This window comes from Collinsella sp. BA40 (assembly GCF_008014645.1).
Taxonomy (GTDB): domain Bacteria; phylum Actinomycetota; class Coriobacteriia; order Coriobacteriales; family Coriobacteriaceae; genus Collinsella.
Genome location: NZ_VOWY01000001.1, coordinates 115,036 through 172,706, shown reverse-complemented (window position 1 = coordinate 172,706; position 57,671 = coordinate 115,036). Strand labels below are relative to the sequence as shown.

48 protein-coding genes (2 of these 48 only partly in view) are annotated in these 57,671 nt (G+C 64.3%); 11 read left to right on the top strand and 37 right to left on the bottom strand.

Going from position 1 to position 57,671, the window contains the following annotated elements:
• Positions 1-757, bottom strand: partial view of an FAD-binding oxidoreductase gene (locus E4J93_RS00725; RefSeq protein ID WP_147587568.1) — the beginning only. It extends 860 nt beyond the left edge of the window; the window shows 757 of its 1,617 coding nt (coding positions 1-757); its start codon is at positions 755-757; its stop codon lies off the left edge, out of view.
• Positions 758-1,027: 270 nt separating this feature from the next.
• Here E4J93_RS00725 and E4J93_RS00720 point away from each other — a divergent pair, with 270 nt between their 5' ends.
• Entirely contained in the window at positions 1,028-1,276 is a 249-nt protein-coding gene (locus E4J93_RS00720; RefSeq protein WP_147587567.1) for a hypothetical protein, read from the top strand.
• 267 nt (positions 1,277-1,543) lie between these two features.
• Here E4J93_RS00720 and dnaE read toward each other — a convergent pair whose 3' ends face one another.
• The 5 genes from dnaE to E4J93_RS00695 form a co-directional block, all read right to left on the bottom strand.
• A complete protein-coding gene (dnaE, locus tag E4J93_RS00715; RefSeq protein WP_147587566.1) occupies positions 1,544-5,350 on the bottom strand; it encodes a DNA polymerase III subunit alpha in 3,807 nt (1,268 codons plus the stop codon).
• A gap of 275 nt (positions 5,351-5,625) precedes the next feature.
• Positions 5,626-9,309: an exodeoxyribonuclease V subunit beta gene (locus E4J93_RS00710; protein ID WP_147587565.1), complete on the bottom strand. Its 3,684-nt coding sequence runs from the start codon at positions 9,307-9,309 to the stop codon at positions 5,626-5,628.
• A 3-nt stretch (positions 9,310-9,312) separates the two neighbouring features.
• Positions 9,313-12,315 carry a PD-(D/E)XK nuclease family protein gene (locus E4J93_RS00705; protein WP_147587564.1) on the bottom strand — a complete coding sequence of 1,001 codons (3,003 nt, stop codon included), beginning with the start codon at positions 12,313-12,315 and terminating at the stop codon, positions 9,313-9,315.
• 763 nt (positions 12,316-13,078) lie between these two features.
• Positions 13,079-13,375: a YerC/YecD family TrpR-related protein gene (locus E4J93_RS00700; protein ID WP_147587563.1), complete on the bottom strand. Its 297-nt coding sequence runs from the start codon at positions 13,373-13,375 to the stop codon at positions 13,079-13,081.
• Positions 13,376-13,592: 217 nt separating this feature from the next.
• The gene (locus E4J93_RS00695; protein ID WP_147587562.1) at positions 13,593-14,657 is read right to left on the bottom strand and encodes an FAD:protein FMN transferase; all 1,065 of its coding nucleotides are present in this window, start codon (positions 14,655-14,657) and stop codon (positions 13,593-13,595) included.
• A gap of 147 nt (positions 14,658-14,804) precedes the next feature.
• Between E4J93_RS00695 and E4J93_RS00690 the strand changes: the two genes are divergently transcribed.
• From E4J93_RS00690 to E4J93_RS00680, 3 genes are all read left to right on the top strand, one after another.
• Entirely contained in the window at positions 14,805-15,173 is a 369-nt protein-coding gene (locus tag E4J93_RS00690; RefSeq protein WP_147587561.1) for a phage holin family protein, read from the top strand.
• A 15-nt stretch (positions 15,174-15,188) separates the two neighbouring features.
• Positions 15,189-16,607: an APC family permease gene (locus E4J93_RS00685; protein ID WP_147587560.1), complete on the top strand. Its 1,419-nt coding sequence runs from the start codon at positions 15,189-15,191 to the stop codon at positions 16,605-16,607.
• Between the two features lie 227 nt (positions 16,608-16,834).
• Positions 16,835-18,316, top strand: a complete 1,482-nt coding sequence (locus E4J93_RS00680) for an alpha-amylase family glycosyl hydrolase (protein ID WP_147587559.1) — start codon at positions 16,835-16,837, stop codon at positions 18,314-18,316.
• 63 nt (positions 18,317-18,379) lie between these two features.
• On the opposite strand, the gene E4J93_RS00675 is transcribed toward E4J93_RS00680, so the two are convergent.
• From E4J93_RS00675 to groES, 5 genes are all read right to left on the bottom strand, one after another.
• Positions 18,380-18,853 carry a DUF2752 domain-containing protein gene (locus tag E4J93_RS00675; protein WP_147587558.1) on the bottom strand — a complete coding sequence of 158 codons (474 nt, stop codon included), beginning with the start codon at positions 18,851-18,853 and terminating at the stop codon, positions 18,380-18,382.
• 23 nt (positions 18,854-18,876) lie between these two features.
• Positions 18,877-19,458 carry a DUF4234 domain-containing protein gene (locus E4J93_RS00670; protein ID WP_147587557.1) on the bottom strand — a complete coding sequence of 194 codons (582 nt, stop codon included), beginning with the start codon at positions 19,456-19,458 and terminating at the stop codon, positions 18,877-18,879.
• A 157-nt stretch (positions 19,459-19,615) separates the two neighbouring features.
• The gene (locus E4J93_RS00665; protein WP_222705666.1) at positions 19,616-20,497 is read right to left on the bottom strand and encodes a metallophosphoesterase; all 882 of its coding nucleotides are present in this window, start codon (positions 20,495-20,497) and stop codon (positions 19,616-19,618) included.
• Positions 20,498-20,861: 364 nt separating this feature from the next.
• A complete protein-coding gene (gene groL, locus E4J93_RS00660; RefSeq protein WP_147587555.1) occupies positions 20,862-22,499 on the bottom strand; it encodes a chaperonin GroEL in 1,638 nt (545 codons plus the stop codon).
• An 83-nt stretch (positions 22,500-22,582) separates the two neighbouring features.
• Complete coding sequence (gene groES / locus E4J93_RS00655; protein ID WP_147587554.1) at positions 22,583-22,867, bottom strand: co-chaperone GroES; 285 nt, start codon at positions 22,865-22,867, stop codon at positions 22,583-22,585.
• A 983-nt stretch (positions 22,868-23,850) separates the two neighbouring features.
• On the opposite strand from groES, the gene E4J93_RS00650 reads away from it, so the two are divergent.
• Positions 23,851-24,096, top strand: a complete 246-nt coding sequence (locus tag E4J93_RS00650) for a DNA-binding protein (protein WP_147587553.1) — start codon at positions 23,851-23,853, stop codon at positions 24,094-24,096.
• A gap of 371 nt (positions 24,097-24,467) precedes the next feature.
• Here the strand turns inward: E4J93_RS00650 and E4J93_RS00645 are convergent, their stop codons facing one another.
• Positions 24,468-24,758: a helix-turn-helix domain-containing protein gene (locus tag E4J93_RS00645; protein WP_147587552.1), complete on the bottom strand. Its 291-nt coding sequence runs from the start codon at positions 24,756-24,758 to the stop codon at positions 24,468-24,470.
• 113 nt (positions 24,759-24,871) lie between these two features.
• Between E4J93_RS00645 and E4J93_RS00640 the strand changes: the two genes are divergently transcribed.
• Genes E4J93_RS00640 through E4J93_RS00630 form a run of 3 tightly spaced genes read left to right on the top strand, consistent with a single transcriptional unit; the run spans position 24,872 to position 30,362 of the window.
• Complete coding sequence (locus tag E4J93_RS00640; protein WP_147587551.1) at positions 24,872-25,570, top strand: SAM-dependent DNA methyltransferase; 699 nt, start codon at positions 24,872-24,874, stop codon at positions 25,568-25,570.
• Positions 25,563-27,107, top strand: coding sequence for an Eco57I restriction-modification methylase domain-containing protein (locus tag E4J93_RS00635; RefSeq protein ID WP_147587550.1), 1,545 nt, complete (start codon positions 25,563-25,565; stop codon positions 27,105-27,107). The genes E4J93_RS00640 and E4J93_RS00635 overlap by 8 nt, the downstream gene beginning before the upstream one ends.
• A 9-nt stretch (positions 27,108-27,116) precedes the next feature.
• Positions 27,117-30,362: a GIY-YIG nuclease family protein gene (locus tag E4J93_RS00630; protein ID WP_147587549.1), complete on the top strand. Its 3,246-nt coding sequence runs from the start codon at positions 27,117-27,119 to the stop codon at positions 30,360-30,362.
• Positions 30,363-30,519: 157 nt separating this feature from the next.
• Here E4J93_RS00630 and E4J93_RS00625 read toward each other — a convergent pair whose 3' ends face one another.
• From E4J93_RS00625 to E4J93_RS00610, 4 genes are all read right to left on the bottom strand, one after another.
• A complete protein-coding gene (locus E4J93_RS00625) occupies positions 30,520-30,780 on the bottom strand; it encodes an amidohydrolase family protein (RefSeq protein ID WP_255431844.1) in 261 nt (86 codons plus the stop codon).
• A gap of 76 nt (positions 30,781-30,856) precedes the next feature.
• Positions 30,857-31,432 (bottom strand): hypothetical protein, encoded by a 576-nt coding sequence (locus E4J93_RS00620; protein WP_147587548.1) that lies wholly within the window; start codon positions 31,430-31,432, stop codon positions 30,857-30,859.
• Positions 31,432-31,824: a hypothetical protein gene (locus tag E4J93_RS00615; RefSeq protein WP_147587547.1), complete on the bottom strand. Its 393-nt coding sequence runs from the start codon at positions 31,822-31,824 to the stop codon at positions 31,432-31,434. Before E4J93_RS00615 ends, E4J93_RS00620 begins: the two co-directional genes overlap by 1 nt.
• Positions 31,811-32,476, bottom strand: a complete 666-nt coding sequence (locus E4J93_RS00610) for a DUF4417 domain-containing protein (protein WP_147587546.1) — start codon at positions 32,474-32,476, stop codon at positions 31,811-31,813. Before E4J93_RS00610 ends, E4J93_RS00615 begins: the two co-directional genes overlap by 14 nt.
• Before the next feature lie 258 nt (positions 32,477-32,734).
• Here E4J93_RS00610 and E4J93_RS00605 point away from each other — a divergent pair, with 258 nt between their 5' ends.
• The gene (locus tag E4J93_RS00605; RefSeq protein ID WP_147587545.1) at positions 32,735-33,559 is read left to right on the top strand and encodes a hypothetical protein; all 825 of its coding nucleotides are present in this window, start codon (positions 32,735-32,737) and stop codon (positions 33,557-33,559) included.
• Positions 33,560-33,907: 348 nt separating this feature from the next.
• On the opposite strand, the gene E4J93_RS00600 is transcribed toward E4J93_RS00605, so the two are convergent.
• On the bottom strand, positions 33,908-35,554 hold the full coding sequence (locus tag E4J93_RS00600) for an amidohydrolase (protein WP_147587544.1): 1,647 nt from the start codon (positions 35,552-35,554) through the stop codon (positions 33,908-33,910).
• Between the two features lie 536 nt (positions 35,555-36,090).
• Between E4J93_RS00600 and E4J93_RS00595 the strand changes: the two genes are divergently transcribed.
• Entirely contained in the window at positions 36,091-37,353 is a 1,263-nt protein-coding gene (locus E4J93_RS00595) for an amidohydrolase (protein ID WP_147587543.1), read from the top strand.
• A gap of 56 nt (positions 37,354-37,409) precedes the next feature.
• Here E4J93_RS00595 and E4J93_RS00590 read toward each other — a convergent pair whose 3' ends face one another.
• Genes E4J93_RS00590 through E4J93_RS00580 form a run of 3 tightly spaced genes read right to left on the bottom strand, consistent with a single transcriptional unit; the run spans position 37,410 to position 40,944 of the window.
• Positions 37,410-38,447, bottom strand: coding sequence for an XdhC family protein (locus E4J93_RS00590; protein WP_187231537.1), 1,038 nt, complete (start codon positions 38,445-38,447; stop codon positions 37,410-37,412).
• Between the two features lie 53 nt (positions 38,448-38,500).
• Positions 38,501-39,910, bottom strand: coding sequence for an ATP-binding cassette domain-containing protein (locus tag E4J93_RS00585; protein ID WP_147587541.1), 1,410 nt, complete (start codon positions 39,908-39,910; stop codon positions 38,501-38,503).
• A complete protein-coding gene (locus tag E4J93_RS00580) occupies positions 39,907-40,944 on the bottom strand; it encodes an ABC transporter substrate-binding protein (RefSeq protein WP_147587540.1) in 1,038 nt (345 codons plus the stop codon). The genes E4J93_RS00585 and E4J93_RS00580 overlap by 4 nt, the downstream gene beginning before the upstream one ends.
• Before the next feature lie 331 nt (positions 40,945-41,275).
• On the opposite strand from E4J93_RS00580, the gene E4J93_RS00575 reads away from it, so the two are divergent.
• Positions 41,276-43,810 (top strand): U32 family peptidase, encoded by a 2,535-nt coding sequence (locus E4J93_RS00575; RefSeq protein ID WP_147587539.1) that lies wholly within the window; start codon positions 41,276-41,278, stop codon positions 43,808-43,810.
• A 148-nt stretch (positions 43,811-43,958) separates the two neighbouring features.
• On the opposite strand, the gene E4J93_RS00570 is transcribed toward E4J93_RS00575, so the two are convergent.
• From E4J93_RS00570 to E4J93_RS00490, 17 genes are all read right to left on the bottom strand, one after another.
• The gene (locus E4J93_RS00570; protein ID WP_147587538.1) at positions 43,959-45,047 is read right to left on the bottom strand and encodes a Gfo/Idh/MocA family protein; all 1,089 of its coding nucleotides are present in this window, start codon (positions 45,045-45,047) and stop codon (positions 43,959-43,961) included.
• A 300-nt stretch (positions 45,048-45,347) separates the two neighbouring features.
• On the bottom strand, positions 45,348-45,671 hold the full coding sequence (rplX, locus tag E4J93_RS00565; protein WP_222705665.1) for a 50S ribosomal protein L24: 324 nt from the start codon (positions 45,669-45,671) through the stop codon (positions 45,348-45,350).
• A gap of 15 nt (positions 45,672-45,686) precedes the next feature.
• Entirely contained in the window at positions 45,687-46,055 is a 369-nt protein-coding gene (gene rplN / locus E4J93_RS00560) for a 50S ribosomal protein L14 (protein ID WP_147587537.1), read from the bottom strand.
• Positions 46,056-46,158: 103 nt separating this feature from the next.
• Positions 46,159-46,428, bottom strand: coding sequence for a 30S ribosomal protein S17 (rpsQ, locus tag E4J93_RS00555; RefSeq protein ID WP_147587536.1), 270 nt, complete (start codon positions 46,426-46,428; stop codon positions 46,159-46,161).
• A gap of 16 nt (positions 46,429-46,444) precedes the next feature.
• Complete coding sequence (gene rpmC, locus E4J93_RS00550; protein WP_147587535.1) at positions 46,445-46,660, bottom strand: 50S ribosomal protein L29; 216 nt, start codon at positions 46,658-46,660, stop codon at positions 46,445-46,447.
• Positions 46,660-47,088 carry a 50S ribosomal protein L16 gene (rplP, locus tag E4J93_RS00545; protein WP_147587534.1) on the bottom strand — a complete coding sequence of 143 codons (429 nt, stop codon included), beginning with the start codon at positions 47,086-47,088 and terminating at the stop codon, positions 46,660-46,662. The genes rpmC and rplP overlap by 1 nt, the downstream gene beginning before the upstream one ends.
• Positions 47,088-47,798, bottom strand: a complete 711-nt coding sequence (gene rpsC / locus E4J93_RS00540) for a 30S ribosomal protein S3 (protein WP_147587533.1) — start codon at positions 47,796-47,798, stop codon at positions 47,088-47,090. The genes rplP and rpsC overlap by 1 nt, the downstream gene beginning before the upstream one ends.
• Before the next feature lie 5 nt (positions 47,799-47,803).
• A complete protein-coding gene (gene rplV / locus E4J93_RS00535) occupies positions 47,804-48,175 on the bottom strand; it encodes a 50S ribosomal protein L22 (RefSeq protein WP_147587532.1) in 372 nt (123 codons plus the stop codon).
• 13 nt (positions 48,176-48,188) lie between these two features.
• Positions 48,189-48,449, bottom strand: a complete 261-nt coding sequence (rpsS, locus tag E4J93_RS00530) for a 30S ribosomal protein S19 (protein ID WP_006723048.1) — start codon at positions 48,447-48,449, stop codon at positions 48,189-48,191.
• A 30-nt stretch (positions 48,450-48,479) separates the two neighbouring features.
• Positions 48,480-49,310: a 50S ribosomal protein L2 gene (gene rplB, locus E4J93_RS00525; RefSeq protein WP_147587531.1), complete on the bottom strand. Its 831-nt coding sequence runs from the start codon at positions 49,308-49,310 to the stop codon at positions 48,480-48,482.
• Between the two features lie 170 nt (positions 49,311-49,480).
• Entirely contained in the window at positions 49,481-49,768 is a 288-nt protein-coding gene (rplW, locus tag E4J93_RS00520) for a 50S ribosomal protein L23 (RefSeq protein WP_147587530.1), read from the bottom strand.
• Positions 49,768-50,394 carry a 50S ribosomal protein L4 gene (rplD, locus tag E4J93_RS00515; RefSeq protein WP_147587529.1) on the bottom strand — a complete coding sequence of 209 codons (627 nt, stop codon included), beginning with the start codon at positions 50,392-50,394 and terminating at the stop codon, positions 49,768-49,770. The genes rplW and rplD overlap by 1 nt, the downstream gene beginning before the upstream one ends.
• Before the next feature lie 50 nt (positions 50,395-50,444).
• Positions 50,445-51,065, bottom strand: a complete 621-nt coding sequence (rplC, locus tag E4J93_RS00510; protein ID WP_147587528.1) for a 50S ribosomal protein L3 — start codon at positions 51,063-51,065, stop codon at positions 50,445-50,447.
• Positions 51,066-51,430: 365 nt separating this feature from the next.
• Entirely contained in the window at positions 51,431-54,175 is a 2,745-nt protein-coding gene (ppdK, locus tag E4J93_RS00505) for a pyruvate, phosphate dikinase (protein ID WP_147587527.1), read from the bottom strand.
• Between the two features lie 205 nt (positions 54,176-54,380).
• Complete coding sequence (locus E4J93_RS00500) at positions 54,381-55,250, bottom strand: pyruvate, water dikinase regulatory protein (protein WP_147587526.1); 870 nt, start codon at positions 55,248-55,250, stop codon at positions 54,381-54,383.
• A gap of 210 nt (positions 55,251-55,460) precedes the next feature.
• Positions 55,461-56,315, bottom strand: a complete 855-nt coding sequence (locus E4J93_RS00495) for a DegV family protein (RefSeq protein WP_147587525.1) — start codon at positions 56,313-56,315, stop codon at positions 55,461-55,463.
• Between the two features lie 261 nt (positions 56,316-56,576).
• Positions 56,577-57,671 carry the 3' portion of an FtsX-like permease family protein gene (locus tag E4J93_RS00490; protein ID WP_255431840.1) on the bottom strand. 2,559 nt of this gene lie beyond the right edge of the window, so the window shows 1,095 of its 3,654 coding nt (coding positions 2,560-3,654); its start codon lies beyond the right edge, outside the window; the stop codon is at positions 56,577-56,579.

Here is a 57,671-nt window from a genome sequence, read left to right as displayed (position 1 = left end):
GCTCGGTGATGATGCCGAGCGTTCCATCGGAGCCGATAAACAGGTCCACGGCATCCATGTCGTCGGCGATCGCGTAGCCCGCGGCGTTCTTGCACGAAGGAGACGGAATCGCAGGGAGCTCGAGCGGAATTGACCGGCCCTGCTCGGTTACGAGGACGAGGCGCCCGCCGTTCGCGCGGCACGCGCCGCGGCGCAAGCTCAAAGCCTCGCCCGTTGCCAGGACGACGCGCAACGCGCTCACGTGAGGACGCATGGGGCCGTAGCGATAGCTGCGCGCGCCGGACGCGTTGCACGCCGCCATTCCGCCCAGGCACGCCGACGTCTCCGTGGGGTCCGTGGGAAAGAACTGCTCGCAGCCGGCATAGAGCGCATCGAGCGCAGCACGCGATGCAGGATCCCAATTGACTGCGGGAATAGATCGGGAGCGAAGATGGCGTCGCAGCTCCGACAGCACCACGCCCGGCTGGACGCGCAGGTGGTACCCGCCGTCGCGATCCCGCCGAAGTCCCAGGTACGCGTTCATCCTGGAGAGGTTGAACACATGCCCTCCGCACGGAACCGCACCCGCCGCCAGCCCCGTGCGCGCCCCCTGGACCGTGATGGATGCCGATGGCGCGTGGTCGGCAAGCCAACCGATCTGCGCCCGCAGCTCGTGCTCGGAAACGGGAAACGATATGGTGTCCGCAGCGCCGCACGTACGCGACTCATCGCGGCGGTACTCGGCGAACTCTTCCGTCATGGGTTTGACCCCCTGCATGCGCGCCTCCTTAGTATTCTTTAGCGTACTAAAGCGTATGGCGAAGTATGCCGCATGATTGTTTCAAGTCGTTAACGCGCCCATCTATGACGGACCTATGAAGGAGAAAATCTCGAGAAATCGCCTCTGCGGCGCACGCCCCGTCTACCCGCAATTGTATGAATTCTGCAAGGTCAGGGGTGCTTTTTTGAAAGATTTGCCTGCTAGGATAGGCCTCCCATCGCCCGCGGATACCATATGCGACCGCGTGCACTGACGCAAGGAGGTTGTATGGCCCTGTATTATCCGAAGCAGCATCTCGCACTGGAGATCGTCGACGATCCGGAGTGCGCGCCTATCGATCCGGAGGCGTTTCCCGAGCTCTATGTTGCGACGGTGACCATAGACCAACTCGCGAATCCCCAGACGATCAGCTGGTACACCCAGCGGGCGATGGGCCATGCCCTGCGACGCGAAGCCGCCATCCGCGACATCGCCCAACCCGACGACGAGCTCCCCTGCCTCGAGGCCGCAAACTGACCACCCCGCAAGGCAGGGAGCGCACCGTAGGACGGCGCATCCCTGGCTTGCGGGGCAAACTGGCCCCACGGTCGCCGTCTAGGCCCTCATTCGGAGCGGGTTGCCCCGAAGGCAGCGGCACAGCCGCAGGCTAAAGGAGACGAAACATGCAAACGCCCCGACCGCGTGATCTAGCCGCAAGGCGAGTCAAGTTGCCCTGAAAGACGGAGCGCGCACGCCTTAGGGCGGCGCGACTCCGGCTTGAAGGGCAAATTGGCCGCCTGGTGGCTAAATCACCGTGACGCGGCCGTTGGAGCCGACGATCCCCTTCACCTCCGCGATGAGCGGGATGGAGCGGGCGTTCACGCGTGTGGGGATCTCGGCGCGCATGGTCTGGCCGTCGGCTTGCTCGACGAAGAGCTCGACGCGGTCGCCGCCGGGGTTGGTGGCAAGCACCGTGGCCAAGCGCGACATATTGCTCTGCGTGAAACGCGAGCTGGGCACCATGACCTCGAAGACCTTGGGCCGGTTGGTCTCCTCGTTGAGCTCGAGGGGCAAGATCTCCTGCGCGATGATCTGGTCTCCGCGGTCGGAGCGCTCGAGCTTGCCATGGATGCGGATGAAGGCGTCGGACAGCACGGCGCCCGTCTCGGGATCCGTCTCGCCGTACAGGCAGCTCTCGGCAGCCTTGTACGTCTTGGGGAAGACCACGACCGTGGCCTCGCCTTCCATATCCTCGAGGGTAACGATGGCCATGGGGTCGCCATTCTTGGTGACGCGCTTGGAGACCTCGGACACCATGCCGGCGAACCAGAAAGGCTTGCCCTCGGGAATCTCCTGGTTGATGGTGCCCTCGCCATTGGGCGCCATGGTCTCGTAGCCGGTGTCGATCTGCGAGAGCGTAAACTCGCGCGCCTTGCCGAGCGCGTACTCGTAGGGGCGCAGGGGATGGTCCGAAACGTAGATGCCCAAAACCTCGCGCTCCTGCGAGAGCTTCATGTGGCGATCCCACTCGTTGCCATCCGGATCGGGGATCACGACCTCGAAGCCCGAGCCCTCGACGTCGCCGAAGACGTCGAAGAGCGAGGTCTGGCCGCTCGCACGGTCCTTCTGCCGCTTGGTGGCGGCATCGATGATGTTCTCGGGATTGGCCTTGTCCACGAAATGCATGAGCTGACGGCGCGGATACCCGGTGGCATCGAAGGCGCCTGCCTTGATAAGGGCCTCGATGACGCGGCGGTTGGCCTGGCTCGAGTCGACGCGGTCGACGAAGTCGTGCAGATTCTTGTACGGGCCGTTCGCCTCTCGCTCGTCGATGATCGCCTGGGCGACGCCCTCGCCCACGCCGCGGATGCCGGCCAGGCCGAAGCGCACGCCCTCGGACGTAGCGGTAAACTCCTTGCCGGACTCGTTGACATCCGGCGGCAGGACCGCGATGCCGTCGTGGCGGCACGCGGAAACGTAGTGCACGATCTTGTCGGTCTTGCCCGTATAGGAGGTAAGCACGGCGGCCATGTACTCGTTGGGGTAATGGGCCTTCAGCCAAGCGGTCTGCATAACCAGGATGGCATAGCCGGCGGAGTGCGACTTGTTGAACGCGTAGGAGGCGAACTCGAGAACGTCGTCCCAGATGCGCTGGGCGGTCTCGCGCTTGTAGTTGTTGCGCTCCGCACCGTTCATCCAGTGGTCGTAGATGGTCTCGTCCTCGCCATCGGACCATTTGAATACCTGGTCCGTGAGCATCTTGATCTTCTTCTTGGCAACGGGCTTACGGATACGGGAGTCCGATTCGCCCTTGGAGAAGCCGCACATCTCGACCGAGATGAGCATGACCTGCTCCTGGTAGACCATGGTGCCGTAGGTCTCGCCCAGGATGCCGTCGAGGCGCGGGTCGTAGGAGACCGCGGGCTCCTTGCCGTTCATACGGTTGATGTAGCTGGTAACCATGCCGGCGCCCAAGGGGCCCGGGCGGTACAGGGCGATCAGAGCGACCACGTGCTTGTACTCGGTGGGCTTCATGTTCTTGATGGTGGCCGTCATGCCCGCGGACTCGACCTGGAAGACGCCCGCGGTACGGCCCGCGCTCATGAGCTCGAAGATCTTGGGATCGTCGAAGGGAATCTTGTCCGGGTCGATATCGATACCGTAGTTGGCCTTGATGTTGGCCTTGGCCTTCGAGATGACCGTGAGGGTGCGCAGGCCCAGGAAGTCCATCTTGAGCAGACCCATGTCCGCGACGGTATGGCCTTCGTACTGGGTGATCTCGACGCCGCCCTTGGTATCGAGCTTGGTGGGCACGTGCTCGTTCACCGCGTCGCGGCAGATAAGGACCGCGCACGCGTGCACGCCCTCGCCGCGGGTGAGGCCCTCGATGGAGAGCGCGGTATCGATGATGCGGCGGGCGTCATCGTCCTGACGGTAGGCATCGGCGAAGTCCGGGCTGTAGAGGTCCTCCTTGCCCGGCTGCTTCTCGAGCACCTGGCGAAGCTTCACGCCCGGGTCGGCCGAGACCATCTTGGACAGGCGCTGGCCCATGTAGACGGGGTAGTCCAGCACGCGCGCGGCGTCGTTGATGGCCTGCTTGGCCTTGATGGTGGAGTACGTGATGACGTGGGTGACCTTCTCGGGGCCATAGAGCTGTCGAACATGCTCGATGACCTCGAGGCGCCGCTCATCGTCGAAGTCCATATCGATATCGGGCATCTCGGTACGTTCGGGAGAGAGGAACCTCTCGAACATGAGGCCGTTCGACAGCGGGTCGAAGGTGGTGATGTCCATGGCATACGCGACGAGTGCACCCGCGGCCGATCCACGGCCGGGACCGACGCCGATGCCGTTTTGCTTGGCCCAGCGCACGTACTCCGCAACGATGAGGAAGTATGCGGCGAAGCCCTTGTCGCAGATGACCTTGTATTCGAACTCGAAGCGCTCGCGGATGTCGACGCCGCCGATCTCCTTGCCATCCCAGTCGTCGCCGTAGCGCAGGGCGAGGCCCGCCTCGCACTCGCGGCGAAACTGGCTCTCATGCGTCTCGCCCTCGTCGAGCAGCGGGTAGTTGGGCAGGATGATGCTGTCCCAGTCGAGCTCGACGTCGCACTTCTCGGCCAGCTCAACCGTGTTGTCACACGCCTCGGGGCAGTACGGGAACATCGCGCGCATCTCGTCTTCGGTCTTCATGTAGAACTCGGAGCCCTGCATGCGCATGCGGTTGGGGTCGTCCACCTTGGAGTTCATGCCGATGCACATCATGACGTCCTGGATGGGGGCGTCGTCGCGCGTGAGGTAGTGGAAGTCGTTGGTGGCGATGACCTTGACGCCGATCTGCTTCGCGATCTCGATGAGCTGGCGGTCCATCTGCTCGTCGGTCATGCCGGAATCGGTGGTGATGCCGTGCTCCTGGATCTCGATATAGAAGCTTCCGGGCTCGAACAGGTCGCGGAAGGTCTCGGCCCACTGGAGGGCCGACGCCATGTCGCCGCGGTCGATGCACTTGGGGATGATGCCGGCGATGCACGCCGAGCTGGCGATAAGGCCCTCGCGGTGGCGGCGCAGGTTGTCCAGGGTGACGCGCGGCTTGTAATAGAAGCCGTCGACCGCGGCCTCCGACACCGTCTGCATGAGGTTGACGTAGCCCTGCTCGTTGCGGGCGAAGAGCACCATATGGTAGAGCTCGGGCTTGCGGTCGCGGGCGAGCGTGTCATCCGGCGTGAAGTAGACCTCGCAGCCGAAGATGGGCTTGATGACCAGGGGCGGCTTGGTGGAGTCGAGGCTGCCCTCGGCGTCCCATGCGGCCATATCCCTCTGGAACTGGGCGTAGGCGCGCGGATCGGCCTCGGGATCGGGCTGCTCGAGCTCGTCGCGGCGCCCCTTCTCGAGGAACGACTTGTCGTGGCTCCAGGTCTTGTACTCGGGCGTGCCATGATTGATGGCGTCGCAGGCGAGGCCGAGCTCGGGGATGCCGTACATGTAGCCGTGGTCGGTGAGCGCCACCGCCGGCATGCCGAGGTCGACCGCGCGCTTGACCATATCCGAGATACGGGTCGCGCCGTCGAGCATCGAGTACTCGGAGTGGTTGTGAAGGTGGACGAATGCCATGTGCCGTTGTCTCCGATCTGATGTGCTAAAGAATCTGCTTGGGCGCGAAGCGCGACGGAGGCGCGCACTGCGCAACCCCGCCCCTTCGGCCCCCTTTTCGAACGCTACCGATTGTAACCGAGCATGCGGACATCCGTTCGTATGTCCAGCCGGCAATCGAAAGCACCATAGCTTGTTCGCCCCGCGCAACGCCGGACGGGAAGCGCAGACGACAGCGCCCGCATCCGCGGGGAACGGATGCGGGCGCTTGACACCGGGATGCGGATGCAGGCGGCCTAGCACTCGGCGGCGCGCTCCGTGGCGTACACGACCACCTGGGGTTGGGCGGGAGCCGACGGATCGGGCACCTCCACGCGAACGAACTTGAGGGCAACGTCGGTGTAACCCGCGCGACGCAGGACATCGGCGTAGACGCGGGCCTGCAGGGCGTGCTTCTCCCGCAGCTGCTCGGGCGACTCGGCCGGGCTGCCGCCGGTCTTGTAGTCGATAAGCAGGGCGCAACCCGGGCGGGCAGGATCGGTGCACAGCAGGTCGATGGCGCCTTCGGCGAACTCGCCGAACTCCTGGGAGAACTCGTCCATGCCGAGCGTGTAGAACGGCACCTCCGCGCGGCGACACGGCCAGGAAAGCGCCTCGGCGCGCACGTCGCTGGCAAGCCAGCGCGCCATGGCGTCGTCGAAGCGCGTGCGCTGCTCGGGCGTGCAGCCCCAGTAGCGGCACAGGGCGTCGGCTCGCTCGACGGGCAGCTCAGCGCGGTCGAGCTCGATCAGCCACTGGCAGGCGGCATGGAACGCGCTGCCCAACGCCGTGGGATCGCCCACGTGTGCAGCCGCGAGCGCGGCGTCGCGCTCCTCGTGCATGGCGGCGACCTCCTCGGGCGTCGCGGCCTCGCTCGCCGGGGCGCCCTCGTCTGCCGAAGCATGCGAACCTGCCGCGGCGCGGTCCTCCATCTCGGCGTGGAGCGCCGCCGAGATGGACGAGTAGCTATACGACGAGCGCGCGGGACGGACGGCCGGCACGACGCGCCGATACACCGAGCCCGGCTCGACCACGGTGAAGCTGTCGGGCTCCCCGGCGGGAGCGGGGGCGGCATCGGACGCCGGAACGGAAGCGGCTTCGGCCTCCCCCGCGGCTTCGGTGGAAGCGCCCGCGTCCGCCGGCAACGGGACGCCTGCCACGAGGCGGCCCTCGGAAACGTAGGCGTTGGGTTCGTAGGCCACCCCGCCGCTCACGAAGCCCTTGAGCGCGAGGAGCTCGAAATCCCCCGGTTGCGCGTTGTCGAACACCAGGCGGTCGCAGGCGAGCGACGCGCCCTCATCGGGCAGGATGCGCTCGAGCACCGAAGGCGTGAGATCGCGCTCGGGCTTGAGGGCGAGCTCGGCCACGCGGCCGCGACCGACCTCGGCATCGAGCGCGAGCAGGCACACCTCGCGCGCACGCGTCATGGCGACGTAGAGCAGGCGCGCCCGCTCCTCCAGCGCGAGCCGGTCCTCCTCGTCGCGCATCGACATCCAGGCCTCCGCGGCCGACCCCGTGGCGCAGACGTCGTCCACGAGGCTCGCATCGAGCCACGGGCCCGTGGCCCCGCTGCCCGATAAGAACTTCTTGAACTGCTTCTCGACCTCGGATCCGTCGACGAAATTGCCCGCCGAATCGCGACCGTGCGGGAAGCGCGCGGGCAGCGCCGCCACGCCCACGGTGCCGTCCTCGCGACGCACCATCTGCATACGGTCGCCGTTCGGACGAATGCCGAAGCACTCGGAGACCGCCACCACCGGGAACTCGAGGCCCTTGCTCGCGTGCACCGTCATGATGCGCACGGCGTTGCCGCCCTCCTCGTTCAGCGCACCGGGCGCCTGCTTGCCGGACAGGAAGCGGTCGTAGGCGAGCGCCACCTGGCGTGGCGCGTTGCCTACCTCGGCCTCCGCCTCGGCGAGGGCATCGAGCGCTTTGAGCATGTTCGCGGCGGCGGCGCGCCCCTCGGCGCCGCGCGCTTCCAGGCGGACCATCAAACCTGACTCGTTGACCACGTCGCGGGCGATGCCCGCCAAGCTGTCGCGGCCGACGCGACGCAACGCGGGGCGCAGCACCGCGCGGGCGCGATCGAGCAGCGGCAGCTCGCCGAAACCGGGCGCGTCCTCGTCGGTCAGGAGGCCCGCCTCGATATTGCGGCGACGGGTCTCCCCCGTCTGCTGGTCGAGCGCGGTGGAGAGCGCCAGGAACTCCTGGGCGCCCAGGGCGAACAGCGGAGAAGCCAGCAGCGGGGCCAGGCCCTGCGCCGTATCCATGAGGTTGCCGAGCGTGTACGCGAGCGCGCGGACCGTCTTGGCCTCCTCGGTGCCCGAGAAGACCGAGCCGCCGCTGATCACGCAATCGAGCCCCTCGGCGCGCATCGCGTCGGCGTAGACGCCGGCCCGCGGCATGCCGCCCAGCAGCAGCACCATGCCGCCCACGGGCTGGCCCGCATCGGCGAGCGCGCGGAAGCGGCGCGCGATGGCCGCGGCCTTGGCCGCCGTGCGCTCCTCGGTGGTACCGCCTGCGACGAGCAGGGCCTGGCGGCGCGAGGCGCCCGCGGCGCGCAGGCCGTCGTCGCGGCCATCGTGCGGCAACAGGTTGAGGAAGCTCGGCATGATGCCGCCCTGCTCGTCGTCGAACACGCGCGCCACGTATTCCAGAATCTCCGCATGGCTGCGGAAGTTCTTGACCAGCTTCACCACGGAGCCCTGGGCGGACACGGCAGCGCCCGCTCGCTCCCCTGCCGACGCGGCCCCCTCCTCGATGCGGCGCTGGGCGCGGCGGAAGACCTCCACCTCCGCGCCGCGGAACCGGTAGATCGATTGCTGGGCGTCGCCCACCGTGCACAGCGCGCGACCGCCCTCGCCCGTAAGGAAGTTGATGAGGTCCACCTGCTGCTGGTCGGTATCCTGGAACTCGTCGATCATCACCATGGCGAACTTGCCCGCATAGACCTCGCGAATGGACGCGTGGTCGCGCAGTGCCTCGTACGTACGGCGCAGCAGGTCGTTGTTATCCAGCGCCGAGCGCTCCTCCTTGAGCGCGGCGTATTCCGCCGCCACCGCGCGCGCCAGGCCCATCAGCTCATCGAGGGCGTCGGCGCCGGTAGCGATATAGGCGTTGATGAACGCGTCGGCCGCCTCGGCCTTGAGCAGCGCCACCTGCTCCTTGGGAAACGCCTTGCTCGCGCGGGGCATCCCGCATGCCAGCATGCAGGCCGCGAGGTCGTCGCGTGTGCGCGGACCCGTCAGGTACGCCTCGATGGCCGCGATGGCCGCCTGGGCCGTCTCGGCGGCCTTGGCGCTCGCCTCCAGGCACGGGCGATACGCATCGTGCAGGCCCGAAAAGTCAACGGAGCCGCGCGCGAACTTGATGTCGTCGAAGCCGTTTCGCGCCGCGCTCGCGCGCTCGAGCAGCGTGCGCACCAGCTGGCGCGCGCTCGTGCCTGCCTCGCGGCCGCCCGGGCCCACCTCGCCCGTGAGCGGGAACCACGTCTGCAGCGCATGCAGTCCGCCGCGCTCGCGCGCGATCACGCGGTCGACGGCGAGGTCCATAAGCGGGCCGGACACCGACTCGTCGAGCACCGTGAATTCGGGGTCGATACCCAGCTCGAGCGCGTGGGCGCGCAGGATGCGGGCGCACATGCCGTGGATGGTCGAGATCCACGCATCATCGACCTGCAGGGCGATCTCGTCCATACCCTCCTCGACCAGCGCGCTGCGCACGCGCTCGCGAATCTCCGCTGCGGCATCCTTGGTGAAGGTAATGGCCAGCACCTGGTCCAAGCTGATGATGAACGGACCGGACTCAGGCGAGAGGGCCCACAGGATGCGGCGCGTAAGGGTGAAGGTCTTGCCCGAGCCCGCACCCGCCGACACGAACAGCGGCCGGTCGAGCGTGGTCACGATATCGCGCTGCTGGGGCATCAGTGTTGAAAGGTCCATGAGCTATGCGTTCCTCCGCTCGAATCCGAGGTCGTGGTTGAAGCTGCAGCGCGCAGCGGGCATGGGCGCGGCCGTGACGACGCCGGCCTCGAGCTCGTCGAGGCGGCGCGAGATGGTCTCCTCCACGCGGTCGAGCAGGGCCTCGAACCCCATGGTGCCGCCGTGCTCGACATCGGGGAAGCCGGCGGCGAGGCCGGGCACGCGGCCGTCTCCCGGCTCCTGTTCGGCGAACTCCTCGGACACGGCGCCGCGCATCGCGGGCTTGGAGCCCTTGGTGGCGAAGTAGATGCCGCCGCGCGCATCGAGCGCCAGCTCGGAGCGGCGCAGGGCCTGGGCGTAGATGAGCGTCTGCGTGTGCTCGGGCAGCCAGTCGGGGTCGTCCGCCGGCACCGTCCCGTCCTTCTTCGCAACCGTGGGATCGGCCAGCTTGAACGCGTTCACGTCGGAGCGGTGCTTGTAGTCGATCACCATCGCGCGGTTCTCGGCATCCACGTCCACGCGGTCGATGCGGCCGCCGAGCGGACGCCCGGCATACTCGACGCCCAACTCGTTGAACGAGTATTCCAGGTACACGGGCGCGAACGGCGCCAAGGCGCCCGCTTCGTAGCGCAGCACGCCCTCGAGCTGCGGCAAGATCTCGTCGACCTGCACGCGCTGCAGGGCGCCGTGGGGTACGAGGGCGCCCGAACTCGACGTCTTGTTGCGCTCGTGCTCGGCGCGGACCTCGTCGAAGACTTCGCGCAGCACCTCGATGCACGCGTCGAGGTTGCGCTCGATCACGCGCGGGACGCCGTCTTCGATCAGGCGCTCGTGCAGGCGATAGAGCACGTCGTGCACGAAGTTGCCCTTCTCCATGTTGCCGAAACCGGCATCGAGCGAGGCGGGGCGCACGCGCGAGGACATGAACCAGCACAGCGGGCAGCTCGCATAGCTCTCGATCTGCGACGCCGAGAGCTGGCGAGGCACCAGGCGCTCCGGGTCCTTCGGGTCGCGCTGATAGAGCACCAGATAGGGCACGGCGTCCTCGCCGAGGCTCTGGGGCGGCAGGCAGGAGACGCGCCGGCGCTTCATGCGCGCGGTCGCCGCGGGGTCGAGGTCGCGCACGATGTCGCCCTCGCCCACCATGCGCACGCGGGGCGCGACGCCGGCGGCGCGCTGGCGAGCGAGCAGCTCGGTCCAGATGGCGGCGGGATAGCGGTCCTTGGCCTGGCGGTCATGCGTCACGCGCGCGAGCACCACCTCGCCGCGCGCCGCCGCCATGGCGCGTGCCATGAGGTCGCGCATGCGCGCCGCGGGCTCGAGCTCCACCGGCGCGAACGAGAGCGCCGATGCGAGCTCGGCAAGCGGACCCTCCTTATGCGCCAACGGGAAGCTGTCGATATCTACATCGGCCACGAACAACGCGTCGATGGAGCCCGCATCCAGCAGGGCGGCGTCGGCGAGCGTCATGAAGCACGCGACGGGCTGCGCGGAGGTATCGGCGCCGTCGGGGCCGGCATGGGCGAAATCCGCCGATTCGCTGCGCGCCGCCGCCGTGACCGACAACATGTCGAGCACCGAGACGGCCGCCGCCTGCGGCACGTCCAGCGCACGCGCCTGGTCGAGCACGAGCTCGATGGCCCGCGCCGCCATGGTGACCTCGATGTTGGCGCGCACCGTACCGCCCGTCCAACCAAAGGCCGAACCCGGCAGCGCCGAGGCCACCGTGCACAGCGCCTTGAGCGCAGAGACCGGGCGATCCTGCATGAGATAGCTCACCACGCTGGAGCACACGGCGGGCACCTGCGCATACGGGTTGGCGGGGTCGAGCTTCTTGCGCGACGCCTCGGCCTGCGTCTGGACGCCCTGCAGCGCGCGCAGGACGCCCTCGGGACCCAGCGCGCGATTGGAGCGCAGCTTCTTGTCGAACCGGCGCGCCGCGAAGGCATCGACACCCGACAGCGGGGAATACAGCCAGTCGGTCAGCTCGGGCGCGGGCCACCAAAGGTCGGCGCGCTCCAGGCTCTCGCCCGCCTCCTGCATACGGCCCACGAGGTCGAGCAGCGCGGTGAACTGGCACCCCACCTGCGTATCGCCGAACCGACAGGACACGGGGGCCTCGCAGGCGATGCCGCGGGCGGCCAGGCGCTCCGAGACCGCTTCGAACGCATCGGCCGGACGGGCCGCCGCGACCACGACGTCGCGGCCCGCGCCCACCAGCTCCGCGATGGCGTCCGCGTAGGCCGCGGCCCGCACATGCGGACCGGCGGCCTCGACAAACGTGGGCGCGGGCGCGGCATCGGGCGCGGACTCCTCGCCCAGCGCGACAACCTCCTGCGCACCGAGGGAACGTGCCAGCGAAACCTGCTGCGTGCTCAACAGGAACGCCGCATCACCGGCGTGCGAGATGCTGCGAACGAGCTGCATGATATGGGCGGGAAGTAACGTGACGTCGCGGACGGCGACGAAGCGCGCGCAGGCGGGGCGCCCGTCCCTGACGATGCGCGCGAGCAGGCACGCCGCCTCGGACGCCTCGACCAAGCCGCGCTCGGCTAGCGCGGCGGCATAGCGCTCGACCAGGCCGAACACCACGCGCTCGGCATCGCTCGAGGCGACGGGGGCCTCCTTCTCGAGCGCCGGCGCGGGCACAATGGCCGGCAGCAGCGCCGCGGCGATATCCGCGAGCAGGCGCACGGTACCCGGATTGCCGCGCAACGGCGCGAGCTCTTCCGGCTGGGCGACGGCGACGATACTCGCCATGAGCATGCGCCGCTCGATGGGCGTCGCGATTCTGCGGCCGTCGCCGAGCAGCTCCCAGATCCCCGCGACCCACGTCGCCGGCGTCGCCACGTCGATGCCCATGCCGGCGCCCGCGCGAGCCAGGGCGGCGCGGCACCGTTCGCGCTCGGCAAAGGAGGCAACGAGCAGCGTTGCCCTGCCGTAGGTTTTTGCGGCATCGATGAGCAGCGAAACCTCCGCCGCCGACAGCGATGACCCCGATGTTGTCTCGTATACCGTAAGCGCCATGCTCTCCGTCCTCGATCGAAGTTGACTCCCCCTATCCTACACGCCCGTGCGGACAGATTGCGAAGGCTCGGAGAAATCGCCTTTCATGCGGCTCCGCTTGCAAAAGCGAACGGGCCCGGCGCGCTGAGCGCAGCCGGGCCCGTCCCGCAGCTTCACTTTGCCAATAGTCGGCCCTGCAATCCTTGAGCCGCATGCCGCCAGTGCTGATTACCGCCATTCGACCTCAACGTCAGAACGAGCATCCAGATCGACCCAACGAGGCACGCGATCGATCCCAAGGGTCGAATCGCCTGAACGCTCCCAGGGCCGTACTTCTCCAAGATGCCACATGCGTCAATGATGAAACTCGCCCCCAGGCCGGCGCCCATGAGCGCGAGACAAAGAATGAACTTCACCATATTCGATCGATGCCTCATGGTAGTCATGGCGTCTGAAACTCCACTTCGGAAACCTGGGTATGGACTTCGCTCGTATAGCCTCAGCCCCTACAGGCAGTGATTACATACCGCATCATGTTCAACCTATCTTTGCTCTAGGTATAAATGAAACCCCGCTGCCTGCGAAGGAACACTAATCGCCCAATCCCTGAATGGCTATATATTTTGGATAGACGGTCTTGGAATATACGATTTTGTTGTATACCAATTAACTAGCTATGCGCATCAGAAGCAGAGGACGGGCTCGGCGCGCGCAGAGCGCAGCCGAGCCCGTCCTCGTTTCGCAGCATTCAGATGATGCCGATGCAGGGCGCCGGCCCGCGGTCCTACTGGTCGCCGAACTTCACCAGGATGCGGCGGTATCCGCCGTACTCGCCGTTGAGCGACTTGGATACGCGGCTCACCGTGGTGGACGATGCGCCCGTGCGCGCCTGGACCTCGACATAGGGCTCGCCCTCATCAAGATAGCGGGCAACCTGGAGACGCTGGGCGAAGTCGCAGATCTCGCGCGGGGTGCACAGGTCGGTGAGGAACGCCCGCACGTCGTCGGCGTTCTCGAGCAGGAGAAACGACTGCACCAGCTGGTCTACATCGGGACGCTCGAACATCTTCTCAATGTTCATGAACCCACCTTTCAATCACAAGGGCCCGCCCGGGACGCAGCTGCTGATTCACAGGCGAAGCCGTACTATTCACAAGCAGGCAATTATGCCAGTACCGTACATCCTACACCACTCAAATAAAGCAATGCACGTAATCGCCACCGATTGCTTACATTTCATGCTGAAATCAGCCGTTCTATGTTCATGGTCAACTGCACGCGGTTATGCACGGGCACCCCTACCAACGCGGCAGCGTCGGAATCAGCGACAGGCGTTCTTCAAGTCCCGAGGTCCACAGCACCTCGTCGCGCTCGTCGATCATCACGGCCTCCACCCCGTCGATGCCCTCGATAAAATCGATGGCCGCGCGGGCGCCCATCATGAGCGCGGTGGTGGAGTAGCCGTCGCAATCGATCGAGCGCGCCGCCAGAATCGTCGCGCTCACGGCATCGGTCTGCGCGGGCATACCCGTCCGAGGGTCGAGAATATGATGATAGGTGACGCCGCCTTTCGAAAAGCGGCGCTCGTGCACGCCGCTCGTGACGACGGAGCCATCGGCCACATCGACGATCGCGCGGTGATGGCCCGGGTCGCGCGGGTTCACGATGCCGATGCGCCAGGGCGTGCCCGCCGCCACGGGGGGACGAGCGTCGGCCGCCGCCGGGCGCCCGCCGCGCACCAGCACGTTGCCGCCCAGATTGATAACGAAGCGCGAGACCCCGCACGCCGCGAAGCGCTCGGCCAGGTCGTCGGCGATATAGCCCTTGGCAACGCCTCCCAGGTCGAGCACGGTGCGCGGATCCGTGATGGCGAGCTCGGGGTGCCCGGGCGTTCCGCCAAGAACAACGCGCTCGTACCCTACGTGCGGAAGTGCCCGCGCCAACGCGAGCTTGCTCGGCACCACGCCGGTATGGAAATCCCACAGCGAGGTGACCGTGCCCATGGTGATATCGAAACGCCCGCCGCTCGCCCGGCAGTACTCAAGCGCCGCCCGCGTGAGCTCGGCCGTCTCAGGCGCCACGGCCACGGGCGCGGGCGCGGCGGCGTGAGCGCGAGAGATATCGGAGTCGCCGCGCGTGCGCGAAAACACGTGCTCGAAAAACAGGCAGCGATCGCGGCAGGCCTCAAGGGCCGCATCCAGGCGGGCGGCCACCCCGTCGTCGTCGCGCGCCTCCCCGTCGCCCGCATAGGCATGCAGGTGCACGTTGGTGTTGAAGATGAAGAAGGCTATGGCGCGCGATCCGTCGACGGCGTCGAACGGACGGGCCGAGGTCGGCTCGCCATATACATATTGCTGCGACATATGAACTCCGCCTAACAGCATATCGCTCGCGTGAGTCGTGGAGAGACCGCGATACGGATTCTTGTGACTTCAGGGCATGGTACCCTGTGCAGGATATACACGCTCCAACCAATCATAGCGCCTGCAAGGCATGCAAGGAGGTACGTCATGCGCTTCATTCTCAACTGGCTGCTCACGTCCATCGCCGTCGCGATCGCCACCGCCCTCGTTCCCGGCATCGAGCCCTTCGGCGCCGCCGATGCCTGGATGAGCTTCGCGTTCGTGGGCCTCTTCCTGGGATTCGTGAACTCGCTCATCAAGCCGCTGCTCACGTTTATCTCGTTCCCCCTCACCATCCTCACGCTGGGCATCTTCCAGCTGGTCATCAACAGCTTCATGCTCGAGCTCGCCAGCTGGCTTTCTGTGAACCTGCTGGGATCGGGTATCGCCATCTCCGGCTTCTTCTCGGCACTCGCCGGATCCATCATCGTGAGCATCGCCTGCACGATTCTGGGCGTCGCCACCAAGGACGCATAAGGTAGCCCCGGCCTCATGAATCGAGAAACGCAACGCACGGATGCGGGCGCGCCCGCACGACCCGTCGGCACCGAGCACATCCACGACGCGCATGTCGAGCGTTATTCGCTTGCCACCGCGCTCAGCCTCATCGTGGGCATCTCCATCGGATCGGGCATCTTCTTCAAGAGCGATAACATCCTCATCGCCACCGGCGGCAACGTCGCGCTCGGCGTCGCCATGTTCCTGCTCGCCGCCACCACCATCGTCTTCGGCGGCCTCACGCTCGCCCGCTTCGCGTCGCAGACCGCGGGCGCCGGCGGCCCCATCGCCTATGCCGAGCAGTTCCTGGGCCCGCACCGCCTCACCTTCATCGGCTGGAACTTCACCTTCGTCTACCTGCCCATCGTGACCGGCATCATCTGCTGGGTCGTGGGCGTGTACGCCTGCATGGCCTTCGGGCTGCCGGGCGGATTCTGGATGCAGATGGCCATCGGCTTGGCCTTCCTGCTGGCCTGCTTCGTATGGAACGTCTGCTGGCCGCGACTGGGCGGCTGGTTCGCCAACGCCACCACGTTATTCAAGGTGCTGCCGCTCATCGTCGTGGGCATCGTCGGCATCCTGTTCGCCGACCCCACGAGCTACCTGACCGAAGGCATCCAGCAAGCGCCGGCCGCCGGAGCCGGCTGGATTATCGCGGCGGCGCCCGTCGCCTTCGCGTTCGACGGCTGGACCGCCGCGGCGGGCATCGCGCCCGAAATCAAGAACTCCAAGCGCAACCTGCCCATCGCCCTTGTCACCGGGCCCGCCATCATCCTCACGCTCTACATCGCGTACTTCGTCGGCATCTCCTGCTTCCTGGGGCCACAGGAGGTCATGGCCGCAGGCGATGCCAGCCTCTCGCTGCTGTTCGTCGAGCTCTTCGGCCCCCAGGCTGCGACATGGCCCAACCTCATCGCGTTCATCGCCGTAGCCGGCACCGCCAACGGACTGGTCCTTTCGATCCTTCGCATGCCCTATGCGCTGGCAGCAGTTGGCGAGGTCCCGTTTGAAAAGCAGCTCCTCAAGATGAACCCTACGCTGCGCTTCCCGCTTAACAGCGCGCTCGTGGCGCTGGGATCCGTCCTGCTGTGGATGGCCGTCCACGCATTCGTGACCGTCAACGGCCTGCTGCCCAACGGCGACATCTCCGAGATCGCCGTAGGTCTCAACCTCTTCATCATGCCGCTCTTCTACGTACAGGCCATGCTGCACGATCCCGCGGGGCCCGCGGCCACCCGCACCGGCCGCATCAAGCGCGCCGTCGTTCCCGCCCTGGCCACGGTGAGCTCCCTTGCCGTCGGCATCTCGAGCTTCGCCGACCCCACGCGCTGGCCGTTCGTCGGCGTACTGGTCGCACTGCTTGCAGCCGCCACGTTCCTCATGCGCAAGCGCCGGGCCGGCCTACAGGCATAGGCACCGCCACAAGCCGCTCTCTTCGCGAGGCCCCATGCGGGGCCTCGCATGCTTTACGGACGGATCGCAAGAGATCCCGACCGCCTTCGAATCCCCTGCCGACACCTGTCGAATAGGCGGCTCCCCCAACATATTTGCGCGGTATGGTAACAGCCGTCCGTAAACCATACCGGCCACGCGCGGCGTCGCGCGCTCGCCCGCGGCCGCGCCGATGCAAAGGAGCCGCTATGTGGGCTTTCGATACAACGCTCTATCAGATCTATCCGCTGGGCATGCTCGACTGCCCGTTCGACGCGCCTGCACTCGACGATGAAGCCGGTGCACGCGGGCAGGTTGAGCGCCACCGCATCAAGCAACTCATCGATTGGGCCCCGTACCTGGGAGAGCTCGGGATCGGCGCCATCCTGCTCAACCCCGTGTTCGCCTCCGACACCCATGGGTACAACACGCGCGACCTACGCGTCGTCGACTGTCGCCTGGGCACCAACGAGGACTTTGCCGAAACCATCGACGCGCTGCACGCCCGTGGCGTCCGCGTGATCATCGATGCGGTGTTCAACCACGTCGGCCGCAACTTCTGGGCGTTTCGCGATGTGCGCGAGCATCGCTGGGATTCCCCCTACAAGGATTGGTTCAACCTCAACTTCGATGGCGACACGCATTTCGGCGACGGCTTCTGGTATGAAGGCTGGGAGGGCAATCAGGACCTGGTCAAGCTCAACCTGCGCAATCCCGCCGTCGTCGACTATCTACTTGATACCGTTCGCATGTGGAAGCGCGAGCTAGGAGTTGACGGCCTGCGCCTCGACGTCGCCTACAGCCTGGACCGCGACTTCGTTCGCCGGCTTCGCGGACTTGCCGACGAGCTCGGCGCCGAGCCGCGCTTCGACGGCACGCCGGGCGACGGCTTCCCCCTCATCGGCGAGGTCCTGCACGGCGACTACAACCTCATCGTCAACGACGAGATGCTGCACTCGTGCACCAACTACGAGTGCTATAAGGGCCTGTACTCGAGCTTCAACTCGATGAATATGTTCGAGATCGCGCATTCCCTGCACCGCCAGTACGGCGGCGACCCGTGGTGCATCTACCGCGGCAAGCATCTGGTGAGCTTCGCCGATAACCACGACGTCTCGCGCCTGGCAAGCATCCTCACCGAGAAGCGCCATCTGGCGGCCGCCTATGGCGTGCTCTTCGGCATGCCCGGTATCCCCTGCCTCTACTACGGCAGCGAATGGGGGCGGCTCGGCGCCAAGGGCACCGGCTACCTGGCCGATGTCGAGCTTCGGCCCGCGCTCGATGCGCCCGATGCCGATGCGCTGGCGAATCCCGCATCCGGCTGGGAGAGCGGCGAGGGGCCCAACGAGCTCACCGCGTTCATCGATCGCCTGAACCACGTGCGCCGCTCGTCGCGCGCGCTGTGCCACGGCAGCTATCGCAACATCATCATCACCAACAAGCAGCTGCTCTTCGAACGCGATGCCCCGGCCGACGGCGAGCAGGCCGCCGAACGCGTGCTCGTTGCCGTGAACGCCGAAGATGCGCCCTTCACGTTCCATGACAGCGGGCTACACGGCTCCTTCGACGTCTTGATGGCGTGCGCGCCCGGAGATGGCTCGACGGCAGCACCCTGTAGCGAGGCGCTCGGTCTCGACGGATCGCTCGAGATTCCGCCTTTCGGCGTGCTCTACCTCAAGCAGACAGTCTGATCCGAAGCCCCGTCCGCGACGTGCACGCAATCGCCCCTCGGAACGAGGCGTGCATCTATCGCCCTACCACCGCCTGAAAGCCATCTCGACAGAGCGCAGCCAACGAACGTTCACGATATCTGCGGGCACGCCCTGTGGAAGCGCGCCCGCACGGAGCAGCCCGGCGTCCGCGGGGTCGGATAGGCGCACGAGCCACAGGGCCACGAACGCGATTACCGCCGCGCCCAGGCAGACGCCCAGGATCCAACGGGCGCGAGCGCCCTCCGCCCCGGCCGGCCGGTTCGGACCACCCAAGCGATCAAACCACACGGCCAGCAGCACCGTGGGCGGCACCAGCCAAAAGAGCGGGTGATACGCCATGGCGGCAGCGAAATCAAATTGCAGTGCGCTGAGCCATGCGCGCGTTAATCCGCAACCAGGACACGAGATGCCCGTTACGAAACGAATGGGGCAGCCGATACCCGAAACCAGGAGGACAAGGGCGCTGGCAACAACGAATGCGCCGAGCACAAGCACCCGCTTCAGGATATCGACCACCTTGGAACCTCGGTTCGCCCGTGCTACGCGCGGACCAAGCGCGCGTTATAGGCCGCAGCGAGCGCATTGGAATTCTTGATGATGATATACATGGCAACGAAGGGCCCCAAGCCGCACAGCAGCAAACCGACGATCATCCATAGCAGAATGGTGGTACCGTTCTCCTGGAACATCAACCCATAGCGCGGCGCATTCGCCTGCATGCGGTTACCGATCTTGTAATACCACCAGTACGAGTAAAACCCGCACGTGACGATGGAAAGCAGGATGAAGACGAGCAGACCGGGCGTCTCCTCGTTATCGCCCTGGCAGATGCGATTCATATCGTTTGCAAGCGTGTAGATGAAGTACCAGCTGTAGATCCCACAGGTAAGAAACGTGAGCACGATCCATGTGAGCAGGCTGCGCGACGCGTTCACGGGAACCTGGGGCACACCGTACGATGCAGCGGGAACCTCTCGAATCTCACCAGGGGATGCCGGGGCGTCCTCGGGCGTCACAGGTGAAGCCTGCGGCGGCGTCGGGCCTTGATCCACAAAGCAGCCGCACGCCGAACAAACGCGCGACCCCTCATCCACCTTCGCACCACACGACGGACAATACATAGCATGCCTCCCTCTCCCAGGAACCAATAGGTTGGGAAACCATAGCACTCCGCCCGGACACCAGCGGCATCAAGCGCGAATTCGACCCGTTTCATTACCTTTGAAGGCGGCACAGGCCCCGGCCTTACAAATACAACCCACGCAGCTACCCACTTGCTTACACAGCGGCAGGCCTGCAGCGCAGGGTTGCCACCACGAGCTCTGGCCGGTTGTTCACGCGAAGCGGCACCACGCTCGGGCCCAGGCCGCGACTCACCACCAGCTGCGTGCGCCCGCTTGTGTGCACGCCCGCCGTGATGGCCGGGAAGAACCCCTGGCTCGGAGCGAACAGCGCCCCCACACCCGGCAGCCGCACCTGGCCCCCATGGGCATGGCCCGCGAATGCCACGTCAACACCGTGCGCCGCATATACGTCGAGCAATTCCGGCCGATGCGTAAGCAGCACCGTACACGGCGCGGTCGCATCTCTGCAATCGATACCCGCCGTGGCCAGAACGCGTGCCAGCTGTTCATCGATGATCCGGGGCGTCGCTCCGCGCGGATACGGACGTTGGAAGGCCGGATCCATAAGACCCAGCAGGATCAGTTGCCCTCCGTCTCGTTCAAATGGCACGGCCCCGTTTTCCAGAACAACCACGCCCGCACGTTCCAGGCTGCTCGCGATTTGCGGATACTCTTGCAGGCGCGCCTCGTGATTTCCCGGCACGTAATAGGTAGGCGCCTCCCGTGCCGCCCGAGCTGCAAGATGCACGCCCGCATCGATACGCGTGCGCCGCGAGTCGATCAAATCGCCGGTAACCACAATGAGGTCTGGTCTCGCGCGGCAGATCCGCTTGATCAAGCGCCCGTTGCCGCGACCCAGCTCCGCATTGTGCAGGTCGGAGATATGGGCGATTCTCAAGCCGTCGAGAGCCCGCGGCAACCGATCGACGACGAGCTCGTACGATGTTGTCTGAATAGCCCCGTTCGACCAGGCCGCCCATGCAGCCGCCGCGGTGACACCCGCCGCGCCCAAAGCAAGCACGTCTCGCGTTCTCACACCGATCACCCCAATTCGCCCGCAGCCTACAACCGCCAAGGACACTCGTCTCCGCCCGGCATTATACGACCTCTCGCCGCACCCACCGAAACCGCAAGAAAAGCCTCGAGCGCACCGACCCCTCTTCCGCATAAGCCCCGAGGCGCTGTAAACGCAGGAATCCCCCAGAGGATCCCAAAGCGCGACTTTTCAAGCGGCAAAGCCGCGAAGCCGAGCGCACCAACCTCTTTTTTTCTTGCAAGCTCGAATGGCTTGAACGCAGAGAACCCCGGAGGGATTCCTTGAGGGTGTTCTGAGAGGCGGAGCCTCGAACACACCCGCAAGGAACCCTCCGGGGTTCCAATGGGAGTTCTAAGCGTTTCGCTTAGTACATGCCGCCACCCTGGGCACCGGCGGTAGCAGCCGCGATGGCGTCCTCGAGCTGGGTGTTCTTCGGCACGTCGGAAACGGTGGCCTCGGTGATAAGGATGAGGGAGGCCACGGAAGCGGCGTTCTGCAGGGTGGTGCGGGTAACCTTGACCGGGTCGAGCACGCCCATCTCGATCATGTTGCCCCAGTCGCCGTTAGCGGAGTTCAGACCCTCGCCTGCGGGAAGCTCGGAGACCTTGTCCACGATGACAGCGCCCTCGTAGCCGGCGTTCTTGGCGATGGTGGCCACCGGAGCGGTGAGCGCCTTCTTGATGATGTCGATACCGATCTGCTCCTCGGGATCGGAGATCTCGATGCCCTCGAGCGCGGGCAGGGCGTCCATGAAGGCGACGCCGCCGCCGGCGACGATGCCCTCCTCGACGGCCGCGCGGGTGGCCTGCAGGGCGTCCTCGACGCGATGCTTGATCTCCTTGAGCTCGGTCTCGGTAGCAGCACCGACCTTGATCACGGCAACGCCGCCGGAGAGCTTGGCCAGGCGCTCCTGGAGCTTCTCGCGGTCGAACTCGGACTCGGTGTGCTCCATCTCGCCCTTGATAGCGGCGACGCGATCGGCGATGGCCTCCTTGGTGCCGGCACCGTCGACGATGGTGGTGTTGTCCTTGGTGATGGTGACGGACTTGGCGGTACCGAGCATCTCAGCGGTGATGTCGGCAACCTTGATACCCAGCTCGTCCAGGGCAGCCTGGCCGCCGGTGAGGATGGCGATGTCCTCGAGCAGGCGCTTGCGACGGTCGCCGTAGCCGGGGGCCTTCACAGCGCAGACGTTGAGGGCGCCGCGGATCTTGTTGAGGACGAGCGTGGGCAGGGCCTCGCCGTCGATGTCCTCGGCAATGATGAGCAGGCCCTTGCCGGCGCGGGAAACGGCCTCGAGAACGGGCATGATGTCGGCAACATTGGAGATCTTCTGGTCGGTGATGAGGATATAGGGATCCTTCATCACGGCCTCCATGCGGTCGTTGTCGGTAACGAAGTACGCGGAGACGTAGCCCTTGTCGAACTGCATGCCCTCGACGGTATCGATCTGGATATCGAAGGTCTGGGAATCCTCGACGGTGATAACGCCGTCCTTGCCCACGACGTCCATGGCGTCGGCGATCTTGTTGCCAACCTCGGCGTCGCCGGCGGAGATGGTGCCGACGGAAGCGATCTGCTCCTTGGTGGCGACAGGCTGGGCCTGGCCCTTCATGGCGGTGACGGCGGCGTTGACGGCCTTGTCGATGCCGCGGCGAATGGCCAGCGGGTTGGCGCCGGCGGCCACGTTCTTAAGGCCGTCGTTCACGATGGCCTGGGCCAGCAGCGTAGCGGTGGTGGTGCCGTCACCAACGGTGTCGTTGGTCTTGGTAGCGACCTCCTTCACCAGCTGGGCGCCCATGTTCTCGATGTTGTCCTCGAGCTCGATCTCCTTGGCGACGGAGACGCCGTCGTTGGTGATGGTGGGAGCGCCGAAGGAGCGCTGCAGGGCCACGTAGCGGCCCTTGGGGCCCATGGTAACGGTGACGGCGTCGGCCAGGGTGTTGACGCCCTTCGCGAGCTTGGCGCGAGCGTCGGTATCGAACGTGATGTTCTTAGCCATTGTTATATCCTCCAAAAGAAAGATGCGAGAAGATTCGACTGAGGGACAGGAACTCAATCAAACTGCGTTGCGGAAACGAAAAGTTACTCGACCACGGCGTAGATGTCGTCGGCGCGCATGAGCAGGTAGGTCTCGCCATCGACCTTGACCTCGTTGCCACCGAACTTACCGTAGATGACGACGTCGCCCACCTTCACGTCCATGGGCAGGCGCTCGCCGTTATCGGCCACCTTGCCGGCGCCGACGGCGATGATCTCGCCGCGCTGCGGCTTCTCCTGGGCGTTGCTGGCGATGTACAGGCCGGAAGCGGTCTTCTGCTCGGCCGCATCGGGCTTGACGAGAACGCGGTCACCAAGAGGCTTAAGCATTGGGGATTCCTCCTAACGTGTCGCGCAGGGCGAAACCTGCGCGAACCCTTACGGTTTTTCGTACGCCCTGAATAGTACCCAGCCGTGCGGACTTATACAACGTGACTTCAAAAAATCTTATAACTCGGCACTTAGATTTCCTGAGCGCCGTATTAGTCGTTGAAAGTTCATGCACCGCACAAGCAGATAAGTGCGTCCGCCAGGCACGATGTGACCCTCGCAGAAGGACACAAGATGCGCTTCCATGAAGACCGATGAGACCCAGACCGATCCTTCGCACGCGGCGCAGAACGTCAATCCACTAGTCGATTTGAGAGTGTTGGACCTGGCGCCAATCGACCGGTGAATCGCCTTGGAATCGAGGCCCCTCCGCACGAACCCCATCGTGCGCACATGGGGACAGGCACCAAAAGCGGCATCGACCTTGCAAAGCGGTGCCCTCATTCCTCAAATGCATAAACGCAGAACCGGAATGCATAGAAAAAATACGCGTAGACGTGATTCCGCGCGATTTGCCACCGCGGAGGTGATCCAATGGCACTAAATGTAGAAATTGAGTCCAAAAGGATGCCAGAGCGGCATTCGAACGGCCATTAGCAATCGCCCCAAGCGCCTTCGGAAGCGCTTTCAGCGAAAATACCCGCCTTACCGCTCACATTACGCAACAGTTATCCAGTATCGCGGCAACTTTAAAATATTCATGCCGTCTGCAAGAGCGCCCTCGGACTCATTTTGTGCATTTACTGCCAGAGCGCCACCAGAGAGGAGCATCTAGGACGACAACGGCGCTGCAGCCGCATGAAACTCAGATGGGGCTCTCGCGAGCGCCGTGTCTCATACTTTATGAAACAGCTATCGATGCAGCCCGCCCGTCTTTCAAAGTCGATTGCGCTCGTTCACCGTAAAACCTCCCCTGCGCAAAGCGCCATCGATACAATAAAGGTCATTACAGTACGCGCTCATTATTTGGAAAGGATCGCGCCATGGGCTTCTTTGGATTTGGAAAGTCGGATGGACCCGAGAGCTACACCGCCGCGGGAAAGCTCGTCACCTGCTCGCATTGCGGATGCGATCGCTTCAAAAAACGCGAGGCGCAGCTCAACACGGCGCTTATGAGCGCCATGGACCTCGACTGCTTCAACGAGAGCGCCGTCGCGCTCATCTGCGAAGATTGCGGCCACCTCGAGTGGTTCATCAACGAGGGCTGCCTGAGGTTCGCCGACCAATAGCGACGCGAGGCATGCGCTCCGTTCCACGGCGGGCAGCCCCTGTGGCCCCGCAGGCCGGCGGCGCGCCCCTTGTTACACGAGGAATGGCGCGCAAATGTACGATTATTTCGAAGAGCACCGAGTATACGTGGATATCGCCTCGTAAAACCGCAGGTAGACGCATTGCCGCTTTCTCTATACTCGGCGCAAGGCAATAAAATCGTACATTTGCTCGCCGCAGCGAAAACAAGCTCGCTCCAAGCACCTTCTCGCGGTAGCGCGAGGCCGCACGACAGAAACGTGCCCGATGCCAAAGCCTGGTCGGGGCGTCACGCTCGGACGCCGCGCAACGTGAAGCGAAAATCGACCAGCAGGTCAAAAGCCCGGATACCCTACTCCCTTTTCGCGGTACCGCACGCACCAGCCCTGGCGATGTCGCCCGGAGCGGCAACCTCCAATCCCGAAAAGAACTCGACCACGGGAACGCCCAACCCGTCCGCCAGCTTGCACAGCCACTCGATCGAGGGGTTGTATTTTCCGCTTTCAAATCTGTTTAAGGCAGACCTATCGATGCCAGCGCGCTCGGCAACAAAAGTTTGAGAGCGATTCTGCTGGCTCCGTAGGCGAGCGGCGTTGACGCCGATCGCCTTGTAAATAGATATGTATGCGTCATCTGCCTTCATATCAGCAATCGTATTGACATGCAGAATACGCACTGTTGTTTATAGTCGACAATTTAAGGTTTCGCGTTACACTGTTGTGGTTTATATTCCACACAGTCGACGGGACTTTCTCTATGGCTCAGCAAGTCAAATCTCGCAAGAGAGTGCAGGAGCACGGAGAGGTCTTCACCAACGAACGCGAAGTCAACGCGATGCTCGACATGGTCAAGCAGGAGACGGAGCGCATCGAGTCGCGCTTCTTGGAGCCTGCCTGCGGAAACGGTAATTTCTTAGCCGAAGTCCTGCGCCGCAAGCTCGCCGTGGTGGCGCAGCAGTACAAGAAAAGCCCGGACGACTACATGCGCTACGCCTTCGTGGCCGTGAGCAGCCTGTACGGCGTGGACATCCTGGAGGACAACGCCGAGGAATGCCGCGAGCGCCTGTACGGAATCGTCGAAGCCGAGGCGAAGCGGGCCATCAAGAAACCGGATGCGTTATTCCTCGAAGCGGTCCGCTACCTGCTGCATCAGAACATCCTGTGCGGCGACGCCCTCACCCTCAAGGATTCCAACGGCGACCCCATCACCTTTGCCGAGTGGTCGCTCGTGACCGGCGACAAGGTCAAACGCCGCGACTTCCTGCTAAGCGAGCTGCTGGACGGCAACACCGCCAAAGGCGAGACCCTCTCGCTCTTCGCGCTCGACGACGCGGGGGCCGATGGAGTCCGCGCTCATACCGATTGGGAGTACGACACCGAGATCAACGCGTACATCCCCTCTGCCATAAAGGAATACCCCCTCACCAACTACTGGGAGGTGCAGCGCTATGGCTAGCCTGCTCGAGAAGGCGTACAACCCGGACGTCTTGACCTGTCTGGCCAATCTGAGCAACGACGAGGTCTTCACGCCGCCGGAGCTCGCCAACGACGTGCTGGACATGCTGCCATCCGAGATCTGGAGCGACCCCACCATCAAGATCTTGGACCCCTGCTGCAAATCGGGCGTGTTTTTGCGCGAAGCCGCCAAGCGCTTCATCAAGGGGCTCGAGCACGTATATCCCGACCTGCAGGAACGCGTCGACCACATCATGCACGAGCAGCTCTACGGCATCGCCATCACCGAGCTCACGAGCCTGCTGGCGCGCCGCAGCCTGTATTGCAGCAAGTTTCCCAACGGGCGCTTCAGCGTTGTGGAATTCGACAGCTCCGAGGGCAACGTGCGCCACCGCACCATCCAGCACACATGGTTGAACAACCGCTGCAAATACTGCGGCGCGAGCAACGCCGAATACGACCGCGACGCCGCGCTCGAAACCCATGCGTACGAATTCATTCACGCCGACGATCCGGAAAGGATTTTGAATATGAAGTTCGACGTGATCGTCGGTAACCCGCCGTACCAGTTGAGTGATGGTGGCAACAGCGCATCGGCTATGCCCATTTATCAAAAGTTTGTCGAGCAGGCCAAAAAGCTATCGCCCAGATTCCTGGCAATGATTATTCCCGCTCGATGGTTTGTGGGAGGCAGAGGGCTCGATTCATTCAGATCAGAAATGCTGAATGACCGCCACATTCGAATCCTGCATGATTATCCAAATGCCTCAGATTGCTTTCCTGGCGTAGAGATCAAAGGTGGAGTCTGCTACTTCCTCCGCGAGCGCGATTCGGAGGGCCTCTGCACCATTTTCTCCCACAATGGGAACGAAACAACCTCCTGCACGCGCCCGCTTCTTGAGCCCGGAATGAGCACCTTTATCCGAAGCACAACGCAAATCTCCGTACTCAACAAGGTGAAACAGCTTAATGAAGAGCCAATGTCCGCACTAATGAATGCAGGACGATTTTTTGGTTTCCATACCAGGATTATCTGGAATGGCGAAACGGGAACACTTCAAACCGCCGATGGCGCGTCGAGCTACCCTGTTAGAAAAACTCAAACCGAGAACTATTGCATAAAAGTTTATGTAGCCCACGGGACATGTTGGATTCAGCCGAAAAATATCACGCGAAACCAACAAGCAATTGACTTATATAAAGTCCTGATTCCTCGAGCCGGGAATCCCAACAGCTCGATTCTCGGCAACCCAAAAATCAGCGAGCCTGGAAGCTGCAGCTCCAACACCTACAACGTTATTGTTCTTGGTGAGGACAGAGAAACAGCTGAAAACATCGTGACCTATCTCAAAACAAGATTCGTCAGATATCTAGTTGCGACACGAACATCCACTCAAGACATGGCACCAAAATCATTCGAATTTGTCCCCTGCCAAAACTGGTCACGCCCCTGGAAGGACGAAGACCTCTTTGAGAAATATAGCCTGTCTGCCAATGAGAGGCAGGCGGTTCTTGACGCCATTCCTGAAATGATTTAGGAGCCTATCGTGGCAGCATCCCGCACCTTCTTCCCCGCGCGTCCGGAGGTCCGCCCTTCCATCTACGCGTATCGCGACAAGAATCCGGACCACGCGCATTTCCTCAAGGTCGGCTATACGGAAATCGACGTTGAACGACGCGTGGCGCAGCAGTTCCCCGTCATCCAGCCGGACGAGGGCAAGCCCTACGAGATCATGTTCGCCGAAAGCGCCATGCGCACGGACGGCTCCTCCTTCATGGACCACGCGGTCCATAAGCGCCTCAGGCAAATGGGCTTCGATAATCCCAACGGCGAGTGGTTCCGCTGCACGCCCGCCGACGTGCGCAACGCATGGCTGCAGGTCCGCGACCGCACCAGCTACGAACGCGAGCGCACCGAGGACTTCGCCATGCGCCCCGAGCAGCTCGATGCCGTCAACAAGACGGAGGCGTACTTCCGCGCCTGCGAGCAGCCGGGCAACCGCAGCGTGCCCAAGTTCCTCTGGAACGCCAAGATGCGATTCGGCAAGACCTTCGCCACCTACCAGCTCGCCCGCCGCATGAACATGAAGCGCGTGCTCGTGCTCACCTTCAAGCCGGCCGTCGAGGACGCGTGGCGCGAGGACCTGGAGAGCCATATCGACTTCGAGGGCTGGCAGTTCGTCTCGCGCGGCGCCATGGCCTACGAGGAGTGCGACCCCGCGCGCCCCATCGTATGCTTCGGCTCGTTCCAGGACTTCCTGGGCGTGGACCGCGCCACCGGCGCCATCAAACCGCGCAACGAGTGGGTCCACCTGGAGCACTGGGACCTCGTCGCCTTCGATGAATACCACTTCGGCGCCTGGCGCGACAGCGCTCAAAAGCTCTTCGCCAAGCCGGCAGACGAGGACGACGTCGTCGAATCCACCGAAAAGGAGGTGGACGCGGCATCCACGGGCAACAGCCTCGACGAGACCTGGCTGCCCATTCAGGCAGACCGCTACCTCTACCTCTCTGGAACGCCCTTCCGCGCGCTCACCTCCGGCGAGTTCATCGAGGACCAGATCTTCAACTGGACCTACTCCGACGAACAGCAGGCTAAGCAGGACTGGGCGCGGTCGCACCCGTTTACGCCGAATCCGTACGAGGCCCTCCCCCGCATGGTCCTCATGACCTACAAGGTGCCCGACTCCATCACCCGCGTGGCGCGCGCGGGAGAATTCGACGAGTTCGACCTCAACGTGTTCTTCTCCGCCACCGGCGAGGGCGCCGAGGCGCAGTTTAAATACAAGGACTACGTGCAGAAATGGCTCGACCTGATCCGCGGAGCGCTGGCCGAGACCACCACCGACGAGCTCAAGATGGGCGCGCAGAAGCCGGTGCTGCCCTTCAGCCACGCGGCGCTGCTCGCCAACCTCACGCACACCCTGTGGTTCCTGCCCAACGTGGCATCGTGCCACGCCATGGCGAACCTGCTGGCCGAACGGCAAAACGCGTTTTACCACGATTACCGGGTGCTGATAGCGGCGGGCTCCGACGCGGGTATCGGCCTTGAGGCCGTCGATCCCGTGCGCCGCGCCATGGGCAACCCGTTGACCACCAAGACCATCACCCTGTCGTGCGGCAAGCTCACCACCGGCGTCACCATCCGCCCGTGGACCGGCGTGTTCATGCTGCGCAACCTCAAGAGCCCCGAGACGTACTTCCAAACCGCCTTCCGCGTGCAGAGCCCTTGGACCGCCAAGGACGAGGACGGCCGCACGCAGGTCATCAAGCAGGAATGCTACGTCTTCGACTTCGCGCTCGACCGCGCGCTGGCCATGGTGTCCGATTACAGCTGCCAGCTCTCCGTGGACGAGCCCAACCCCGAGAAGAAGGTCGCGGACTTCATCAAGTTCCTGCCCGTGCTCGCCTACGACGGCAGCGCCATGCGCGAGGTGAACGCCGCGGACATCCTGGACATCGCCATGGCGGGCACCTCGGCCACGCTGCTGGCGCGCCGCTGGGAGAGCGCGCTTTTGGTCAACGTGGACAACGACACGCTGCGCCGTCTGCTCGACAACGCCGAGGCCATGCGCGCCCTCAGCAATATCGAGGGCTTCCGCAGCCTGAACGACGACATCGAGACCATCATCAACAAGTCCGAGCACGTCAAGAAGGTCAAGAAGGAGGGCGGCGAGCTTAGCAAGAAGGAGAAGAAGGAGCTCTCCGAAGAGGAGAAAGAATTCAAGAGCAAGCGCAAGCAGATCCAGGAGAAGCTGATCAAGTTCGCCACGCGCATCCCCGTGTTCATGTACCTCACCGATTACCGCGAGCAGAGCCTGAAAGAGGTCATCACGCAGCTGGAACCCGGCCTGCTCAAGAAGGTCACGGGCCTCTCGGTGAAGGACTTCGAGCTGCTGGTGTCGCTCGGGGTGTTCCGCGATTCCGTGATGAACGACGCGGTGTACAAGTTCCGCCGCTATGAGGACGCCAGCCTTTCCTACACCGGCATCGAGAAGCACAGCTACGACGCGCGCGTGGGCCTGTTCGACACCTCCCTGACCAAAGAGGACTTCGAGGAGATGGCCCGCCAGGACACGCTGTTGGACGAGACCGGACGACTGGTGAGGGCGGCTGCGGGCAACGAGTCTACAGAGGAGCGCAATCGACCTCGAAGCGGTGCCGCTAGACCTGCCGCTCCGTCCCGTCCCGTCCATGGACCCGGCGCCGCCGCGCACGTGCGTGCCGCAACGTCCTCGGCCGGCAGCGCTGGCGTGGATGCGCGCCCGCACGGTGTCACGGCATCCCACGGCGCCCCCGCCTCAAGTGACGCAGCGGCCCATGGCGCTGAGGCGGCGCACGGCGCGAGGCGGGACTGGGTCGTGGAAGCGCTCGAGGAGCGCGGACTCACCTACACCGATCTTCGCGAGACGAACCGAGGCAACCTCTGGGTGATCGGCGGCGGCGAGCTCGACGACGCGATGACGGCCCTCGCCGAGCGCGGGGCCCGCTTCGAGTTCACCTTCCGCGGCAGCCAGGCTACGAGAGGCCGCGCAGGCTGGTGGCTCGCCGGATATCCGGAGGAGCGCAAACTCGACTGGCACGAGCCGCCTGCAGTGACCGATGCCAAGCTCGACGCGCTCGAACCCGGCGACACGGTGTTCCATAAAGCCTTTGGTTACGGCGAGGTCATCGACATCGATCGAGAGGGCGGCTTCATCGAAGTGGTGCTGGGCACCGATAAACACGGACGCCCCAAGCGTCGCAAGTTCCTCTTCCCCAACGCCTTCGACCAGGGCCTGCTCACGCTATAGGCAATCCGGTCAAGATAGCCGACAGGAGGCACCTCTCAGATTGGTGCCTGTCCCTAATCTGAGAGCGGGGCGCCTCTCAGATTGGTGCCTGTCCCTAATTTGAGAAGGTGGGACAAATAACCCCGTCCCAAAAGAACGCTAATTTGAGGGGGCGGGCCTACCGCTCGTATACCTGGCGACCGCCCACGAAGGTGGCGAGCACCTGCGCGCGCTGGATGTCGTCGGGTGCGCAGGCGGTGATGTCGCGATCGAGCGCCACGAAGTCCGCGAGCATGCCGGTCGCGATCTGCCCCAGCTCGTCCTCGCGACCCGCCGCCGCGGCGCTGCCGGCGGTGTAGATGCGCAGCGCGTCGGCGGCCGAGATGCGCTCGCTCGGCAGCCAGCCGCCCGCGGGCTCGTGCGTGAAGGGACGGGTCATTTTGGGACGGGGTATTTTGTCCCCCCTTTTCGAGGTTGCCCGAGAAATTCAATGGCAGCCTTGCGAGCATAACTGGCTATAACTCCAGCATTTCCCGTTTGAATTCGTTGCGAATCTCAGGAGAGCCATCCGAATTAACCTCCCAGCCCTTCCCCGAGTCATATACCAACTCATCAACGTTCTCGCCGAACTTCACCGTAAGCATCATCCAATTGCAAGCTTGTTTATCGATGCTCATCATCTGATCTCCAAAATCAAACAGCACCGCCTGGGGATAGGCAGTTTTGAACGTCAGCTTGCCATCCTCGTAGGAATCAACCGAATCCTGCGCCACCAGGACACGCTTCACGACCTTGCCGCACTCCACGCGCATCTCCTCCCCTGAAAGCTCGCTCAAAGCGGCAACGCTGCCTAGGCCCTGCTCGATGGAAAGAAAGGCATCGTCATCATCAACCTCCCCATTGCCGGAATAGTCGATATCGTGCATGCGGGAAACAATGTCGAATGCTCCGCCGCTAAGATAGAGCCGTACACGCCCGAATGCCAAGCCGCTTGTAACGGGCACGTAGCCAATCGCTTCGAGGACGTTGCCCTTAGCCCCACAAAGCAGCTCAATCTCCTCGTTGCTAAAACGCATATCCATATCGACCATTACAGCCTCCCCTTTCTTAAGGGAACGAAGTGAATCTTCTGATCCGCGATACCCAGGACGCCATTGCAGGATAATTCAACCACCGGTGTTCCATCGGAAGTTGACGTCCACCGATACGTCACCCTGCCGCCGTCGCGCATGATCCACATGAAACCTTTGGCGGGAAGCGGCCGAACGACAGAGGGGTTCGCCGCGGCAATAGCAGCAAACTCCGCGGCAGTGCGGCCTGGCGCTTCCGTGGCGATGTTGCGAATCCGCTCCTTCCGCGAAACACCTTTGGTCCCAAAGTATCCTCTTTCATCCACCGGGAAGTACTTAACGAGCTCTTCCAGATTCTCCTCAAGCGATCTACCTGCCCGCAAAGCCATTGTATCCCCCTTAGCCGATCCCATTGCGCACCCCCTTCTCGCGATAGTAACGAGCCGTTTCTCCCTCATATGAAATGATTTCGATACCGTCTTGACGTGCCTCATCAAACACGCCGCTACGGTCAGAACCTATCACCAAAACCCGCTTTGGCCTCACAATCTCTCGCATCGGACCAAAGCCGTCCTCGAACACCTTCCTTGTCTCACTGTTCCCAAAGCAGCCAATTGTTCCAACGGCAATCGTGCCTTCAGGCTCTACGGCAGAAAATGAAAAATCGTACGTATTCTTAAGGCCCCAGCGCAGAAATGGCACTCCTACACACCCATTACGTTGCATCCATGCTCCAATAGCGCGACTGCGGCAAACGGCTTCAAGCTGCATATAACGCGGATAGCCCCAGAACATGCTGAAATCAGGAGCAATGCACCCCTTAAAACACTGAAGTCGAGATAGTTGCTTCCAAGGATTACGCCACAGGCTCATAAAACGAGCATCATGGATACAGAAGTGAACCCATTTATCGTGATTCACTTCCCTGTTAATTCGATCATAGGGAACCAACGAGGGCGGAAGAGCGTCTACACGGCACATGAGTGGCATATCCCACTCCCCATACGGTGTTGCCCCCGTATTAATGTCAGCGTTGAAAACGCTTCGGTAGGTTTCATAGTTCAAAATGAAACCCCTTTCTACTCAAGAAACGGACCTATTCCCGCCTTGATTTCATAGTAGGTCTAGTTATAATTACTAACTAGTTACGTTATTTAGTTAGAGGAGTGACCGATGGTGGACCACAGTGGAATCAAAGCTAGTGAAGAGGACCTCATCCACCAACCCATCAGAGCGGAAATAACATTCAAGTTCGCGTCTGTACCCCTACCGGAAGAGATTCTCGTATGCACTCTTCCTATATGGACGATGGGGACGGGCACGATGGAATACTTTGATGAATTTGGACCCCGATCGAAGACCGTCGTAGAACCCCAAGACCTCGATACTTGCTGTTTCGCCATGAATCTGCAGCGCATGCAGAAGGGAACCCAGCCCATGCACACCCTTCCCAAGGGCTTTTACTGCAACGAGTTTCTCGACCTGAACCCTCTCGATATTCAGGATCTACTCGACTTCCAGAAAAAGTACGGGCGCATCACCGGCGCACGCAAACGCAAGCCTTATGACGAGGATATGCATGCAGTTCTACGCCCCGAGCCGGATGGAGATGTCTTCGCGGGCGCGCGCGAGCGCCGCCATGCGGATCAACTGTCGGGAATCAAGGCATCCCAAGCACTCTACGATGCTGTTCCGAACGAAGAATACGTAGATACCATGCTCATCAATCAACTGAGTGCCGTCTCGTTTCGCGAGGCAATCGCGACGGTGCTTGACGCGCAAGCGGTCGTCAAAGACCTGCTGCGAGTACAGCGGGAAGATCTTGGGCCAATGACGGTCCTAGAAGCCCTCAGCGCTAAGGAGGCCTCGGAATACCTATCTATAATCCTCGGAAAGGCGGTGCCCTTGATTCAGCTCGTGACGGAAGGAGCGGAGCACAAGCGCTTCTACGACCTTATCGACGGCGTCTTCATCCAGCTCGCACGCGGATTGCTCAATAACAACGCCTACCGCACCTGTGCTAATCCGGAATGCGGGCGCACCTTCACGCCGCGCGAAATGAACCGTCGTCTCGACACGCTATACTGCTGCTCCGCATGTCAGGAGCGCGCCAAGCGCCTACGATACGTGAACAAGCATTCGAAGTAGAAACGCTAAGCGACACGCTGCCCCGCCATGCGAGCGTCGGACTCATTTTGGGACGGGGTTATTTGTCCCGCCTTTTCACGCGAACCCCGTCACCCGATCACAAACCATGCCGATGCAAAGCAAAACGAGCACCCGCCTTCCGTCGGCATAGCAGCAGGTTTAACCTTCCCGAATAAGAAGGCGGGACAAATAACCCCGTCCCAAAAGAACGAGAGCGGGGCACCTCTCAGATTGGTGCCTGTCCCTAATCTGAGAGCGGGGCGCCTCTCAGATTGGTGCCTGTCCCTAATTTGAGAAGGTGGGACAAATAACCCCGTCCCAAAAGAACGCTAATTTGAGGGGGCGGGCCTACCGCTCGTATACCTGGCGACCGCCCACGAAGGTGGCGAGCACCTGCGCGCGCTGGATGTCGTCGGGTGCGCAGGCGGTGATGTCGCGGTCGAGCGCCACGAAATCTGCGAGGTAGCCGGGCGCGATCTGCCCCAGCTCGTCCTCGCGACCCGCCGCCGCGGCGCTGCCGGCGGTGTAGATGCGCAGCGCGTCGGCGGCCGAGATGCGCTCGCTCGGCAGCCAGCCGCCCGCGGGCTCATGCGTGAAGGGATCTTGGCGCGTAACGGCGCAGTACAGCACGTCCATGCTGGTCACCGCCGTGATGGGCGAGTCGGTGCCGAACGCCTGCTCCACGCCGCGCTCCTCGTAGGTTGCGAACGGCCACATGATGCGGCTGCGCTCGGGCCCCAGGTCGCGCTCGGGGCCACCGGGATCCAGCGTGATATGGCCGGGCTGGGAGCTCGCCAGCACGCCCACCTCGCGCAGGCGATCGATGTCGCCTTCCAGCAGGTTCTCCAGATGCTCGAGCGTGTTTCGTCCCTGCAGGGGCTCGCCGTACCAGGCGCGCGCCTCCTCGAAGATGTCGAGCGCCTCGTGGATCGCGCGGTCGCCGATCGCATGGATGCGCACGGAGTGACCGCGCTCGGCAGCCGCCAGCACCAGCTCACGCATGCGGTCGGCCGGCACCGTGGGGCGCCCGCAGTCGCCGGGCGTGCGCGCGTTGGTGTACGGGTCGGTGAGCCACGCGGTGTGCTGGCTGCTCACGCCGTCGAAGAACTGCTTGAACCCCGGCGCGCGCAGCAGCGGGAACTCATCATCGGCATAGCGCTCCTGCAGGTCTTCCAGGCGCGACTGATCGTCGAGCAGCGTGGGATACATATGCACGCGCAACGTGAGCCCGCCTTCGCGGGAGAGCTTCTCGTACACGTCGTCGCGAACGAAATCGCAGCCCGGATGCGGCATGAGGGCCATATCGCAGATCGAGGTGATGCCCTGCTCGGCCATGCGGCCCATCTGGTCCGCGTAAGCGCGGGCGATGTCTTCTTCGGTGAGCCACTCCAAGCAGCGCGGCAGCAGCTCCATCGCGGCCGCCTCGCGAACGATGCCCGTGAGCTCGCCGTCCTCGTCCTTATCGTAGCTGCCGCCCTGCGGCGGCACGGAATCGCGGGTGACGCCGAGCTCCTCCAGCGCGCGGCTGTTCAGCCACAGCGTGTGGCCGTCACCCGAGTACATGACGCAGGGACGGTCCGGGAAGGCCTCGTCGATGGAGCGCTTGGTGGGCGGCACCGGCGGGTCCCAGCGGTAATCGCGCCAGCCCTGGGTGACCACCCAGGCATGACTCGGCAGGCCGGCCGCGAACTCCTTCGTGCGCTCCACCAGCTCCGCCTCGCTGTCCCCCATGTGCATGAGCAGGAACGGCGAGGAGCCGAGCGCGGTGTGGAAGAAATGCAGGTGCGCGTCGTGGAAGCCCGGGCAGACGAAGGCATCGCCGAAGTCGCGCACCGGGGTGTCCGCGGGCACGGAGGCGAGCACCTCGTCGGGCGCGCCCACCTGCACGATGCGCTCGCCCGCCACCGCGAACGCGAGCTCGCGCGGCTTTTCCTCGCCCGGCTCCGACGTAAACACCGTGCGCGAACGCACCACATAATCTGCCTGGAAAGCCATATTCCGCCGCCTTCGATTCGCATGGATGAGAGAGCGCCGGCGCGGCTCCAACCGGAATCGCGCGGCATACGGGTGCATCATACCGCCCAGCGCCCCTCCCCGTGCACGTATTTATGCGAGCGCGCCGTTTTGCCGCCCGGAAACGCACCCCTCAGAAAGGGGACAGGCACTTTTCTGAGGCGGGATCGCGTTGAGGCGCATGGGCCGCCGCGACCGTGCGAGCGCGCCGTTTTGCCGTTTGGAGGCTCATTTTGGAACGAGGCCTTTTCTCCCTCGTTCCAAGTAGCTTTTACGCGCGGAATGCGAGCCGTTGGAGCAGCAATAACCCACCTTGCCGAAGCGCCGGGCACCCCGCGCTGGAAACGAGCACGTATTCGAAGCGCCCTCAAACCTCGGAAAAGTGCCTGTCCCTAAATTGAGCGCACCCAACCTCGGAAAAGTGCCTGTCCCTAATTTGAGGTGATAGGCGATGCACCGTGATAGAGTTAAAGCAGCGTACCGTTTACGAAAGCACAGCGGAAAGGTTGTTGTTAAGCATGGTAAAGACCAGAGCGCAGCAGATCATGGACCACGAGCACGTTCATACGAGCGAAGAGATCACGCAGGGCATCCGCGAGATCGGCGCGGAATTCGAGCCCTATATCATCCGCCAGCGTCGGCACTTCCATAAGTACCCCGAGCAGAGCCTGCACGAGGTGCGCACGACCTCCGACATCTGCGGCCAGCTCGACGCCATGAACATCCCCTACGAGCGCCCGCTCGAGACCGGCGTGGTAGCAACGCTGCGCGGCACCGCCCCGGACGCCTACCGCGCCGACGGCACCCCGCGCCGCCGCCTGCTGCTGCGCGCCGACATCGACGCCCTTCCCGTGACCGAGCGCACCGAGGAGGAGTTCGCGTCCGTCAACGAGGGCTTCATGCACGCCTGCGGCCACGATTGCCACATCGCCATGATGCTGGGGACCCTGCAGATCCTGCGCCATATGACCGACGACATCCACGGCGAGATCCGCGTGGTGTTCCAACCCTCCGAGGAGAACGGCAAGGGCGGCAAGATGATGGTGGCAGCCGGCGCGACGCGCGACTGCGACGGCGCCTTCGCCATGCACATCTGGAGCGAGGTCGACGCGGGCAAGATCTCCATCGAGCCCGGCCCGCGCATGGCCAACACCGACTGGTTCCGCATCGACATCCACGGCACCTCCTGCCACGGCGCCATGCCCCAGCGCGGCGCGGACGCCGTGATGGCGGCAGCCGAGATCGTAAACGCGCTGCAGACGATCGTCTCGCGCGAGATCAGCCCCTACGAGCCCGCGGTGGTGACCGTGGGCGAGATCCACGGCGGCACCGCCCGCAACGTCATCGCCGGCTCGGCCTACCTCACCGGCACCGTGCGCACCTACGGCTCCACCGCGCACCAGATGATGCCCGAGCTCATCAAGCGCATCGTGAGCCATACCGCCATGGCCCTGGGCGCCGAGGCCGAGCTCACCGACTACACCGTGGCCAACCTCAAGGTCGACAACGACCCTGCCGCGGCCCAGCGCGGGCGCGACGCCCTCGTCAAGGTGCTGGGTGAAGAGGCCGTGGGTACCTACCGCGGCACGCTCTCGGGCGAGGACTTCTCCGAATACCTGCACGAGGTGCCGGGCGCGCTGGCGTTCGTAGGCTGCCGTAACCCCCAGATCGGCGCCACCTTCGCGCAGCACTCGTGCTTCTACAAGGTCGACGAGTCGGTACTGGCCCGCGGCAGCATGTTCGCCGCGCAGTACGCCATCGACTTCCTGGGCGAGGAGTAGCGCGGGCCATCGCCGGAAGCGCGCGGTGCCGCGCCCCGAGCACGGAAACGCCGGCGCTAGGGGCGCGGCATCAACACGGTGCGGCGCACATCGATCATCTCGGCCGCGATGCTGATCGCGATCTCGGCCGGCGTCTCGCAGGCCATCGGCACGCCCACGGGCATATGAAGGCGCTCGACGAGCTCGGGCGACGCGCCGGCCCGAGCAAGCCCCTCCTTGAAGTGCGCCGCCTTCTTGGGGCTTCCCATGCAGCCCAGGTACGCCGGCACCGCCGCGAGCGCCTGCTCCACCACGGCGTAATCGCTGCCATGCGACAACGTGCAGCACACCACCAGATCCCGGGCGCCGATGGCACACGTGCCGGAAAGGTCGCCGTAGTCGACCAGACGACGCTCCACGCCCTCGGGCAGCCCCGCGCCCTCGAGCGCCTCGACCCGGTTGTCGCACGCCACCACGGAGAACCCGGCGCGCGCAAGCACCGGAGCCAGCGCGCGGCCCACATGGCCGCAACCCATGATGTAGACGCGTCCTTCGGGACACAAGCGCTCGACATACGCGCCGCCCCCGAGGAGTCCTTCGGGGTCCTCGGCGCGAGCCGTCCCCGCAGCCTGCAGGCGAATCGTCGGCGAGCCATCGATACTCGCCGAGACGCTTGCTCCGCGGAGGGGCTCGGCACCGCGCGCGCGGGCGCCGTCGAAGCGCGACAGGTCGACAAACAACTCGCAATCGATACGTTCTACCAGGGATTTTTCAAGCTGCTTGCAAAACTCCAGCTTATCGCTATCGAAATAGAGATATGCAAGGTCGCAGACGGTGGTACAGGCCGCCCCCGTCTCGCCCGCCCGGCCGCCCAGGTCATAGCTTGCCAAGCACGACCGCTTGGCCGCAAGCAGCTCGCGCGCCGTACGGATCGCCAGCGTCTCGATAGCGCTACCGCCCACCGTACCCGCGCACGCGCCCTCCTCGTTCACGACGAGCCACGCGCCGGCCCCGCGCGCCGACGGCCCGCGCGTGGCCGCGAGCACCACGAGCTCGACCGGCCTCCCCGCTTCAAGGGATGCGGCTGCCGAACGAACTACCTCTAGCTTTTCCATTGACTCGCTCCTTCGCATATCAACTCGTACCGCGGCTCCTTGCTCCGCATCGACTATTCCCAACAGCTCGGTGCCGACCCGTCCGCGCCTCCGCCGGGCGCATCCAAAACGACCACGCGAGCACCCAGCAGCTCCGCATCGCGCGGATCGTGCGTGGCCACCACGAGCGCGCGCTTCCCCGCCGCCTCCGCCACCCAAGCCGCCGCGGCGCGATGCGCCGCCTCGTCAAGCCCGGAAAACGGCTCGTCTAGCAACACGATATCGGCGGGCGCCCCGAGGGCGCGCAGAAGCGCCACGCAGCCGCGCTGGCCGCCCGAAAGCGACGATACCGGTGCGCACGCATCCAGACCCGGCGCCAACGCGCCGAGGTTCGCCGCGATATCCGCCATATCGAGCGCACCATTCGCAAAGAGGGCGATGTTCTGAACAGCTGTGGCGCTCTCGATCAAACGCGGTTCCTGGAACCGCATCGCGATACGGCCGCGCACCTCGACCGCGCCCGCCGCGGGCTCGTCGAGGCCGGCGATCATGCGCAGGCACGACGTCTTGCCCGCCCCCGAGGGCGCCATGAGGCAGACGCGCTCTCCTGGCGCCACCGTCAGCGAGACCGGAGCGCACCCGTCATGCGCCGAACGCGCATGCCGCAGGCAAACGGCGCCGCAGCACGTGCCCTCCCCGCTCGATCGCCGAACGCGGGTCGCGATTCGCAGCGCCCATGATGCGCTCTGCGCAAGCACCGCATCCAGCACGCGCTCGCACGCCGTCGACAGCAGCACCACCACCATCGCCCATGCGAACACATCGGCGGTCTCGAGCAGGACCTTCGCCTGGAAGACCTGTTCGCCCACGCTTCCCTGCGAGATGCCGATGAGCTCGGCCGCCACGCCCGCCTTCCAAGCCATGCCAACCGCGCCCGCGCCCGCCGCGCGAAGCGCGGGGACCGTCTGCTGCCAGGTCGAACCGAGCCAGCGGCGCGGCCCGTGAACATCGAAGGCATCGAAGACCTCGCGCTGCTGCGCAGGTGCTGCATCCAGGCCGGCAAGCAGGGGAAAATACAAACTCGGCAGCGCTACCAGCACCACGGCGGCGCACCCCACCCATGCCGAACCGAACCACAGCAGCAACAGCACCGCCGTGCACGCGATGGGAGCGGCGTGCATCACGCGCAAGGGCGGGCGCGCGGCCGCGCGCACGGCATCCCAACGGCGCGACACCCATGCCAGCGGCACAGCTAGCAGATAGGACATCCCAAGCCCCAGCATGATCCGGCCCGCCGACCACAGGATCGCGCGCCGGAACGCCCCGTCGCCCAACCCCGCGACGAGCGCGCCGGCCACCTCGAGAGGACCGGGCAGGACCACCGGAGCCGCGACCGCCCACGAGACGAGCTGCCACACCACGAGCCAGCCCGCCGCGGCGAGCGCCGAGGCACGACCGAACGCAAGGATACGCAGCCGCCTCATGCGCCCTCGCCCGCCTCTACATCAAGGTAGAAGTCCTCTCCCGGCAAGGAACCGCCCACCGATGCGGGATCGGCGTCGTACAGCACCCCGAGGTATCCGCGGAGCGCATCGCGCATCTCGGCTCCCTCGAGGCACACAATGTTGCAGCGCGGAATCGCACGCGCCGCCAGCTCGGCCTTCGCCACGATCCCCGCATCGGCAACCGCCTGCGCCCACGCATCCGGGTGCCGCACCACCTCTGCCGCGCTCGCGCGATGGGCGGCGGCAAACGCGCGCACGGCTTCGGGATGATCGCGCGCAAACGCCCGGCGCACCACCGTCACGCCCGTGACCAGCTTGGAACCGCTCGCACCCGCTGCGCGCTCCCACGCCTCCGCAAGGTCGATACGCGGAGCCAACCGCTCGCTTCGCGCGCAGGCCGCCGTGGCGAAGGGTTCGGGAAGCACGCCGATCCTGTCGGGATCTTCCACGAGCAGCGCCGCGACCTCGTCCGGCGCGCTCTTGAACTCGAGCCGCACCGCATCGGACAACCCCGCCGCATCCAGCAGGTAACGCACCGTATATTCCGGGATGGCGCCCTTGCCCGCGAGGTGCACCGTGGCACCCGCGAGATCCGCCAGCTCCGACACGCGCCCATCGCCCGCGACCACGCTCAACACGCCCAGCGTATTCACGTTGAGCGCCGCTATTCCGCCGCCCGTCTTGGCATACAGGACGCTCGCCATATTGGCCGGCAGAAGCGCGATATCGGCATCGCCGCGCAACAGCCGCGGCGCGGCCTCTTCGATGGAGCCCATGAGCGAGAATGCGGGCGAACCCGGCACCTTGCCGTCTTTTGCCCAGGCCATCAGCGGGACGAGCCCGATCGACGTGGGCCCCTTGAGCGAGGCGATGCGCATCGCGTCGGCGGGCGACCCCGACCCCGGCTGCGCGCCGCCGGAAACTTCGTGCGCACCGCAGCCGGCCATCGCGATGGCCGCGCAAGCCGACGCCGTCGAGCACAGCCAGGCACGCCGCGTCATCATGCCGTTCATTCGCCCACCCCTTACCAGCCGGACGCGACGCCGTCGCGCGCGACCGCTCGAACTTCGTTGAACGCCGACCGACCGATGCGAGCGGCCAGCGTCCGAGGTCCATCGCGCGCCCGCGCGAGAACCGGTACCGTCCTCCCGATGGTAATGCAGCGCGTCCGCGCCGCGCAAACGAAACGCCTCGCTCACGCACGTCCGCCCGCGCCGCGCTTCCATACCCGCGCATATGCATTTGGCGCATTTGTGGGAGGGCGCCGCGAATCCCCGCGCCCCCCGCCAGACACGCCGCCTTCAACGTATAATCGCTGCTGTTCAACCATTTGAAAGGCATGTTATGACCCTGCGCGACACCCTGCATATCCCGCACCACGTCCCTCGCCCCGAGCTGCTCGCCCCCGCCGGCGGCCCCGCGCCCTTCGCCGCCGCGCTCGCCGCCGGCGCCGATGCCATCTACTGCGGCATGGGCTCGTTCAACGCCCGCCGCAAGGCCGACAACTTCACCGACGATACGTTCGAGGCCGCCTGCCGCGCCGCGCACCTCGCCGGCGCACGCGTCTACGTGACTGTGAACATCGTCATCAAGGACGAGGAGATGCTCGAGGCGCTCGAGCTCGTCCGCCGCTCCGCGCGCCTGGGTGCCGACGCCTTCATCATCCAGGACTGGGGCCTCTTCCGCGAGGTGCGCCGCCTCATGCCGCAGATCGAAACGCACGTCTCCACGCAGGCGAACATCCACGACGCCCGCGGCACCGCCTGGTGCCGCGATGCCGGCGCGGATCGCGTCACGCTTTCACGCGAGCTCTCCGTGGCCGAGATAGCCCAGATCTCGCAGGTCGGCATCGACCTCGAGGTGTTCGCCCATGGAGCCATCTGCTTTTGCTATTCCGGCGTCTGCCTGCTGTCGAGCTTCGCCCGCGCGGGCCGTTCCGCCAACCGCGGCATGTGCGCCCAACCCTGCCGCCTGCCCTACGAGCTCGTTAACGAACAGGGCCGCGTGCTCTCGCCCGCAAACCGCGAGCGCCCGCTGTGCCCGCGTGACACCAACACGTCCGAGATGGTCTCCGAGCTGCTCGATGCCGGCGCCGCCGCACTCAAGCTCGAGGGCCGCATGAAGGCCCCGGACTACGTTTACTCCATCGTTGACGTATACCGCCGCCAGCTCGACGACATCCTGGCCGGACGCCGCACGGACCCCGAGAGCGCCCAAGCGCGGGCGCGCCAGCTCAAGCGCTGCTTCAACCGCGATTTCACCACCGAGTACCAGCACGGCGCCTCGGGTGACGAGATGATGAGCTACGAACGGTCGAATAACCGCGGCCAGCTGGTTGGCGAGGTGCTGGGCAGCGCGCCCGCGCGCCGTGACGTTCGCGGCCTGCACCCCGACGACCGCCGCCGTCGCGCCGCCGTCGCACGGATCCGCCTCTTCGAGCCCGTTGGGAAAGGCGACTTGCTCGAGCTTCGCCACGACGACGAGTTCGACCAATTCCTCACCACGATCGCGCCAGAAGACGCGCAGACGGGCGAAACCATCCAGTGCGATATCCCGCGCGCCATGCCCGCGGGTAGCCGCGTTCGCATCATTCGCAGCCAAAGCGCCATCGATACGGCAAACGCCGTGCTCAAGCGCGATATCCCGCGCAAGCGCCCCGTACACGTGAAGGTGCGCGCCCGTCTGGGCGAACCCTTCGCCGTCGCGCTCTCCTGCGTCGACGATGATAGCCGTGCGGCCGAGGCTACCGGCTTCATCGTGGAAGCCGCTCGGACACGCGCCGTCACCCGCGACGACCTCGTCGAGCACGTGGGCCGCATGGGCTCCTCGCCTTTTGAGGCGGCGTCCTTCGACATCGATATGGACGATACCTGCGGCATGGGCTTCTCGGCCGTACACAAGGTTCGCGCCGCCGCCTGCGCCGCACTCGAAGAGGCGCTTCTCGCTCCATACGCTTCACGCGACCGCGAACTGGGTCGTTTGGATGACATCGCCGGACGCGCCTGTATCGCGCGCGAAGGCGCCGGCGTTGACACCGTCGCCGTCGATACCGAATCCGACTCCCGGCGCGCCGTCCTATGCGTGACGGCCCTGAGCCTCGAAGCCGCCCGGACCGCGCGAGAGCACGGCGCCGACGCCATCTATCTCACGGCAGACACGCTCGCTGCAAGCGATATCCAGCCGCATGAGATCCTGGAACTTGGGATCGTCCCCGTGCTCGACGAGGTGTGCCGCGAGGCGGACCACGCTCGCCTAGACCCCTGGATCATCCCGGACGCGCCCGTTGCCGTCGGCACTATATCCGAGCTCGCATTGGCATCGACTCGAGGCGCCCGTGCCCAGCTACGTTCCTGCATCCCCGTGCACAACCTCGCATGCGCGACCATGCTTGCTGAATCCGGCGCACAGCTCGCCTGGCTCTCACCCGAACTGACCCTCGCCGAGATCGAGCGCTTCGCTCCCTCAGCGCCCCTTGCCTTCGGTATCGAGGTATATGGCAGGCCGCGCGTGATGACGAGCGAGCACTGCATCCTCCAGGTTGCCAACGCCTGCATCCACGACTGCACGCGCTGCGGACTGCGCCGCCAACGCCTCTGGCTGCGAAACATCGACGGCAAGATGCTTCCCGTAACCACCGACATCCACGGCCGCTCCCACCTCTACGACGGCACGCCGATCGACCTTACCCCCCAGATTCCGCAGCTCCTCTCCGCCGGCGTATCCCACTTCATGGTAGACGCCACCCTTATGGACGAAGACGAGCTCAAGCGCACCGTCGTCCACGCGCGCCGCGCCCTTGACGCCGCCCTCGCCGGGCGAACCCCGACCAAACGCCTTCCCGGCACCTCGACCGGCTGCCTCTTCGTAGGCGTAGAGTAAACGCGCCGAATCCCGGCGCCTCGCACCAATCGGTACGCTAAAACGCGCGATTCGCCCTCCTTAAGGTGCGGACCGCGCGTTTTTGTATCTCGCAAGAAACCGTGCGAGCACCGCTATCCTATTTGGAAGCGTCTTCTCGCGCCCCGGCCTATTCCTCTTCCGGATAGACGACGCCCCAATCGGAGCGCAGCTTTGTCATGGTCTCCATGACATCCGCCGAGAGCTCGATGAGTTCGCGCTTCGACGCGTCGCCCGCCACGGCGCTCTCCAGGTCCGCGATCTCATAGCACAGTGCATACGCCTCGACGCCCGCCTGGACCTCTTCGCGGCGCCCGTCCGCCGTCCACGTGATGACGGCTCTGTCGGCGCGGGGATACGCCATCACCTCGATGTAGCAATCATCGAAGCAGATCGTCGCGCGCTTTGGCTGCTTCGCATGCATGGACAGAGAGAAGACGCCGAGTTGGCCCTCGACGTTGCGCGTGACAAAACCGCTCTCCTCGTCGACGCCCGTGGAGAACACGTTCGCCAGGGATACGACCTCATGCGGTTGGGTTTCCATGAACAGACGGGCGACAGACAGCGCGTAGACGCCGATATCCAGCATCGCGCCGCCGGCCAGGCCCCTATTCCAGAACCGATTCGAGAGGTCATCGTAGCTGTGATAGCTGCCGAAGTTCACCTGGGCCAGACGCATGCGACCAAATTCACCGGAGTCCATGCGGCGGCGCAGCACGGTGTAGAGCGGCATGTGGAGGACCGTGGTGGCATCCATAAGAACGACGCCGTGCTCGCGCGCGATGATTTGAGCCGTCGCGAGCTCGGTGGAGTTGAGCGTGATCGATTTCTCGCACAACACGTGCTTGCCCGCGCTCAAAACGATACGCAGATATTCGATATGGGTGTTATGGGGGGTCGTGATATAAACGGCATCAAGATCGGGGTCGGCGCAGAGCTCCTCGATGGACTCGTACACGCGCGCGACGGCGAAGCGCTCGGCAAAACCGACCGCCTTCTCCTGCGTGCGGTTCCAAACACCATGCAGCAAACGACCGGCAAGCGCCAGCGATTGAGCCATCTGATTCGCGATCACGCCGCAACCAACGACCGCCCAGCGCAGCTGAGGAGCAGAGAAGACGTCGAAGGGAAACGGCTTACCCTCAACCGCAGCGAACGCCGCCTTGGCCGCAGCAGCCGCATCCAGCGGTGCGGCCTGGGCGCCCAACGTATCAGCCATAACAAACCCCTTATCAAACGGAGGGTCAAGTTGCCACGATTGTATCGCGAGCGCATCGCGTTGGTACGCCAGATTGAGTATTTTCTTTCACTTTCCTATTGGTTCTTGCAAATTCCCTTCATGCAGAACACGGCTATCTCGCCACGATGTCCCGCCTAGACAAAAAAACGGACCCGTAGGTCCGTAAACGTAGGGCGACCCCGGGAGGATTCCCGAAAGGTGCTCTAAGAGGCAAAGCCTCGAACACACCCGAAGGGAACCTCCCGGGGTCGCCCGGCGGGAGTTCTTAGGACCTAATCCTTAGAACTTGTGACCGCACTTCTTGCAGATGCGCAGCTTGGTCTTGTGACCGTCGAGCTCGCCGGCCTCGTGGCCAACGCGGGTGCGCTGGTTGCACTTGGGGCAAACGAGGTTGACGTTGGAAGCGTCGATAGCAGCCTCCTGCGGAACGATACCGCCCTGCTGGTTCTGCTGGTTGGGCTTGACGGCCTTCTTGACGATGGCGACGCCCTCGACAACGACCTTGCCCTCCTTGGGGAGCGCGCGCAGAACGATGCCCTGCTTGCCGCGATCCTTGCCGGAGAGCACCTCGACCTTGTCGCCCTTCTTGATGGACATAGACATAGTGGTCTCCCCTAACTACAGGGTCTCGGGTGCGAGCGAGACGATCTTCATGTACTTCTTATCACGAAGTTCGCGAGCGACGGGCCCGAAGATACGGGTGCCGACGGGCGAACCGTCGTCCTTGATGACGACGCAAGCGTTGTCATCAAAGCGGATGTAGGAACCGTCCTTGCGACGGACCTCCTTCACGGTGCGAACGACGACGCACTTGACAACGTCCTTCTTCTTGACGTTGGCGCCAGGCGTAGCCTCCTGCACGGCAGCGACGATGACGTCGCCGATTCCCGCATAGCGGCGCTTGGAACCGCCAAGCACCTTGATGCAGCGAACCTTGCGTGCGCCGGAGTTGTCGGCGACGTTCAGCATGGTTTGCATTTGAATCATGGTAGTTCCTCCGAACCTAGACCAGCGAGAGGTGCGCCGCCCGTAACGGCAGCCGATGGCTGCCAGAGCAGGCGCACATCGCTGGGGGTATTACACGTCGTGCTTACTTGGCGCGCTCGATGATCTCGACGAGACGCCAACGCTTCATCTTGGACAGAGGACGGGTCTCCATAACCTTGACGGTGTCGCCGAGGCCGGCCGTGCACTCCTCGTCATGGGCGTGGAGCTTCTTGGTGCTGGTCATCATCTTGCCATACTTGGGATGACGCTTGCGCTCGGTGATCTGGACAACGATGGTCTTGTTGCCCGAGATGGAGACGACAACGCCCTGACGGACCTTGCGCGTGTTGCGCGCTTCAGTCGTTTCAGCCATGTTCTACTCCTGAAATCTACTCGGTGACAGCGGACTTCTCCGCTGCGATCTGACGGGCGCGCTGCTCGGTGAGGATACGTGCGATATCCTTCTTCACGGTCGAAACGCGAGAAGTGTTGTCCAGCTGGCTGGTGGCCATCTGGAAGCGAAGGTTGAAGAGCTCGGCACGGTTCTCTTTCAGCTTCTCAACGAGCTGCTCGTCCGAAAGCTCACGAATCTCTGCGGGCTTCATTACTTAGCCTCCCCGTCCTGATTAGCGCGGGTAATGATCTTGGTCTTGATGGGCAGCTTGTGCTGAGCAAGACGCAGGGCCTCGCGGGCGATCTCCTCGGAGACGCCGGCGATCTCGAACATAACGCGGCCCGGCTTGACGACGGCCACCCACTCCTCGGGGTTACCCTTACCAGAACCCATGCGGGTCTCCGCAGGCTTCTTCGTGATGGGCTTGTCCGGGAAGATGGTGATGTAGACCTTACCGCCACGCTTCATGTAGCGGGTCATGGCGATACGAGCGGCCTCGATCTGACGGTTGGTGATCCAGTGACGCTCGAGAGCCTGGATACCGAACTCACCAAAGTGGAGCTGGGTGTTGCCCTTGGCCTGGCCCTTCATGGAGCCACGCTGCACCTTACGGTGGAGAATACGCTTAGGAGCAAGCACTACTGACCCCTCCTCTCGTTATTACGACGACGAGGACGGGAAGAGCCCTCGAGAGCCGGGTTGGGAACAGGCTGGCCCGGGAGCTTCTCGCCCAGGTAGATCCAGACCTTGATACCGCAGGAACCCATGGTGGTGTGTGCGGTGGCGGTGCCGTAATCGATCTTGGCACGCAGGGTGTGCAGCGGCACGCGACCCTCGCGGTACCACTCGCGACGGCCCATCTCGGCGCCACCCAGACGACCGGAGCACTGGATACGGATACCCTTGGCGCCGGCCTTGCGAGCGGACTGAACAGCCTTGCGCATGGCGCGACGGAAGGCCACGCGGCCCTCGAGCTGCTCGGCGATGGACTGGGCAACGAGGTTGGCGTCCAGCTCGGGGCGCTTGATCTCGATGACGTCGACGGAGAGCTGGCCCTTCTCGACGCCAGCAACCTTCTCGAGCTCGGTGCGGAGGCCGTCGATCTCGGCGCCCTTCTTACCGATGACGATGCCGGGGCGGGCGGTGAGGATGATGACCTTCACCTTGTCGCCGGCGCGCTCGATCTCGACGCGGGAGACAGCGGCACGGGAGAGGCGCTTGCTCAGGAACTTGCGGATCTCGAGGTCGTTACCGAGGGTCTCGGCATAGTTCTTCTCGGCGAACCAGCGGGAGCGCCAGTTCTCGGTGATGCCGAGACGGAAACCAGTGGGGTAAACTTTCTGACCCATGACGCTTATGCCTCCTTTCGAGGAGCGACGATGATGGTAATGTGGCTGGTGCGCTTGAGGATGCGGGAAGCGGAGCCCTTAGCGCGAGGACGGATACGCTTGAGCGAGGGACCCTCGTCAACGTAGGCGGCCTTCACGACCAGATCCTGGGCGCGCATCTGGTTGTTGTTCTCAGCGTTGGCCACGGCGGAGCGGAGAACCTTCTCCACGTCCACGGCGACGTGGCGATCGCAGAAATGCAGGATATCGAAGGCGGCCGCGACGGACTTGCCACGGACCAGATCGACGACCAGACGAGCCTTGCCCGGGGAGACGCGCACGTACTTGGCCGTGGCGCGGACCTCGCGGCTCGCGATGTCGGTAGACTTAGTTGCCATTTACGTAGACCCCCTATTTGGCCTTGTGGGCACGGAACGTACGGGTCGGCGCGAACTCGCCGAGCTTATGACCAACCATGGACTCCGTGACGTACACGGGGACATGCTTGCGGCCGTCGTGGACGGCGATGGTGTGGCCAACCATCTCGGGGAAGATGGTGGACGCGCGGGACCAGGTCTTCACGACGTCCTTCTTGCCGGCCTCGTTCATCGCGATGATACGCGAGAGGAGGCGAGCCTCTACGAACGGGCCCTTTTTGAGACTTCTGCTCATAAGTGCTAACTCCTAAAACTCGGTATCGAACTACTTCTTGCGACGACGGATGATGAGGTCGTTGGAGACCTTCTTCTTCTTGCGGGTACGATAGCCCTTCGTCGGCTTGCCCCACGGAGTAACGGAGGGACGACCAGAGGTGTGGTTCTTGCCCTCGCCACCGCCGTGCGGGTGGTCGACCGGGTTCATGACCGTACCGCGGACGGTCGGGCGGATACCGAGGTGACGGCTACGGCCAGCCTTGCCGATGACGATGTTGGAGTGCTCGGCGTTGCCGACCTCACCAACGGTAGCGCGGCAGGTGAGCAGGATGCGACGCATCTCGGAAGAGGGCATGCGCACGATGGCGTACTTGCCCTCCTTGCCCATGAGCTGGCAGGCGGTACCGGCGGAACGAGCGATCGCAGCGCCCTTGCTGGGCTGGAACTCGATCGCGTGGATCAGGGTACCGACGGGAATCTCGGAGAGCGGCATGGCGTTGCCGGGCTTGATGTCGGCGCCCACGCCGGAGATGACGGTGTCGCCAACCTTGAGGCCCTTGGGGGCCAGGATGTAGCGCTTCTCACCGTCGACGTAGTGGAGCAGAGCGATGCGCGCGGAGCGGTTGGGGTCGTACTCGATGGTGGCAACCTTGGCGGGCACGCCGTCCTTGTTGCGCTTGAAGTCGATGCGACGATACTGACGCTTGTGGCCGCCGCCCTGGTGACGGACGGTGATGCGACCCTTGTTGTTACGACCAGCCTTCTTGGGAAGCGGCTCGAGGAGCGACTTCTCGGGCTTGGTGCAGGTGATCTCGGAGAAGTCCGAGATCGTCTGCCAGCGGCGACCTGCGCTGGTCGGCTTAAGATGCTTTACAGCCATTACTAAATCCCTTTCGAATCAATCCGCTCGCCACCACAAGCTGGGACTGCGGGTGTGGTGACACCGGATTTACCACGGTACCGGGCGTGTCTACTCTAAATGCCCGATACACTGCGCTTCTGATGCCTCCCTTTCGGGAGGCCACCAAAAGCATTGCACGACCTCGATCTTTAGGCCTGGTTGCCGAAGATCTCGATGGAATCGCCCTCGGCGACGGTCACGATGGCCTTCTTCCAAGAGCGGGTCTTGCCGGTAACGTAGCGCACGCGCTTGTTCTTGGGCTTGACCATGAGGGTGTTCACGCGGGTGACCTTGACGTTGAAGATCTCCTCGACGGCATCCTTGATCTGGTACTTGTTCGCGTCGCGAGCGACCTCGAACGTGTACTTGTTCTGCTCCATGGCGGAGAAGGAACGCTCGGAAACGACCGGGCGAATGATCACGTTATGTGCGTCCATTATGCGAGCACCTCCCCGAAGTGATTCGCGACGTCGGCGGGCATCAGCAGAGCGCCGTTGTTGATGAGGTCATAGGTGTTGGCCTCGTCCGGCGTGATGATCCACGTCTTGGGGATGTTGCGGAAGGACAGGTAGGCGTTGATGTCGTCCTCGCGCACGATGATCGTGAGGCGCTTGCCCTCGAGGCCCAGGGCCTTGAGCATGGCAACAGCGGCCTTGGTGGACGGCTTCTCGAAGCCGTAGTCGTCGACGAGAACGAGCTCGTTGTCGCGAACCTTAGCGGAAAGCGCGGAACGCATGGCGAGCTTGACCTCTTTGTTGTTCATACGCTTGGCGTAGGAGCGGGGCTTCGGAGCGAAGACCACGCCGCCGTGACGCCACTGCGGCGAACGGGTGGAACCCTGGCGGGCACGACCGGTGCCTTTCTGACGCCACGGCTTCTTGCCGCCGCCGGAGACCTCGGAACGGGTCTTGGCGGACTGGGTGCCCTGACGCCAGCATGCCTGCTGGCACGTAACGATGTGGTGCATGACGTGGAGGTTCGGCTCGATGCCGTAGACCTCGGCAGCGAGCTCGGCCTCTGCGACCTTTGCGCCCTCGCTGTTCTTTACTTCAAACTTAGACATGTGGTTGTTCTCCTTGGTATGACTCTGGGCTTAAAAAGGGTTCGTGGCCCTTAAGCCATACGGATGGCGACCAGACCGTTCTTGGCACCGGGCACTGCGCCCTTGACAAGAATGAGGTTCTGCTCGGCATCGACGCGGACAACGGAAAGGTTCTTGACAGTCACGCGCTCATTGCCCATGTGACCTGCCATCTTGACGCCCTTGAGGACGCGAGCGGGGTAGGCGCACTGGCCGATGGAGCCGGAGCTGCGGTGGAAGTGGGAACCATGGCCCATGGGACCACGACCCTGGCCCCAGCGCTTGATGCGGCCCTGGAAGCCCTTACCCTTGGAGGTGCCGATGACGTCGACCTTGGCGGTGTCGGCAAAGTCGGCAACGGTAACGACGTCGCCAACCTTGTGCTCCTCACCGTTGGCCACGCGGACCTCGCGGAGGAAACGAACGGGCTCGACGCCAGCCTTGGCGAAGTGACCAGCCATGGGCTTGTTCACATGCTTGGACTTGATGTCGCCGAAACCGATCTGAACGGCGTTGTAGCCGTCGGTCGCCTCAGTTTTAACCTGCGAGACGGTGCAGGGGCCAGCCTGGATGACCGTGACGGGAACGATGTTGTCGTTCTCGTCCCAAACCTGGGTCATGCCGATCTTGCGGCCGAGAATCATGCTGATCATGTACGATCTCCAACTCTCGGTGGTCTTGGGACACTGCGAACACCCCTTGTGTTCGCCCCTAGAGGACCACTACTAACATCTGCGTCCGCCGGTTTGCATTCGCCTTTCCATCCCAGTCCACGCAACCCTATGTGGCCTGGTTTTTCCAGACAGAATCCTCCCCTTCACGGGCACAGCTTGATTAGTATACACGTGCTCGGGCGTTTCCATAGTGCTTCATAAAGTCTTCGCATTGCGTGAGCTTGGGCTTTTCGCGTCATGCCCCAGCTGGACGCGCGCACGTCGAAAACGCAAAGGGCCCGGCGATGCACGAAGCACCGCCGGGCCGCCCTGAGAGAGGGGACGGATTCGGGGCGAAGGAGTAGCTACTTGCTTGCGAGCTTCGCCTGTGCCGCGGCCAGACGCGCGAGCGGCACCCGGTAGGGCGAGCAGCTCACGTAATCCACGCCGGCCACGTTGAAGAACTGGGGGATGGAGGCGGGGTCGCCGCCGTGCTCGCCGCACACGCCGGCATGGAGCTGCGGGCGGGCGGACCTGCCGCGCTCGACCGCCATGCGCACGAGCTCGAGGACCGCGGGGTCGATCGTCTCGAACGGATTTACCTCCAGCACCTTCTTGTGCAGGTAGGTGGGTATGAACCGTGCCTCGGCATCGTCGCGCGAGAACCCGAACGCGGTCTGCGTGAGATCGTTCGTGCCGAAGCAGAAGAAGTCCGCGTGCTCGGCGATACGGTCGGCCACCAGGCAGGCGCGCGGCAGCTCGACCATCGTTCCCACGGGAATGTCCAGCGCGACGCCGTACTCCTCGCCCACGGCCGCCAAAACGTCCTCGATGACGCGGCGCACCTGCACGTGCTCCTCGGTGATGGACACGAGCGGCACCATGATCTCCGGCCGCGGATCGAGCCCCTCGTCACGCTTGAGCTGCGCGGCGGCCGATGCGATCGCGCGAACCTGCATGAGCGGGAGCTCGGGATAGACGATGGAGAGCCTCACGCCGCGCAGGCCCAGCATGGGATTGGACTCCCTCATGCCGTCGATGCGGTGCAAGAGCTCGCGAGCGGCTGCAAGCGCAGCGCCGTCCTCCCCCGCCGCCTCGCGGCGCGCGATGTCGACCTCGAGTTCGCGCGGATCATCCAGGAACTCGTGGAGGGGCGGATCGAGCAGGCGCACCACCACGGAGCGGCCGTCCATCACACGGAACATCTCTATAAAGTCCTCGGTTTGGACACGGAGCAGCTCCTGGACGGCGCGCTCGCGAACCTGCGGCTCCTCGCTCAAGATGAAGTCCTGGATGATGCGCTTGCGCTCGCCCAGGAACATATGCTCGGTGCGGCACAAGCCGATGGCCTCGGCGCCGAACTCGAGCGCCAGGCGCGCATCGGCGGGGTTGTCCGCATTCACGCGCACGTGGTAGGCGCGACCGCCTTCCTCGCTCAAGCGGATCTGGTCGGCCCATCCGAGAACCGTCTCGAGGTCGCCGGTGAGCTCGGCCGAGACCAGCGGAACGGCGCCCGCCACCACGGTGCCGCGCGCGCCGTCGATGGAGATGACGTCGCCTTCGCGCAGCACGATATCGGTACCCTCGACATGCACCTCCTTCGCAGCCGCATCGATACGGAAGCGCTCCACGCCGCATACGCAGGGCGTGCCCATGCCGCGGGCGATCACGGCGGCGTGGCTCGTCTTGCCGCCATGGCTGGTGAGGATGCCCTCCGCCACCGTCATGCCCTTCAGGTCATCGGGATTGGTCTCCCAGCGCACCAGGATGACGCGGCGCCCCTCCTCGACCGCGGCCACCGCGTCGTTGGAGGAGAACACGATCTCGCCCACCGCGGCGCCGGGGCTCGCATTGAGGCCGCGAGCCAGCACGTCGTAGGTCGCCGTGGCATCGAACTGCGGATGCAGCAGCTGGTCGAGCTGGGCGGGATTGATGCGCGCCACGGCCTCCTCGCGCGTGATGAGGCCCTCGTCCACCATATCGATGGCGATCTTGAGGGCCGCCGCGGCGGTGCGCTTGCCCACGCGCGTCTGCAGCATCCACAGCTTGCCCTGCTCGATGGTGAACTCGATATCGCACATATCGCGGTAATGCCCCTCGAGGACGCCGAAGATGCGCTCCAGCTCCTCGCCCGCCTCGGCTAGCGCCGGATTCTTCTTGAGATCGGCGATCGGTTCGGTGTTGCGGATGCCCGCCACGACGTCCTCGCCCTGGGCGTTCACCAGGAAGTCGCCGTAGAATTCCCGCGTGCCGTCGGCGGCGTTTCGCGTGAAGGCCACGCCCGTCGCCGAGGTATCGCCCTTGTTGCCGAACACCATGGCCTGGACGTTCACAGCGGTGCCCAGGTCGTCCGAGATGCCGTTCTGCTTGCGGTAGAGGCAGGCGCGCTCGTTCATCCAGCTGCCGAAGACGGCCTGGATGGCCAGGCGCAGCTGCAGCGCGGGGTCGGAGGGGAAGGCCACCGCGCCGCGCTCGTCGACCAGCTCGGGATGATCGGACGCCGACACCTCGCGTGCGAAGATCTTCTTGAACTCGCCGACGAGCTCCTGCAGGTCATCAGCCGAAAGCTCGCTATCCTGGCGCACGCCCGCGGCGAGGCGCTGCGTGGTGAGCGCGTTCTCGAAGAGGTCGGCATCGACGCCCAGCACCACGTTCGAGAACATCTGGATGAAACGGCGGTAACTATCCCATGCGAAGCGCGGGTTGCCCGTCTGCGCGATGAGGCCCTGGACCGACGCATCGTTCAGACCCAGGTTGAGCACCGTATCCATCATGCCGGGCATGGAGAAGGGGGCGCCCGATCGCACCGAGACGAGCAGCGGGTCGGCCGCGTCGCCGAGGCGCTTGCCCATGCGCTCTTCCAAATCGAGGCGCGCCGCATCGATCTGATCGAGGGCGCCCGCCGGCCACTCGTTGCCCGCGCCGGCATATGCGACGCAGGTCTGGCAGGTGATGGTGAAACCGGGAGGGACCGGCAAGCCGATCCTGCTCATCTCGGCCAGGTTCGCACCCTTGCCGCCCAGCACGAAATTCATGCTCGCGTCGCCCTCGGTGACGTCGACGCCGGTCGCGTTGGCGCCAAACCGGTAGACACGCTGTTCCTCGGTCACGATAACCTCCTGTTCTGCGGCGGAATCCCGCCTGTGAGCACGTAAGCGCCCAACGCCGTTGGACAAGGTGCATCATAGGAAGGTGTTCCGCGCAACAAGGGGAGAAGATGTGAACGCGAGTGGACGGCCTCCATCGTGCGGCGAACGGAGCAATTTGTGGTCACTCTATGATAGAACCAGTTGGTTATTCACAAGGCATACATGTTTACGAAAGCTGCGGCCTCTCGAAATCCGCGCCCGCCCGGCGGGCCCGCGCAGCACGCACGCGCTCCAGCTGCGCCACGATCTCGGCGGCCGACTCCTCGATCGCCTTCTCATCCGTTCGGACGACGAAGCAGCCCAGGCGGCCCATGAGCGCGCGGGCATCGCGCATCTCGGCCTCCACCGCGAGCGGATCGGCATACGAGCCCGCCACGGCGCGCGCCATATCGTCGCCGAGCCGCCGTTCGCGGATATCCGCGATCACATCCACCCGCGAGGTCAAACCGAACAGCTTGGCGGGATCGACCTCGAACAGCGCCGCGGGCGGCTCCATCCCCGGCGCCAGCGGAATGTTGGCAACCTTGTAGCCCAGATACGCCAAATACATCGCAAGCGGCGTCTTGGACGTACGCGATACGCCTATAAGCACGATATCGGCGTCGGCGAGGTCGTCGCACGCGCGTCCGTCATCATGCTCGACGAAATACTCCATGGCCTCGATTCGCTTGAAATAGCGCTCATCGGTCCGATGGATCGCGCCGGGGATGCCACGCGGCTCTGTATCCGTGAGGCGCGCGAGGGCGCCGATCGCCCCGCCTAGCAGGTCGACCTGCATGACGTCGTGCGCGGAAAGCACGGATACCAGGTCGGAGCGAAGTTTCGCGTCGGCGATCGTGTGAAAGGCCACCAGCGCGTCGCCGCGCGCCAGACGCGGCTCGAGATACGCCGCCACCTCCCCGACGTCGCGCACCCGGGGGATGCGCACGATGCGGAACAACCCCTCGTCGAACTGCGCGGCGGCGGCCAGCACCACATCGCAGGCGGTATCGCCCAGCGAATCAGAGATAACCAACGCCGTTTTCCTGCAGACCATGCCACGCGCCCCTTCCATGAGACCATGCAACCAGCGACCGTGCAGCGCGAGCGAAACGCATGCCCGGCTGGCCCCAGGCTACCACGGCGCGCAGGCGACACGCTCGCAGGCGAGCGCGAGCGTTATGAAAACGGCCGCCGGAAACCCGGGCGGCCGTCGCGTTGCTCGAACGTTGTAGACGCACGCGTCCCGCGGAGCGCGCGAAGATGCTTACGCCAGGCGCTGCATCACGGCGCCGAACGCGTTGGGACCGCAGTGCGACGAGATCATGCCGCCCACCTCGACCCAATCGAAGCTCTTGAACCCCAGCTTGGTTACATGGTCCTCGACCGCGCGCTTGATATCTTCGGACAAGCCGTCGGAATATGCCAGGCCCACGCGTCCAAGGTCGACCGGGCCCTCTTCCATGAGATGGTCAATGAAATGCAGGGCGGCGCGCTTCATGGTGCCGCGCAGCTTCTTGGTGGCCACGAAGTTGCCGCCGACCAGCTCGATAACCGGCTTGATCTTGAGCAGGTGCGCGCCGAGGAATTGCGCGTTGGACAAGCGCCCGCCAGCACGCAGGAACGCAAGGTCGCTCGGAACGAAGCCGAGCAGGACCTCGTCGCGGGCGCGCTCCACGAACGCCGTCACCTCGTCGACCGTAGCCTCGGGATGCGCTTCGAGATAGCGCGCCGTGCGCGAGACGATGAGGGACTGGCCGATGGACACGCTCTTGGTGTCGATGGCCACCACGTAGTCGCGCCCCTCGGCGGCGGTGAGGGCCGAGGCGTACGAGCAGGTAGTCACCGAAGAATAGGCAAGATAGAGGATGGTGGCCGAAGGCTCCTCCTCGTGGATGCAATCGAACGTCGTAGCGAAATCATGGATGGTGGCGGCGCTCGTCTTGGGCATCACATCGAGGGCGCGAGCGCGCTCGTACACCTCGTGACTGGTGATGGAGCCGTCGTCGTAGGTCTCGTCACCGATGGTCACGTGCATGGGCACGATGCGCACGCCGTAGCGCTCGACCAGCGCGGGCGTCAGGTCCGATCCCGATTCTGCAACGATGATGAACTGAGCCATGGACAACCAATCTCTCAAGCGCCGCAACAGAGCGGCAACGAAAAAAGTACGGCGACGCACCACGGCCCTACGGCCGCATGCACCCCGAGCTCTACGCTTCAGCCCTCTATTGTACACATTCGCTTGAAGCGTTGCCGTTCAAGGAGTCTTGACGGCACCTGCGCACCCGCGAACGACCGCAGGCGATGTTCATGCTCGCGCATCGCGACGCGGCGGCACGGGGACGGGCGCCTACTCGGGCATATACCCGTCCCGCCCGCCCTACTCGGCAGATTTGAGCGCCCCCACCATGTCAACACGGTCCAGCGCCCGGTTGGTGATCGCGTTGATGACGAGCGTGAACACGAGCGACATCACCGAAGCGAACAGATAGGTCTGCGGTTCCACGATGGTATCGAAGAACAGCGAGGGCATGCGCAGCACGTACGTAAGGAAGCGCGTGATGAGATAGCCCAGCGGCCACCCGGCCACGATGCCGATCAGCGTGAGCACGATCGTCTCCTTGTTGATATATCGATATACCTCGCGGCGCCGGAACCCCAGGACCTTGATGGTCGCCAGCTCGCGCTCGCGCTCGGAGATATTCGTGGTGGACAAGGTGAACACCACGGCGAACGCCAGCGCGCCCGCCATGATCGTGACCACGTACACCACCACGTCGATGATCTTGAAGCTGTCGGAGAAATCGTTGGCGATCTTGGTCGAGCTGCTCACCGTTACGAAGGTATCGCCCGCCGCGAGCTCGTCGGCCAAGGCGATCTTCTCGTCATCGGTGCCCTGCAGGTTGGCGAGAAACCCGTTGGGCGCGCAGCGCTCGCCGAAGGCGGCGGCGTAGGCGTCCTCGGTCATGAAGACGAAGTTGCCCAGGAAGTTCACGGCGATGCCGCGCACCTCGACCGTGCCCGTGCGCATGGCCGAATCCTGCAGCTCGATAGCGTCTCCCACCGAGAAGCCCAGCACCTGCTCGGCGTTCTTGGTGATAAGCACACCGCTGTCGCGCGGCAGCTCCAGGGCGTCGCCGCCGGTGGCGGGCAGCACGGGCGACGTGGCCGAACCGTCCTCCATCTTGAGGTAGGCCGACAAATCCGCATCGCGCGGCACCACGATGATCTGCACCGATTCCCGCGCGCCGTTGAAGCTCGCCGTGGCGCTATCGATACGCGCCTCGAGCATCTGGTCGATGCAGCCGGTCGCGCGCAGCTCGTCCTGGGCTCGCGCGAAGTTGTCGTCCGTGGTAACCGCGAGCAGGTCGTAGCGGACGATACCCTCCTCGCCATACTGGCGCGGCTTGAGCGAGATGACCGTATCGCGGATACCCAGGCCGCAGATCATGAGCGCGGTGCAGCCGGCGATACC

Coding starts and splice junctions, on each gene's coding strand:
- E4J93_RS00720 (WP_147587567.1), top strand. CDS start 1,028: ATGGCCCTGTATTATCCGAAGCAGCATCTCGCACTGGAGATCGTCGAC.
- dnaE (WP_147587566.1), bottom strand. CDS start 5,350: ATGGCATTCGTCCACCTTCACAACCACTCCGAGTACTCGATGCTCGAC.
- E4J93_RS00710 (WP_147587565.1), bottom strand. CDS start 9,309: ATGGACCTTTCAACACTGATGCCCCAGCAGCGCGATATCGTGACCACG.
- E4J93_RS00705 (WP_147587564.1), bottom strand. CDS start 12,315: ATGGCGCTTACGGTATACGAGACAACATCGGGGTCATCGCTGTCGGCG.
- E4J93_RS00700 (WP_147587563.1), bottom strand. CDS start 13,375: ATGAACATTGAGAAGATGTTCGAGCGTCCCGATGTAGACCAGCTGGTG.
- E4J93_RS00695 (WP_147587562.1), bottom strand. CDS start 14,657: ATGTCGCAGCAATATGTATATGGCGAGCCGACCTCGGCCCGTCCGTTC.
- E4J93_RS00690 (WP_147587561.1), top strand. CDS start 14,805: ATGCGCTTCATTCTCAACTGGCTGCTCACGTCCATCGCCGTCGCGATC.
- E4J93_RS00685 (WP_147587560.1), top strand. CDS start 15,189: ATGAATCGAGAAACGCAACGCACGGATGCGGGCGCGCCCGCACGACCC.
- E4J93_RS00680 (WP_147587559.1), top strand. CDS start 16,835: ATGTGGGCTTTCGATACAACGCTCTATCAGATCTATCCGCTGGGCATG.
- E4J93_RS00670 (WP_147587557.1), bottom strand. CDS start 19,458: ATGTATTGTCCGTCGTGTGGTGCGAAGGTGGATGAGGGGTCGCGCGTT.
- groL (WP_147587555.1), bottom strand. CDS start 22,499: ATGGCTAAGAACATCACGTTCGATACCGACGCTCGCGCCAAGCTCGCG.
- groES (WP_147587554.1), bottom strand. CDS start 22,867: ATGCTTAAGCCTCTTGGTGACCGCGTTCTCGTCAAGCCCGATGCGGCC.
- E4J93_RS00650 (WP_147587553.1), top strand. CDS start 23,851: ATGGGCTTCTTTGGATTTGGAAAGTCGGATGGACCCGAGAGCTACACC.
- E4J93_RS00645 (WP_147587552.1), bottom strand. CDS start 24,758: ATGAAGGCAGATGACGCATACATATCTATTTACAAGGCGATCGGCGTC.
- E4J93_RS00640 (WP_147587551.1), top strand. CDS start 24,872: ATGGCTCAGCAAGTCAAATCTCGCAAGAGAGTGCAGGAGCACGGAGAG.
- E4J93_RS00635 (WP_147587550.1), top strand. CDS start 25,563: ATGGCTAGCCTGCTCGAGAAGGCGTACAACCCGGACGTCTTGACCTGT.
- E4J93_RS00625 (WP_255431844.1), bottom strand. CDS start 30,780: ATGACCCGTCCCTTCACGCACGAGCCCGCGGGCGGCTGGCTGCCGAGC.
- E4J93_RS00620 (WP_147587548.1), bottom strand. CDS start 31,432: ATGGTCGATATGGATATGCGTTTTAGCAACGAGGAGATTGAGCTGCTT.
- E4J93_RS00615 (WP_147587547.1), bottom strand. CDS start 31,824: ATGGGATCGGCTAAGGGGGATACAATGGCTTTGCGGGCAGGTAGATCG.
- E4J93_RS00605 (WP_147587545.1), top strand. CDS start 32,735: ATGGAATACTTTGATGAATTTGGACCCCGATCGAAGACCGTCGTAGAA.
- E4J93_RS00600 (WP_147587544.1), bottom strand. CDS start 35,554: ATGGCTTTCCAGGCAGATTATGTGGTGCGTTCGCGCACGGTGTTTACG.
- E4J93_RS00595 (WP_147587543.1), top strand. CDS start 36,091: ATGGTAAAGACCAGAGCGCAGCAGATCATGGACCACGAGCACGTTCAT.
- E4J93_RS00590 (WP_187231537.1), bottom strand. CDS start 38,447: ATGGAAAAGCTAGAGGTAGTTCGTTCGGCAGCCGCATCCCTTGAAGCG.
- E4J93_RS00585 (WP_147587541.1), bottom strand. CDS start 39,910: ATGAGGCGGCTGCGTATCCTTGCGTTCGGTCGTGCCTCGGCGCTCGCC.
- E4J93_RS00580 (WP_147587540.1), bottom strand. CDS start 40,944: ATGAACGGCATGATGACGCGGCGTGCCTGGCTGTGCTCGACGGCGTCG.
- E4J93_RS00575 (WP_147587539.1), top strand. CDS start 41,276: ATGACCCTGCGCGACACCCTGCATATCCCGCACCACGTCCCTCGCCCC.
- E4J93_RS00570 (WP_147587538.1), bottom strand. CDS start 45,047: ATGGCTGATACGTTGGGCGCCCAGGCCGCACCGCTGGATGCGGCTGCT.
- rplX (WP_222705665.1), bottom strand. CDS start 45,671: ATGTCTATGTCCATCAAGAAGGGCGACAAGGTCGAGGTGCTCTCCGGC.
- rplN (WP_147587537.1), bottom strand. CDS start 46,055: ATGATTCAAATGCAAACCATGCTGAACGTCGCCGACAACTCCGGCGCA.
- rpsQ (WP_147587536.1), bottom strand. CDS start 46,428: ATGGCTGAAACGACTGAAGCGCGCAACACGCGCAAGGTCCGTCAGGGC.
- rpmC (WP_147587535.1), bottom strand. CDS start 46,660: ATGAAGCCCGCAGAGATTCGTGAGCTTTCGGACGAGCAGCTCGTTGAG.
- rpsC (WP_147587533.1), bottom strand. CDS start 47,798: ATGGGTCAGAAAGTTTACCCCACTGGTTTCCGTCTCGGCATCACCGAG.
- rplV (WP_147587532.1), bottom strand. CDS start 48,175: ATGGCAACTAAGTCTACCGACATCGCGAGCCGCGAGGTCCGCGCCACG.
- rpsS (WP_006723048.1), bottom strand. CDS start 48,449: ATGAGCAGAAGTCTCAAAAAGGGCCCGTTCGTAGAGGCTCGCCTCCTC.
- rplB (WP_147587531.1), bottom strand. CDS start 49,310: ATGGCTGTAAAGCATCTTAAGCCGACCAGCGCAGGTCGCCGCTGGCAG.
- rplW (WP_147587530.1), bottom strand. CDS start 49,768: ATGGACGCACATAACGTGATCATTCGCCCGGTCGTTTCCGAGCGTTCC.
- rplD (WP_147587529.1), bottom strand. CDS start 50,394: ATGTCTAAGTTTGAAGTAAAGAACAGCGAGGGCGCAAAGGTCGCAGAG.
- rplC (WP_147587528.1), bottom strand. CDS start 51,065: ATGATCAGCATGATTCTCGGCCGCAAGATCGGCATGACCCAGGTTTGG.
- E4J93_RS00500 (WP_147587526.1), bottom strand. CDS start 55,250: ATGGTCTGCAGGAAAACGGCGTTGGTTATCTCTGATTCGCTGGGCGAT.
- E4J93_RS00495 (WP_147587525.1), bottom strand. CDS start 56,315: ATGGCTCAGTTCATCATCGTTGCAGAATCGGGATCGGACCTGACGCCC.